At 71.5% G+C, this 56818-nt stretch carries 51 protein-coding genes (1 of these 51 cut by a window edge); 21 read left to right on the forward strand and 30 right to left on the reverse strand.

Annotated elements, in window-relative coordinates:
* Both ACWD4A_RS18615 and ACWD4A_RS18620 read left to right on the forward strand, forming a co-directional pair.
* Window positions 1–542: transglycosylase SLT domain-containing protein (locus ACWD4A_RS18615; protein WP_451195104.1), on the forward strand; the 542-nt coding region annotated here is incomplete at its 5' end.
* Between the two features lie 18 nt (window positions 543–560).
* A complete protein-coding gene (locus ACWD4A_RS18620) occupies window positions 561–947 on the forward strand; it encodes an RNA-binding S4 domain-containing protein (protein ID WP_451195105.1) in 387 nt (128 codons plus the stop codon).
* Here ACWD4A_RS18620 and ACWD4A_RS18625 read toward each other — a convergent pair.
* On the reverse strand, window positions 941–2389 hold the full coding sequence (locus ACWD4A_RS18625; protein ID WP_451195107.1) for an aminotransferase-like domain-containing protein: 1449 nt from the start codon (window positions 2387–2389) through the stop codon (window positions 941–943). The genes ACWD4A_RS18620 and ACWD4A_RS18625 overlap by 7 nt on opposite strands.
* Between ACWD4A_RS18625 and ACWD4A_RS18630 the strand changes: the two genes are divergently transcribed.
* Together ACWD4A_RS18630 and ACWD4A_RS18635 are read left to right on the forward strand one after the other, a co-directional pair.
* Window positions 2388–3335 carry a DMT family transporter gene (locus ACWD4A_RS18630; protein WP_451195109.1) on the forward strand — a complete coding sequence of 316 codons (948 nt, stop codon included), beginning with the start codon at window positions 2388–2390 and terminating at the stop codon, window positions 3333–3335. The genes ACWD4A_RS18625 and ACWD4A_RS18630 overlap by 2 nt on opposite strands.
* A 117-nt stretch (window positions 3336–3452) precedes the next feature.
* Window positions 3453–3653: a DUF1918 domain-containing protein gene (locus ACWD4A_RS18635; protein ID WP_451195111.1), complete on the forward strand. Its 201-nt coding sequence runs from the start codon at window positions 3453–3455 to the stop codon at window positions 3651–3653.
* Between the two features lie 15 nt (window positions 3654–3668).
* Here the strand turns inward: ACWD4A_RS18635 and ACWD4A_RS18640 are convergent, their stop codons facing one another.
* Window positions 3669–4913 (reverse strand): glycoside hydrolase family 10 protein, encoded by a 1245-nt coding sequence (locus tag ACWD4A_RS18640; RefSeq protein WP_451195113.1) that lies wholly within the window; start codon window positions 4911–4913, stop codon window positions 3669–3671.
* Between the two features lie 185 nt (window positions 4914–5098).
* Here ACWD4A_RS18640 and ACWD4A_RS18645 point away from each other — a divergent pair, with 185 nt between their 5' ends.
* Together ACWD4A_RS18645 and ACWD4A_RS18650 are read left to right on the forward strand one after the other, a co-directional pair.
* Window positions 5099–5959 carry a 3-hydroxybutyryl-CoA dehydrogenase gene (locus ACWD4A_RS18645; protein WP_451195115.1) on the forward strand — a complete coding sequence of 287 codons (861 nt, stop codon included), beginning with the start codon at window positions 5099–5101 and terminating at the stop codon, window positions 5957–5959.
* A 170-nt stretch (window positions 5960–6129) separates the two neighbouring features.
* Complete coding sequence (locus tag ACWD4A_RS18650; protein ID WP_451195117.1) at window positions 6130–6390, forward strand: hypothetical protein; 261 nt, start codon at window positions 6130–6132, stop codon at window positions 6388–6390.
* Between the two features lie 37 nt (window positions 6391–6427).
* On the opposite strand, the gene ACWD4A_RS18655 is transcribed toward ACWD4A_RS18650, so the two are convergent.
* The 11 genes from ACWD4A_RS18655 to infC all read right to left on the reverse strand — a co-directional run bounded on the left by ACWD4A_RS18655 (window position 6428) and on the right by infC (window position 18787).
* Entirely contained in the window at window positions 6428–6958 is a 531-nt protein-coding gene (locus ACWD4A_RS18655; RefSeq protein WP_451195119.1) for an NUDIX hydrolase, read from the reverse strand.
* 46 nt (window positions 6959–7004) lie between these two features.
* Window positions 7005–8342: a tetratricopeptide repeat protein gene (locus tag ACWD4A_RS18660; RefSeq protein WP_451195121.1), complete on the reverse strand. Its 1338-nt coding sequence runs from the start codon at window positions 8340–8342 to the stop codon at window positions 7005–7007.
* Between the two features lie 79 nt (window positions 8343–8421).
* The gene (locus ACWD4A_RS18665; protein WP_451195122.1) at window positions 8422–9957 is read right to left on the reverse strand and encodes an MFS transporter; all 1536 of its coding nucleotides are present in this window, start codon (window positions 9955–9957) and stop codon (window positions 8422–8424) included.
* 12 nt (window positions 9958–9969) lie between these two features.
* A complete protein-coding gene (locus ACWD4A_RS18670; RefSeq protein ID WP_451195124.1) occupies window positions 9970–11142 on the reverse strand; it encodes a PP2C family protein-serine/threonine phosphatase in 1173 nt (390 codons plus the stop codon).
* 209 nt (window positions 11143–11351) lie between these two features.
* The gene (pheT, locus tag ACWD4A_RS18675) at window positions 11352–13862 is read right to left on the reverse strand and encodes a phenylalanine--tRNA ligase subunit beta (RefSeq protein WP_451195126.1); all 2511 of its coding nucleotides are present in this window, start codon (window positions 13860–13862) and stop codon (window positions 11352–11354) included.
* Entirely contained in the window at window positions 13862–14992 is a 1131-nt protein-coding gene (gene pheS / locus ACWD4A_RS18680) for a phenylalanine--tRNA ligase subunit alpha (protein ID WP_451195128.1), read from the reverse strand. Before pheS ends, pheT begins: the two co-directional genes overlap by 1 nt.
* A gap of 168 nt (window positions 14993–15160) precedes the next feature.
* Window positions 15161–16240: an ATP-binding protein gene (locus ACWD4A_RS18685; RefSeq protein ID WP_451195130.1), complete on the reverse strand. Its 1080-nt coding sequence runs from the start codon at window positions 16238–16240 to the stop codon at window positions 15161–15163.
* Window positions 16241–16363: 123 nt separating this feature from the next.
* On the reverse strand, window positions 16364–17197 hold the full coding sequence (locus ACWD4A_RS18690) for a TrmH family RNA methyltransferase (protein ID WP_451195132.1): 834 nt from the start codon (window positions 17195–17197) through the stop codon (window positions 16364–16366).
* Between the two features lie 114 nt (window positions 17198–17311).
* Window positions 17312–17698: a 50S ribosomal protein L20 gene (gene rplT, locus ACWD4A_RS18695; protein WP_071964710.1), complete on the reverse strand. Its 387-nt coding sequence runs from the start codon at window positions 17696–17698 to the stop codon at window positions 17312–17314.
* A 99-nt stretch (window positions 17699–17797) separates the two neighbouring features.
* Window positions 17798–17992, reverse strand: a complete 195-nt coding sequence (rpmI, locus tag ACWD4A_RS18700; protein WP_071964711.1) for a 50S ribosomal protein L35 — start codon at window positions 17990–17992, stop codon at window positions 17798–17800.
* 129 nt (window positions 17993–18121) lie between these two features.
* On the reverse strand, window positions 18122–18787 hold the full coding sequence (infC, locus tag ACWD4A_RS18705) for a translation initiation factor IF-3 (protein WP_451195134.1): 666 nt from the start codon (window positions 18785–18787) through the stop codon (window positions 18122–18124).
* A gap of 364 nt (window positions 18788–19151) precedes the next feature.
* Here infC and ACWD4A_RS18710 point away from each other — a divergent pair, with 364 nt between their 5' ends.
* Window positions 19152–19529 (forward strand): DUF1844 domain-containing protein, encoded by a 378-nt coding sequence (locus ACWD4A_RS18710; RefSeq protein WP_451195135.1) that lies wholly within the window; start codon window positions 19152–19154, stop codon window positions 19527–19529.
* 37 nt (window positions 19530–19566) lie between these two features.
* Here ACWD4A_RS18710 and ACWD4A_RS18715 read toward each other — a convergent pair whose 3' ends face one another.
* The 4 genes from ACWD4A_RS18715 to ACWD4A_RS18730 all read right to left on the reverse strand — a co-directional run bounded on the left by ACWD4A_RS18715 (window position 19567) and on the right by ACWD4A_RS18730 (window position 23484).
* Entirely contained in the window at window positions 19567–20352 is a 786-nt protein-coding gene (locus ACWD4A_RS18715; RefSeq protein ID WP_451195216.1) for an MIP family channel protein, read from the reverse strand.
* Between the two features lie 110 nt (window positions 20353–20462).
* Window positions 20463–21200, reverse strand: coding sequence for an SseB family protein (locus tag ACWD4A_RS18720; protein ID WP_451195137.1), 738 nt, complete (start codon window positions 21198–21200; stop codon window positions 20463–20465).
* Window positions 21201–21520: 320 nt separating this feature from the next.
* The gene (gene mycP / locus ACWD4A_RS18725; protein WP_451195138.1) at window positions 21521–22690 is read right to left on the reverse strand and encodes a type VII secretion-associated serine protease mycosin; all 1170 of its coding nucleotides are present in this window, start codon (window positions 22688–22690) and stop codon (window positions 21521–21523) included.
* Complete coding sequence (locus ACWD4A_RS18730) at window positions 22687–23484, reverse strand: hypothetical protein (RefSeq protein ID WP_451195140.1); 798 nt, start codon at window positions 23482–23484, stop codon at window positions 22687–22689. Before ACWD4A_RS18730 ends, mycP begins: the two co-directional genes overlap by 4 nt.
* Before the next feature lie 237 nt (window positions 23485–23721).
* Here ACWD4A_RS18730 and ACWD4A_RS18735 point away from each other — a divergent pair, with 237 nt between their 5' ends.
* The gene (locus ACWD4A_RS18735; protein WP_451195142.1) at window positions 23722–24939 is read left to right on the forward strand and encodes an alanine racemase; all 1218 of its coding nucleotides are present in this window, start codon (window positions 23722–23724) and stop codon (window positions 24937–24939) included.
* A gap of 89 nt (window positions 24940–25028) precedes the next feature.
* Here ACWD4A_RS18735 and ACWD4A_RS18740 read toward each other — a convergent pair whose 3' ends face one another.
* The 4 genes from ACWD4A_RS18740 to ACWD4A_RS18755 all read right to left on the reverse strand — a co-directional run bounded on the left by ACWD4A_RS18740 (window position 25029) and on the right by ACWD4A_RS18755 (window position 29911).
* Complete coding sequence (locus ACWD4A_RS18740; RefSeq protein WP_451195144.1) at window positions 25029–26300, reverse strand: haloacid dehalogenase-like hydrolase; 1272 nt, start codon at window positions 26298–26300, stop codon at window positions 25029–25031.
* 89 nt (window positions 26301–26389) lie between these two features.
* The gene (locus ACWD4A_RS18745; protein WP_451195146.1) at window positions 26390–27175 is read right to left on the reverse strand and encodes a 3-oxoacyl-ACP reductase; all 786 of its coding nucleotides are present in this window, start codon (window positions 27173–27175) and stop codon (window positions 26390–26392) included.
* Window positions 27172–28533 carry an aldehyde dehydrogenase family protein gene (locus ACWD4A_RS18750; RefSeq protein ID WP_451195148.1) on the reverse strand — a complete coding sequence of 454 codons (1362 nt, stop codon included), beginning with the start codon at window positions 28531–28533 and terminating at the stop codon, window positions 27172–27174. The genes ACWD4A_RS18745 and ACWD4A_RS18750 overlap by 4 nt, the downstream gene beginning before the upstream one ends.
* A 10-nt stretch (window positions 28534–28543) precedes the next feature.
* Entirely contained in the window at window positions 28544–29911 is a 1368-nt protein-coding gene (locus ACWD4A_RS18755) for a glutamine synthetase family protein (RefSeq protein ID WP_451195150.1), read from the reverse strand.
* Window positions 29912–29985: 74 nt separating this feature from the next.
* On the opposite strand from ACWD4A_RS18755, the gene ACWD4A_RS18760 reads away from it, so the two are divergent.
* The 3 genes from ACWD4A_RS18760 (at window position 29986) to ACWD4A_RS18770 (ending at window position 33015) form a co-directional block, all read left to right on the forward strand.
* Window positions 29986–30702: a FadR/GntR family transcriptional regulator gene (locus ACWD4A_RS18760; RefSeq protein ID WP_451195151.1), complete on the forward strand. Its 717-nt coding sequence runs from the start codon at window positions 29986–29988 to the stop codon at window positions 30700–30702.
* A 125-nt stretch (window positions 30703–30827) separates the two neighbouring features.
* A complete protein-coding gene (gene eat / locus ACWD4A_RS18765) occupies window positions 30828–32288 on the forward strand; it encodes an ethanolamine permease (protein WP_451195153.1) in 1461 nt (486 codons plus the stop codon).
* Window positions 32281–33015: a gamma-glutamyl-gamma-aminobutyrate hydrolase family protein gene (locus tag ACWD4A_RS18770; RefSeq protein ID WP_451195155.1), complete on the forward strand. Its 735-nt coding sequence runs from the start codon at window positions 32281–32283 to the stop codon at window positions 33013–33015. The genes eat and ACWD4A_RS18770 overlap by 8 nt, the downstream gene beginning before the upstream one ends.
* A gap of 17 nt (window positions 33016–33032) precedes the next feature.
* Here the strand turns inward: ACWD4A_RS18770 and ACWD4A_RS18775 are convergent, their stop codons facing one another.
* Both ACWD4A_RS18775 and ACWD4A_RS18780 read right to left on the reverse strand, forming a co-directional pair.
* Window positions 33033–35063 (reverse strand): WD40 repeat domain-containing serine/threonine protein kinase, encoded by a 2031-nt coding sequence (locus ACWD4A_RS18775; protein WP_451195157.1) that lies wholly within the window; start codon window positions 35061–35063, stop codon window positions 33033–33035.
* A gap of 30 nt (window positions 35064–35093) precedes the next feature.
* On the reverse strand, window positions 35094–37115 hold the full coding sequence (locus ACWD4A_RS18780; protein WP_451195159.1) for a WD40 repeat domain-containing serine/threonine protein kinase: 2022 nt from the start codon (window positions 37113–37115) through the stop codon (window positions 35094–35096).
* Window positions 37116–37323: 208 nt separating this feature from the next.
* Here ACWD4A_RS18780 and ACWD4A_RS18785 point away from each other — a divergent pair, with 208 nt between their 5' ends.
* Window positions 37324–37638 carry a phosphopantetheine-binding protein gene (locus ACWD4A_RS18785; protein WP_451195161.1) on the forward strand — a complete coding sequence of 105 codons (315 nt, stop codon included), beginning with the start codon at window positions 37324–37326 and terminating at the stop codon, window positions 37636–37638.
* A complete protein-coding gene (locus tag ACWD4A_RS18790) occupies window positions 37635–38861 on the forward strand; it encodes a beta-ketoacyl-[acyl-carrier-protein] synthase family protein (protein WP_451195163.1) in 1227 nt (408 codons plus the stop codon). The genes ACWD4A_RS18785 and ACWD4A_RS18790 overlap by 4 nt, the downstream gene beginning before the upstream one ends.
* 21 nt (window positions 38862–38882) lie before the next feature.
* On the opposite strand, the gene ACWD4A_RS18795 is transcribed toward ACWD4A_RS18790, so the two are convergent.
* Genes ACWD4A_RS18795 through ACWD4A_RS18805 form a run of 3 tightly spaced genes read right to left on the reverse strand, consistent with a single transcriptional unit; the run spans window position 38883 to window position 41188 of the window.
* Complete coding sequence (locus ACWD4A_RS18795; protein WP_451195165.1) at window positions 38883–39659, reverse strand: SDR family NAD(P)-dependent oxidoreductase; 777 nt, start codon at window positions 39657–39659, stop codon at window positions 38883–38885.
* Between the two features lie 31 nt (window positions 39660–39690).
* Entirely contained in the window at window positions 39691–40971 is a 1281-nt protein-coding gene (locus ACWD4A_RS18800) for an aminotransferase class I/II-fold pyridoxal phosphate-dependent enzyme (RefSeq protein ID WP_451195167.1), read from the reverse strand.
* A 10-nt stretch (window positions 40972–40981) separates the two neighbouring features.
* Window positions 40982–41188, reverse strand: a complete 207-nt coding sequence (locus tag ACWD4A_RS18805) for a hypothetical protein (protein ID WP_451195169.1) — start codon at window positions 41186–41188, stop codon at window positions 40982–40984.
* Between the two features lie 273 nt (window positions 41189–41461).
* Between ACWD4A_RS18805 and ACWD4A_RS18810 the strand changes: the two genes are divergently transcribed.
* Window positions 41462–42802, forward strand: a complete 1341-nt coding sequence (locus tag ACWD4A_RS18810) for a cytochrome P450 (RefSeq protein ID WP_451195171.1) — start codon at window positions 41462–41464, stop codon at window positions 42800–42802.
* Window positions 42803–42812: 10 nt separating this feature from the next.
* On the opposite strand, the gene ACWD4A_RS18815 is transcribed toward ACWD4A_RS18810, so the two are convergent.
* Window positions 42813–43649 carry an NAD(P)H-binding protein gene (locus ACWD4A_RS18815; protein ID WP_451195173.1) on the reverse strand — a complete coding sequence of 279 codons (837 nt, stop codon included), beginning with the start codon at window positions 43647–43649 and terminating at the stop codon, window positions 42813–42815.
* Window positions 43650–43832: 183 nt separating this feature from the next.
* Between ACWD4A_RS18815 and ACWD4A_RS18820 the strand changes: the two genes are divergently transcribed.
* From ACWD4A_RS18820 to ACWD4A_RS18830, 3 genes are all read left to right on the forward strand, one after another.
* A complete protein-coding gene (locus tag ACWD4A_RS18820; RefSeq protein ID WP_451195175.1) occupies window positions 43833–44732 on the forward strand; it encodes an RNA polymerase sigma-70 factor in 900 nt (299 codons plus the stop codon).
* 104 nt (window positions 44733–44836) lie between these two features.
* Window positions 44837–45571 (forward strand): SDR family oxidoreductase, encoded by a 735-nt coding sequence (locus ACWD4A_RS18825; protein WP_451195177.1) that lies wholly within the window; start codon window positions 44837–44839, stop codon window positions 45569–45571.
* 28 nt (window positions 45572–45599) lie between these two features.
* Complete coding sequence (locus ACWD4A_RS18830; RefSeq protein ID WP_451195179.1) at window positions 45600–46067, forward strand: flavodoxin family protein; 468 nt, start codon at window positions 45600–45602, stop codon at window positions 46065–46067.
* Here the strand turns inward: ACWD4A_RS18830 and ACWD4A_RS18835 are convergent.
* A complete protein-coding gene (locus tag ACWD4A_RS18835) occupies window positions 46044–47087 on the reverse strand; it encodes an ArsR/SmtB family transcription factor (protein WP_451195181.1) in 1044 nt (347 codons plus the stop codon). The two genes, ACWD4A_RS18830 and ACWD4A_RS18835, sit on opposite strands and share 24 nt — an antisense overlap.
* A 797-nt stretch (window positions 47088–47884) precedes the next feature.
* Here ACWD4A_RS18835 and ACWD4A_RS18840 point away from each other — a divergent pair.
* Together ACWD4A_RS18840 and ACWD4A_RS18845 are read left to right on the forward strand one after the other, a co-directional pair.
* Window positions 47885–48376, forward strand: a complete 492-nt coding sequence (locus ACWD4A_RS18840) for a hypothetical protein (protein ID WP_451195183.1) — start codon at window positions 47885–47887, stop codon at window positions 48374–48376.
* Window positions 48377–48503: 127 nt separating this feature from the next.
* Complete coding sequence (locus tag ACWD4A_RS18845) at window positions 48504–50048, forward strand: S1 family peptidase (protein WP_451195185.1); 1545 nt, start codon at window positions 48504–48506, stop codon at window positions 50046–50048.
* A 106-nt stretch (window positions 50049–50154) separates the two neighbouring features.
* Here the strand turns inward: ACWD4A_RS18845 and ACWD4A_RS18850 are convergent, their stop codons facing one another.
* A complete protein-coding gene (locus ACWD4A_RS18850; protein ID WP_451195186.1) occupies window positions 50155–50613 on the reverse strand; it encodes a hypothetical protein in 459 nt (152 codons plus the stop codon).
* Between the two features lie 595 nt (window positions 50614–51208).
* Here ACWD4A_RS18850 and ACWD4A_RS18855 point away from each other — a divergent pair.
* Both ACWD4A_RS18855 and ACWD4A_RS18860 read left to right on the forward strand, forming a co-directional pair.
* Window positions 51209–55192, forward strand: a complete 3984-nt coding sequence (locus tag ACWD4A_RS18855) for a polymorphic toxin-type HINT domain-containing protein (protein ID WP_451195188.1) — start codon at window positions 51209–51211, stop codon at window positions 55190–55192.
* Window positions 55193–55839: 647 nt separating this feature from the next.
* Window positions 55840–56169: a hypothetical protein gene (locus tag ACWD4A_RS18860; RefSeq protein WP_451195190.1), complete on the forward strand. Its 330-nt coding sequence runs from the start codon at window positions 55840–55842 to the stop codon at window positions 56167–56169.
* A gap of 591 nt (window positions 56170–56760) precedes the next feature.
* Here the strand turns inward: ACWD4A_RS18860 and ACWD4A_RS18865 are convergent.
* Window positions 56761–56818, reverse strand: partial view of a DUF6415 family natural product biosynthesis protein gene (locus tag ACWD4A_RS18865; protein WP_451195192.1) — the final stretch only. The gene runs 338 nt beyond the window's last position; the window shows 58 of its 396 coding nt (coding positions 339–396); its start codon lies beyond the right edge, outside the window — the gene reads right to left on this strand; its stop codon occupies window positions 56761–56763.

A 56818-nucleotide genomic window follows, 5' to 3' on the forward strand; every position in this document is an offset into this window, starting at 1 on the left:
ACACCGCGGCCGCCGACACCACCCACGAGCAGGACCAGCTCACCCAGGCCGCCACCACCGCCGCCACCCAGGCCAAGACCGACGCCGCCAAGGCCAAGGCCCAGGCCGACCGCGACCGGGCCGCCAAGGACGCCACCGCCAGCCGCTCCGAAGACCGCACCCCCGTCCAGCAGGTACCCGCCACCCCCGCCACCCCGGCGGCCCCGGCGAAGAAGGCCTACACCGACAACCTCGACGGCTGGATCACCGAAGCCCTCGACATCATGCACGCCAAGGGCATCCCCGGCTCCTACGAAGGCCTCAAGCGCAACATCATGCGCGAGTCCACCGGCAACCCCCAGGCCATCAACAACTGGGACTCCAACGCCGTCGCCGGCATCCCCTCCAAGGGCCTCCTGCAGATCATCGACCCGACGTTCAAGGCGTTCCACGTCGACGGCACGTCCTGGGACATCTACGACCCGGTCGCCAACATCGTCGCCTCCTGCAACTACGCCGCCAAGACCTACGGCTCCATGGACAACGTCAACTCCGCCTACTGACCGGGCTAAAGTCGACGCATGGCTTCAGACGAGCAGACCGGGACCGTACGGGTCGACAGCTGGATCTGGTCCGTGCGGCTCACGAAGACGCGTTCCCAGGCCGCCGCCGCCTGCCGCGCGGGCCACGTCCGTGTCAACGGTGAACGCGCCAAGCCCGCCCAGACGGTGCGCGTCGGCGACGAGGTGCGGGTGCGGCTGGACGGGCACGAGCGGATCGTCGTCGTCTCCCGGATCATCCGCAAGCGTGTCGGCGCGCCGGTCGCCGCGGAGTGCCTCATCGACAACAGCCCGCCCCCGCCGCCGCGCGAGCACCTCGTGCCGGTCGCCGTCCGCGACCGCGGTGCGGGGCGCCCGACCAAGCGGGACCGCCGGGAGCTGGAGCGCCTCCAGGGCCAGGGTCACTGACCCGTCGTCTCACGACACGCCACCCCCAACCGGCTGACGCCTTCGGCGAGTTCGGCCGTTCCGGCCGCCGCGGCGAAGCTGAGCCGCAGGTGCGGCGCGGCGGACTCCGCGGCGTAGTAGGGGCGGCCGGGGGCGACGGCCACTCCCGCGCGCAGCGCCGCCGCGGCGAGCGCGGCCTCGTCCGTGCCGTCCGGCAGCCGGACCCAGACCGTGAAGCCGCCGGCCGGCACGTACTCCGCCTCCAGCATGGGCAGTTCCCGCCGCAGGGCGGTGAGCAGTGCCTCGCGGCGGGTGCGCAGTTCGGCGGCGACCGCGCGCCGGTGGCGGGGCCAGGCGGGCGAGCCGACGAGTTCGAGCGCGGCCTCCTGGAGGGGGCGGGGCACGAAGAAGCTGTCGACGACCTGGATGGCCCGCAGCCGTTCCAGGACCGGCCCGCGTGCGGCGAGGGCACCGACCCGCAGGCTGGGCGAGGTCGCCTTGGTCAGGGAACAGACGTGGACGACGATCCCGTCGGGGTCGTCCGCGGCGAGCGTGGGCGGCAGCGGCGGGGCGTCCTCGTGGGCGAGGCGGCGGGCGAAGTCGTCCTCGACGACGAACGCGCCCGCCTCGCGGGCGACCCGGAGGACCTCGCGCCGCCGGTCGTCGGCCAGGACCGTCCCGGTGGGGTTCTGGAAGAGCGGCTGGCAGGCGAAGACCCGGGCGCCGCTCGCCCGGAACGCGTCGGCGAGCAGATCGGTGCGCACCCCCCGCGCGTCCATGGGCACCGGCACGAGCCGCAGCCCCGAGGCGCGCGCCGCGGCGAGCATCCCGGGATAGGTCGGCGATTCGACGAGCACGGGCGCGCCGGGCGGCGCCAGGGCGCGCAGGGCGGCGGTGAGCGCGCTCTGGCCGCCCGCGGTGATCAGTACGTCGGAGGGCGCGACCGTGCCCGCCGGGCCGCCGATCTCCCGCGCGAACCAGACGCGCAGCTCCGCCACTCCTTCGAGGGGCGGACGTCCCCAGGCGCCCGGACGGCGGCCGGCCCTGGCGAGGGCGGCGGCGAGGGCGCGTTCGGGCTGGAGCGCGTGGTGGAGGTAGCCGCCGCTGAGCTCGATGACGCCGGGCGGCGGTTCCGCGAGGGTCGTCATGACCCCGGAGGCGTCCACGGTACGGGGGACGGCGTCCCCCGCGGGCTCGGCGCTGAGGGCGACCTGCTGCCAGGACGTGTCACCGCGGCGGGCGGGCGCGCCGTGCGGCTCGGCGCGGAAGGCGCCCGCGCCCGGCCGGGTGACGACCAGGCCCTCCGCCGCGAGGACCCCGAGAGCCCGCGAGACCGTGACCGGGCTGACCCGGAAGCGCTCGACGAGCACCCGGCTCGACGGCAGCTTCTCACCCGGAGAGTAGCGGTTCAGCTCTCCCCGCAGGGTTCCGGCCAGTTCCGCGACGCTGTTACGCTCATACATGAGAGTGAAAGATAGCGCTATCCCCGATGCGGCGATAGCAGTGCACAGCCCGCCGGGCTCTCCGGGCGGGCCCACGGGCCGTACGGCCGCCCTGACCGGCGGCACCCTCCTCGCCGCTCTCGGCGTGGCCGCCTTCTCGCTGACGTTCCCCGCGACCGCGTGGGCCCTGGAGGGGCTCGGGCCCTGGTCCGTCACCACCTGCCGGGTGGTGCTGGCCGCGCTCGTCGCGGGCGGTCTGCTGCTGGTACGGCGCGTACCGCCGCCCGCGCGCCGCCACTGGCCCGCGCTGCTCGCGGTGGCCGGGGGCACGGTCGTCGGTTTCCCGCTGCTGACGACGCTGGCGCTGCGCACCTCCACGACCGCGCACGCCGCGGTCGTGGTGGGGCTGCTGCCGCTGACGACGGCCGCGTACTCGGCGGTGCGGACGGGGACCCGGCACTCGCGGGCCTTCTGGGCGGCGGCGCTGGCCGGGGCCGCCGTGGTCCTCGGCTTCGCCCTGCAGCAGAGCGGCGGCGCGCCGACGCTCGGCGACCTGTATCTGTTCGCGGCCCTGCTGGTGTGTGCGGCGGGCTACGCGGAGGGCGGCAGGCTGGCGCGGGAGATGCCGGGCTGGCAGGTCATCGGCTGGGCCCTCGTCGGCTGTCTGCCCGTGGCCGCGGTGGGTGCGGCGGCCGCCCTGTACGCGGAGCCGGCGCGGTTCACCGGGCACGCCGTCGCCGGGCTGCTGTGGCTGGCGGTGGGATCGCAGTTCCTGGGCTTGCTGGTGTGGTACCGCGGGATGGCCGTGATCGGTGTGGCGAGGGCGAGCCAGCTCCAGCTCGCGCAGCCGTTGCTCACCCTCGGCTGGTCGGTGGGGCTGCTCGGCGAGCGGCTGACGCCCGCCGCGCCCGTGGCCGCGGTCGCCGTGCTCGTCTGCATCGCGGTGACCCAGCGCACGCGGGGGTGAGCGCGCGGTCGGCATCGCCTCGAATGCGCCATGGAGCGGGCCATATACCCCAGTCCACCGTAGAATTGGGGGCACCCGAGCGCACCAGTCGAACCTCGATCGGAAGGATCAGTGCCGATGCATGCGAGCAAGGGTGACCGGTTGGTCGTGCATGGCCGGACCGTCGGACAGCAGGACCGCGTCGTGGAGATCGTCGAGGTGCTGGGACCGAACGGCAACCCCCCGTTCCGCGTCCGCAAGCAGGACGGCCACGAGACGGTCATGTCGCCGGGGCCGGACTGCGTGGTGGAGCACCACAAGGCGTCCGATTCCGTGTGAGCACCACGGCCGCCCTCAGCGCGGGGGCCGTACCCTGCGGGGGTAGTGGTCGTGGACCACGCGGGCCAGCGCGCCGATCCGGTCGGTGACCACCTGCGTCGCGGAGAAGTAGACGTTCCCCAGCACCTCGCCCTGTGTACGGCACAGTGTGAGGTGCCGGGAGAGTTCGGCCGGGTCCTGCCAGGGCGCGGACTGTGTCGGATCACCGGCGCGGTAGAGCGCCTCGCCCACGTAGAGGTGCACCCCGGTGCCGCGTACGGTCCGGGCCCACCAGGGCACCAGCTCCGCGTAGTCGGCGGGCGCGAAGCCGATCGGCCAGTACACCTGCGGCACGATGTAGTCGATCCACTCCTCGCGCACCCACTTGCGGGTGTCGGCGCCCAGGTCGTCGTAGGTCTGCACCCCCGCCCGGGTGTCCGATCCCAGGGGGTCGGTCGTCCTGTTGCGCCATACGGCGAACGGGCTGATGCCGAACCGCACATGGCGCTTGCGCCGCTTGATGCGCTGCCCCATCTCCCGTACCAGGCGGTCGATGTTGTCGCGCCGCCATGCCGCCCGGTCGGGGTGGCCCGCGCCGTAGCGCTCGTACGCCGCGTCGTCGTCGAACCGCTGCCCGGCCACCGGGTAGGGGTAGAAGTAGTCGTCGAAGTGCACGCCGTCCAGGTCGTAGCGGGCGACGGGGTCGAGCATCGCGTCCTGGACGAAGCGCCGCACCTCGGGAAGGCCCGGGTTGTAGTAGAGCTTCCCGCCGTAGGGCACCACCCAGTCGGGGTGCAGCCGCGCGGGGTGGGTGGGGACCAGCCTCCCGGGGTCGGTGTGGTTGGCGATGCGGTAGGGGTTGAACCAGCCGTGCAGTTCGAGGCGGCGGTGGTGGGCCTCGCGCACCGCGAAGGCCAGCGGATCCCAGCCGGGACCGCGTCCCTGAGTGCCCGTCAGATACTCGGACCAGGGCTCGTACGGGGAGGGCCAGAACGCGTCCGCGGTCGGCCGGAGCTGGAGGATCACGGCGTTGAGCCGGCGTTCCACCGCGGCGTCCAGGAGGGCGAGCAGCTCCGCCCGCTGCCGGTCCGGGCCGAGCCCCGGCGCGGACGGCCAGTCGACGTTGACGACGGTGGCGATCCACATCCCCCGGAACTCGCGCCTCCGGCGAGCGCCGCTCGCGTCGCCCCGGTCGAGTGCGGCCGTCCCGCCCGCCGCCAGCATCGTGGACATCACCCCAGCGGCCGCCACGGTGAACCCTCTTCGACTCATACGCCCCATATGCGGGCCACTCCTTGTCGGATCGGTCACACCATACGGGCAGAGCATGCCCGCCCCGGCCCCATCGGCACCGCCCGTCGCGGAGTAACGTCTGGAACGAGGCGGGGACCGGGGGTCCTCGGCACCGCGACCCGGTGCGGGAGGACGGCCTCCGCCGGACGACCGAGATCAGCGAAAGGCACGATGTGACGACCGACATCGCACGCGTCGGAGTAGTGGGCTGCGGCCAGATGGGCGCGGGCATCGCCGAGGTGTGCGCCCGTTCCGGCCTGGACGTCAAGGTCGCGGAGACCACCGGCGAGGCGCTGGAGCTGGGCCGCACCCGGCTCATCAACTCCCTCGGCAAGGCCGCCGAGCGCGGCAAGATCACCGAGGCCGAGCGGGATGCCACGCTCGCCCGGCTGAGCTTCACCACCGACCTGGGGGAGTTCGCCGACCGCGACCTCGTCATCGAGGCCGTCGTCGAGAACGAGCAGGTGAAGACCGAGATCTTCCAGGTCCTGGACCAGGTCGTCACCCGCCCCGACGCCATCCTGGCCTCCAACACCTCCTCCATCCCGCTGGTGAAGCTGGCCGTGGCGACGTCCCGCCCGGACCGGGTCATCGGCATCCACTTCTTCAACCCGGCCCCGGTGCAGAAGCTCGTCGAGCTGATCCCGGCGCTCACCACCGGCGAGGAGACGATCAAGCGCGCCGAGTCGCTGGTCTCCAACATCCTGGGCAAGCACGCGATCCGCGCCCAGGACCGCTCCGGCTTCGTCGTCAACGCCCTCCTCATCCCGTATCTGCTCTCCGCCATCCGGATGTTCGAGTCCGGCATCGCGAGCCGCGAGGACATCGACAACGGCATGGAGCTGGGCTGCGCCCACCCCATGGGCCCGCTGAAGCTCTCCGACCTCATCGGCCTGGACACCGTCGCGTCGGTGGCGAACAGCATGTACGAGGAGTTCAAGGAGCCGCTGTACGCCGCTCCCCCGCTGCTCCAGCGCATGGTCGACGCGGGCCGCCTCGGCCGCAAGACGGGCTCGGGCTTCTACTCGTACTGAGCCCGCCCCGGCCCGGCCGCTACGCGAAGTCACCGTCGCACACCCGTGTTCGCACGGGGTGTGCGGCGGTGACCCGCACATCTCCCCCGCACACGCTCCCGCCGCGCCCCGCCGGGCGGTTGACTCGCTTCCGTTGGTACAGACAGCTTCTTCCGGAAGGGGTACGGACCGTGACCAGCCATCCCGAGCACGCCGTCAGGTCGGCAGAGCTCGCGGAGCTCAGGCGGAGCCTCGATGTCGGCGTCGTCCGCATCGACGGCCACCTCGCCCTCCTCACCCAGCGCGGCGACCAGACGGAGCACGAGATCGCCGCGCTGGACGAGCGCGTACGGGCCCTGGAACACGGCACCTGGCCCCTGCCGTCCATAGCCGCGCTCACCGGCCTCGCCGCCCTGGCACTCGCCGTCTGGCAGGCGGTGGCCGGCCGATGAGCGCGGGACGCGTCCCCCGGCGCGCCGTCACGGGGACTCAGCCGAGCCTGATGTGGTGCAACAGCATCAGCGCGGCCGCCATGTTGGCGGCCGGCACCTCGCCGCGGCCGATCAGATCGGGCACCAGCTTGAGCGGCACCCACTCACGGCGGTCCGACTCGAAGTCGTCCTCCGGCTCGCCGATGTACTCGGCCTCGTCGGACCAGTAGATGTGATGGCGGGCGTCGGTGAGGCCGTTGGACGGCTCCACCGACATCAGGTGCCGCAGGGGGCCGGGCCGCCACCCGGTCTCCTCCTCCATCTCCCGGGCCGCCGCGAACGCGAGGTCCTCGCCGTCCTCGACCACGCCCGCGGCCAGTTCCCAGCCCCAGTTGTCGGTGATGAAACGGTGCCGCCACAGCAGCAGGACCTCATTGGCCTCGTTGACCACCGTGGCCACGGCGACGGGCCGCAGCCTGATGAGGAAGTGGTCGAGGTGGCGGCCGTCGGGGAGTTGGACGTCTGCGAGATTGACCCGGAACCAGCGGTTCGAGTAGACGGTCCGTTCCCTGAGATTCTTCCAACGCACGTGTTGCCACCTTCCGCCGAGGTGGCCACCTCCCCGGGCGCTGTCCTCACAGGGGCACGCGCAGCGCCCCGTCGATCATCTCGGCGGCCTCGGCTGTGGCCGCGCACCCACTCTCGATCAGGTGCTCGCGCACCGCCCGGAGCCGATCCCGTAAGCGCTGCGATTCCATGCCTCTCGCCTGCTCGGTCATCTCCCGTGCGGTGGCCACCGCCTTGTCCGCGTCTCCTTGACGCAGCTCGATGTGCGTGAGCATGGCGAGCCGGTGGACACGGCCCCGGTCGTGGGCGGGGGTGTCGACGGCCCGGTCCGCGTGCTCACGGGCGGGTCCGAGATCGCCGAGGCTGAGCAGCGCCTCCGCCACCTGTACGTTCACCAGGCCGGGCTGCACATAGCCGGTCTCGGCGGGTTCCTGGCCGCGGCGGATGCGCTCGGCGGCGCTCTCGGCACGGCGGATGCAGGCCAGCGCCCCCACCCCGTCGCCGAGCCGGGCGTACGCCTTGGCCTGCATGGCGTAGAGGTCGGCCGCGAGGGCCGGGGTGAGCTCCGGACCGGCCGCCCGCAGCGCGGACTCGGCGAACGCGACCGCCTGCCGGTACTCCCGCATGAAGAGCGACTGGTTGACGAGGAGGGCGATCACATACGCGCCCAGGCCGCGGTCCCCGCTGGCCTTGGCCAGCCGCAGCGCCTGGTGGAAGTAGCGCTGGGCGAGCCCGTGGGCGTCGGAGTCGTAGGCGCAGATCCCCGCGACGGCGACCAGCCCGCCGGTGGCGCGGTGCAGTTGGCGGCCCGTCTCGTCGGTGTAGCTGCCGCGCAGCAGGGGTGCCGTCTCGGAGTTGAGGAAGCCGACGACGCGGGCGCGGGTCGCGATGCCGCCCGCCTTGCGGTACATCTGCTCGTAGTGGGTGCGGGCCGCGCGGAGCATCTCGATGTCGTCCATGGAGACGCGGGTGAGGCCGCGCCGGGAGACATCGGCGTCCTCGGGCGGGTTCTCCCACTCCCAGACCGGGATGACGGCGGGGGTACCGGTCACGGCGGGGGCGCTGACCACGTGTTCCCGCTGCTGTTCGTCGGAGCGCCAGAGGGCGGTGGCGCGCTCCACGAAGCCGGAGAGCGGGGTGTTGGGCAGCCGCGGGCTGCCGGGGGTGCCGAGGCCGATGTCGTCCAGGGTCAGCGCGCGGTGCAGCCGGTCGCCGAGCACCTCGCAGATGAGGTCGGGCACTTGACCGCGGGGCCGCTGGCCACGCAGCCAGCGGGCGACGGCCGTGTGTTCGTAGCGCAGCGCCAGGCCCCGGGCCCGGCCCGCCGCGTTGACGTGGGCGGCCAGGCCCGCGTGGGAGATCCCCGCTTCGTCGAGGATGGCGTCAAGGAGTGTGTTGGGCTCCATCCTGCCCTCCGAGGTGCTCGTTGGGATCAGCGTAGGGGAGATCGCTTCGCACGGGGTGTGAACCGGACGTCACCATTCGTCAAAGGGAGGTGGAGCCCCGGGAGTTGGGGTCACCGGCGACTTCCGGCCACTCGCCCTCCGCGCCACCCTCGGGAGGTGCCGCGGCGGACAGCGGGGTGGCGATCTCCTCCAGGGACCTGCCCTCGGCGTCGATGCCGAGGAAGAGCTCGGTGAGACCGCCGACCACCATGACGAAGGCGCCCAGGAGATAGCCGAGGAAGAGCGTGGTGCGGTTGCTGCCGTCGCCGATCAGCCTGCCGTAGAGGTACGGGCCGCTCGCCCCCACGCACTGGGCGAGGGCGAAGAAGACCGCGATGGCCTGGCCCCGCACCTCCAGCGGGAAGATCTCACCGACCGTCAGATATCCGGCGGACGCCCCGGCCGAGGCGAAGAAGAAGATCAGGCACCAGGCGGCGGTCTGGCTCGCCGCGGTCAGCAGGTCGGCCTGGAAGAGCGCGGCGGTGACGGCCAGGGCGCAGCCGGAGAAGAGATAGGTGCCGGTGATCATGCGGCGGCGCCCGAGGGTGTCGAAGAGCGGGCCGAGCAGGACGGGCCCGAGCAGGTTCCCGGCGGCGAAGGCGATGAGGTAGAGCGGGGCGCGGTTCTCGTGGACGCCGTAGAACTTGGTCAGGACGAGGGTGTAGGTGAAGAAGATGGCGTTGTAGAGGAAGGACTGGGTGATCAGCAGGGTGGAGCCGAGGACGGAGCGGCCGGGGTAGCGCTTGAACAGCAGCCGCAGCAGGGTGGGGTAGCCCGCGCGCGGCGCCTCCTTGAGGAGGATCGCCCGGCTCTCGTCCACGGGCGCGAGGACGTGCCCGGTGCGCTCGACCTCGCTCTCGATGCGCGCGATGGCCTCCTCCGCCTCCCGCTGCCTGCCGTGCATGGCCAGCCAGCGCGGGCTCTCCGGCAGATGGCGGCGGATCATGAAGACGGCGAGCCCGAGGAGCGGTCCGAGGAGGAAGCCCAGCCGCCAGGCGATCCGGTCGGGGAAGGCCGCGAGGAGCCACAGCTCCGCCACCGTGCCGAGGATCGCGCCCGCCCAGTAGGTGCCGTTGACCAGGAGGTCGACGCGGCCGCGGAAGCGGGCGGGCACCATTTCCTGGATCGCGGAGTTGATGGCGGAGTACTCGCCGCCGATGCCGGTGCCCGCGAGGAAGCGGGTGAAGTACAGGAAGGCGTACCAGCCGGTGCCCTGACCGAGCGTCAGCGCGGTCAGTCCGCTGCCGAAGAGGTAGACGCCGAAGGTGAGCAGGAACAGCTTGCGCCTGCCGAGGCGGTCCGCGAGCCGCCCGAAGAAGAGCGCTCCGGCGACCTGTCCGACGAGGTAGACCGTGGCGATCAGCCCGGCTTCCCCGGTGGAGAGGCCGAGGGTGTCGCCGCGGGTGAGGACGGCCGCGACGGCGCCCGCGACGGTGATCTCCAGGCCGTCCAGGATCCAGGCGACGCCGAGCGCGACGACCATCCTGGTGTGGAAGGCGGACCACGGCATCCGGTCGATCCGGGCGGGGATGAGGCTGCGTACGGCACCGGGCGGTGCGGCCGGGGGCTCGGTCACGGAAGCGGCTCCTCAGCTGCTCGGTTCGCCACTACGGGCCAGGCGGAGGGGAGTTGGCGGGGCGAGGGCGGGCCGCCGGTCGTTGCACAGCACCAGCAGGGCGATGTCGTCGGAGATCCGGCCGCCGGTGTGGCGCAGCAGGGCGGCCTGGACCTGCTCGATCACGGTGGCGGGGACGAGGGGCGGGCCGTGGGCGGCGGCCTCGGTGAGGGCGTGCGCGAGCGGGAAGAAGGCTCCGGTCCCGTCCCGCGCGTCCTCGGCGCCGTCGGTGTGCAGTACGAGGGCGTCGCCGGGGTGCAGCCGGGTCAGCCGGGCGACGGGCAGTTCGGACGGCAGGGGGAACAGCCCGAGCGGGGGCAGCGGGTCGCCGTCCGCCACCGCGGCGGCCCGCGCCCGGCGGCCGGGGCGGCCGCCGGAGATGCGGTACGGCCAGGGGTGGCCGCAGTTGAGGCCCGTGACGACGCCGTCGGAGCGCACTTCCAGCAGGAGGACGGTGACGAACTCCTCGCCGGACGGCGGCTCCGCCGCCCGCTCCCCCAGGTGCCGCTGGAGGGTCCGCTCCAGGCGGCGCAGCACGTCCGCGAGTCCGGGCTCGTCGTGCGCGGCCTCGCGGAAGCTGCCGAGCATGGCGGCGACGGTGGCGATCGCGGTGAAGCCGTGGCCGCGCACGTCGCCCATGACGACGCGGACGCCGTGCGGGGTGGCCAGCGCCTCGTAGAGGTCGCCGCCCACGAGCGCGCCCTCGCTGACGGACAGATGGCCGCTCGCCAGGGGCATCCCGTCGATCAGTGGCGGCAGGGGGCGCAGCAGCACCCGCTGTGCCGCGTCGGCGATCTCGCGGGTGCGCTCCAGGTCGCGTACGAGCAGGCGCCGGCGGCGGGTGATGGGATAGCCGACCGCGGCGACGGCGAGGATGGCGCCGCAGGTGCCCAGTCTGACGCCGGTGTCCACCCGGCCGACCGGGCCGAGGGGGGCGAGCGCGAACACCGCGCAGACGCTGGCGACCACGAGGCACTGACGGCGGCCGGTGCCCGCACAGGCGATGGCGGGCGTGGCGGCGAGCAACTGGACGGCCTGGGCGCCGTGGGGTGCGAGGAGCACCCAGGCGACGACTCCCAGGACCCACAGCCCGGGGAGCGCGAAAACGAGCCCCCTGCGCCAGCACACCGTCCCTGTCCGGATCATGGGCCTCGGCTCCCCTAACAGCAACGACGCGCCCGATTCTCGCGAGCGCCAAGCGCTGTATTCAGGCCATGGGCCCGATTCCACCCTATTGAGTGATATTCGGACACTCGGTGACGATGGCATGTATGAGGGGCGCACCCATGATCTGGGTGCGCCCCTCAACTGTTCGGCTGCCGCGCGGGGTCACGCCCCGCGCGGCGGCGGGTGCGTCAGGCCCCGCGCAGCACCGCGCCCGTGCGCTCGACGGCCGCGGCGACGGCCGCGTCGCGCGCGGCGGTCGCCTCGTCGGCGGTCAGGGTGCGGTCGGCGGCGCGGAAGCGCAGCGCGTAGGCGAGGGACTTCTTGCCCTCGCCGAGCTGCTCGCCGGTGAAGACGTCGAACAGGCGCAGCGACTCCAGGAGTTCACCCGCGCCCGCGCGCAGCGCGGCCTCGACGTCGGCGGCGGCGACCGGGGAGTCGACGACCAGGGCGACGTCCTGGGTGGCCACCGGGAAGGAGGACACGTGCGGGGCCTCCAGGGCACCGGCGCCCGCCCGCTCCAGGAGGTCGAGCTCGATCTCCATGGCACAGGTGCGCTCCGGCAGGCCGAACGCCTTGGTGACGCGCGGGTGCAGCTCACCGGCGCTGCCGACGAGCACCTCCTCGCCGTCGACCAGGGCGAGCAGCGCGGCGCAGCGGCCCGGGTGGTACGGCGCCGTCTGGTCCTGGCGGACGATCAGCTCGACACCGGCCTCGCGGGCGACCGCGCGGCCGGCCTCGATGGCGTCCGCCCAGGTCGACGGGCGGCCCTTGCCCCACCAGCCGGCCTGCTCGCGGGCTCCGGCGAGGACGACGGCGGCGTGCCGCGGCTGCCGGGGCAGTGCGGCGTTGAGGCCGGCGATCTCCTCGTCGGTCGGGCGGCGGTCGACGGGCAGCCGGACCGCGGCGCGCTCGGCACCGGTCGGCCGGAAGACCAGGCCGGTCTCGAACAGCGCGAGGTCGTGCTCACCGCGGCCGTCGTTGCGGCGCAGGGCGGCGAAGAGCCCCGGCAGCAGGGTGGTGCGCAGCGCGGGCTCGGTGTCGGAGAGCGGGTTGACCAGGCGCACCACGATGCGGCGCGGGTCGTCGGCCTCCAGACCGAGCTGGTCGAGGGCGGCGTCCCCGAGGAAGGGGTAGCTGGGGGCCTCGACGTAGCCGGAGCCGGCCAGCGCGCGGCCGACGCGGCGGTGCAGGCGCTGCCGCTCGGTCAGGCCGCGGCCCGCGGGCGGCTGCGGCAGGGTGGAGGGCAGGTTCTCGTAGCCCTCCAGCCGGACGACCTCTTCGGCGAGGTCGTTGGGGTCGGTGAGGTCGGGGCGCCAGGACGGCACGGTGACGATGAGCTCGTCCTGCCCGTAGACGTCGCAGCCGACCTCCTGGAGGCGGCGGACGACGGTCTCCCGGCCGTACTCGACACCGGCGACGCGGTCCGGGTGGGCGGCGCTCATCGCGATCGTGCGCGGCCCGCTGGGGGCGACGATCTCGGTGACCCCGGCCTCGGCGGTGCCGCCCGCCAGCAGCACCATCAGGTCGACGGTGCGCTGGGCCGCCGCGGAGGCAGCGGCGGGGTCGACGCCGCGCTCGAAGCGCTTGGACGCCTCGGAGGACAGCTTGTGCCGGCGCGCGGTGCGGGCGATGGAGACGGCGTCGAAGTGCGCGGCCTCGACGACGATCTCGGTGGAGCCCTGGTCCGCCCCGTGGTCGGCGATCTCGGTGTCGGCGCCGCCCATGACACCCGCGAGGCCGATGGGGCCGCGGTTGTCGGTGATGACCAGGTCCTCGGGGTCCAGCACGCGCTTGACGCCGTCGAGGGTGGTGAGCTTCTCACCGGCCTCGGCGCGGCGCACGCCGATCGGCCCGTCGACGCGGGACCGGTCGTAGGCGTGCAGCGGCTGGCCGAGTTCGAGCATCACGTAGTTGGTGACGTCGACGGCGAGCGAGACCGTGCGCATGCCGGCTTTCTGGAGGCGGCGCTGCAGCCAGATCGGGGAGCGCGCCTCGGGGTCGAGACCGGTGACGGTGCGCGCGGTGAAGCGGTCGCAGCCGGCCGGGTCGGCGACCTGGACGGGGTAGCCGTAGCTGTTGGGCGCGGGCACGTCCAGCAGGGCCGGGTCGCGCAGCGGCAGGCCGTACGCGGTGGCGGCCTCGCGGGCGACGCCGCGCATCGACAGGCAGTAGCCCCGGTCGGGGGTGACAGCGATGTCGAGGACCTCGTCGACGAGCTCCAGCAGCTCGATGGCGTCGGTGCCGGGCTCGTACTCCTGCGGCAGCACGATGATGCCGTGCGTGCCGTCGTCGCCCATGCCCAGCTCCTCGCCGGAGCAGATCATGCCGTGCGACGTCCGGCCGTACGTCTTGCGGGCGGCGATCGCGAAGTCACCGGGCAGCACGGCGCCGGGCAGCACGACGACGACCTTGTCGCCGACCGAGAAGTTGCGGGCGCCGCAGACGATCTCCTGCGGCTCACCGGTGCCGTTGGCGGTGCCGACGTCGACCGTGCAGAAGCGGATGGGCTTCCGGAAGCCCTCCAGCTCCTCGATCGTGAGGACCTGGCCGACGACCAGGGGGCCCGTCAGGCCCGTGCCGAGCTGCTCGACGCGCTCGACCTCGAGGCCGGCGGAGACGAGTTTGGCCTGGACGTCGCGGCCGGTGGTACCGGCCGGCAGGTCGACGTACTCCCGCAGCCAAGAAAGCGGGACCCGCATCAGATCTCCATCCCGAACGGCCGGGTGAAGCGCGTGTCACCCTCGACCATGTCTCGCATGTCTTCGACGTTGTGGCGGAACATCAGCATCCGTTCGATGCCGAACCCGAAGGCGAATCCGCTGTACTTCTCCGGGTCGATGCCCGCGGCGACCAGCACCCGGGGGTTGACCATGCCGCAGCCGCCCAGCTCGATCCAGCCCTCGCTGGAGCAGGTGCGGCAGGGGCGGTCGGGGTTGCCCACCGACTCGCCGCGGCACACGTAGCACTGCATGTCCATCTCGGCGGACGGCTCGGTGAACGGGAAGTAGTTCGGGCGCAGCCGGGTGGACATGCCCGCCCCGAAGAGCGCCCGGACCATGTGGTCCAGGGTGCCCTTGAGGTCCGCCATGGTCAGGCCCTCGTCGATGGCGAGCAGCTCGACCTGGTGGAAGACCGGGGTGTGGGTCGCGTCCAGCTCGTCGGTGCGGTAGACGCGCCCCGGGCAGATCACGTAGATGGGCGGCTCGCGGTCGAGCATCGTGCGGACCTGCACCGGGGAGGTGTGGGTGCGCAGCACGACGCCGGACTCGGTGCCGTCCTGGCCCTCGACGGCGTGCCGGACGAAGAAGGTGTCCTGCATGGCGCGGGCCGGGTGGTCCGGCTCGAAGTTCAGGGCGTCGAAGTTGAACCACTCCGCCTCGACCTCGGGGCCCTCGGCGACCTCGTAGCCCATCGCGACGAAGACGTCCTCGATGCGCTCGGAGAGGGTGGTCAGCGGGTGCCGGGCGCCCGCGGGTACGCGGTCGTACGGCAGCGTGACGTCCACCGCCTCCTCGACCAGCACCCGGGCGTCGCGCTCCGCCTCCAGCTCCGTCTGGCGGACGGCGAGGGCCTTGCTGACGGCACCGCGGGCCATGCCCACGCGCTTGCCGGCCTCGGCCTTGGCCTGCGGGGGCAGGGCGCCGATCTCGCGGTTGGCGAGGGACAGCGGCGAGGTGGGGCCGGTGTGGGCGATCTTCGCCTCGTGGAGGGCGTCGAGGCCGCCGGCGGCGGCGAAGGCGGCGAGCGCCTCGTCCCGCATGCGCTCGATCTCTTCCGGTTTCAGTGCCTCGACCTCGACAGGGTCGTACGACTTATTGGGTGCGGACATCTCTTCCCGTGCTTCCGATTGTCCCCCAGCTACCGCTGGGAGGTGCCCCCAGGCATCGCCTTCGCTGCGCGGCTTTGCCCGACTGTGTTGGTGCCAAGGTCGTGCCAAAGGTGCCAAAGGTCGAGTCTAAAGGGCGCGTGTGGTGGGGTGGGCCCGCGGGCCGCGCCGTCAGCCCTGGGAGAGGAAGGCGGGCGCGCACACGGGCAGCGTGAACCGGAACCTGGCGCCGCCGCGGGGGCCCCTGTCCACCGTGATCGTGCCGCCGTGGGCCTCGACGATGCCCTTGACGATATAGAGCCCCAGGCCGGTGCCGCCGCGCTTGCTGCCCCGCCAGAAGCGGGTGAAGACGCGGCCCATCGACTCCTCCGGAATGCCGGGCCCCTCATCGCTCACGGTGACCGCCGTCCCCTCCGCCCGGGCCTTGGCCGGCGCCGGTGACACCTCTATGGTGACGGTCCCCTCGCCGTGGCGCACCGCGTTTTCCAGGAGGTTGCCCAGCACCTGGTCGATCTTGTCGGGATCGGCCCAGAGCTGCGGCAGCGGCTCGACGACCTTGATCAGGAAGCGGTCGGGCGGCTGTCCGGCCGTGGTGTGCGCCTGCACGTGCCGCTGGACGGCGGCGACGAGGTCGACGGGCTGGCGGCGCACCTCCAGCCGTCCGGAGTCGATCCGGGAGATGTCGAGCAGCTCGGCGATGAGCCGGGTGACGCGGTCGGCGTCGGCGTCGACGGTCTCCAGCATCAGCCGCTTCTGGTCGTCGGTGAACCGCTCCCACTTGGCGAGCAGCGTCGCGGTGAAGCCTTTGACGGACGTCAGCGGCGACCGCAGCTCGTGGGCGACGGTGGCGATCAGCTCGGCGTGGCTGCGCTCGGTGCGGCGGCGGGCGTCGGTGCCGCGCAGCTGGACGACGAGGCGGCGGACGGGGCCGGTCGGGCGGTCCCGTACGTAGCGGGCGGAGACCAGCACCTCGCGGCCGCCCGGCAGCAGCAGATTGCGCTCGGGCTGCCCGTTCCGGGTGGCGAGCCCGCCGTAGGGGTCGGTGAGGGGCCACCAGCGGCGGCCCTCCAGGTCCTCCAGGGGCAGGGCGGTCTCCAGCGGGCGGCCCAGCGCCTCCCGCGGCGCGGTCGCCGTGATCCGCGCGGCGGCGGCGTTGAAGCAGGTCACGCGGCCGTTCTCGTCGGCGACCACCAGGCCGTCGGGGAGGTCGTCCGGATCGAGCCCGGGGTCGGCCGGGCCATGCGCGGGCATGTCACGGGCACCCCCGGTTCCCTGGGATCCACGCACCTCGGCCGGACCCGCGTCGGCCACACTTCCGGAAGTCCTGACCCTCATCACCCGCACCCCCTCCCGAACCCCCGGGGGGCAACCCTACTAGCTGAAGGTCACGGAGCGGCACCCTCCGGGTGCGCGCTGCGCACGGGCGGAGGCGTAGAGGCACACCGCGGCGGCCGTCGCGAGGTTCAGGCTCTCGGCCTTTCCGTGGATCGGCACCCGCACGACGGCGTCGGCGAGCGCCCGGGTCTCCTCCGGCAGGCCCCAGGCCTCGTTGCCGAAGACCCAGGCGGTGGGCCCGCCCATGGTGCCCCGGTCCAGCTCCGAGTCCAGGTCCCGGTCCCCGGCGCCGTCGGCGGCCAGGATGCGGACACCGGCGTCCTGCAGGCCGCGCACCGCCTGCTCGACGGGGACGCCCACGGCGACCGGCAGGTGGAAGAGGGAGCCGACGGAGGCCCGTACGGACTTGGGGTTGTAGAGGTCGACCGAGGCGTCGGTCAGCACCACGGCGTCCGCGCCCGCGGCGTCCGCGCAGCGCAGGACCGTACCGGCGTTCCCGGGGTCGCGCACGTGGGCGAGGACGGCCACCAGCTTGGGGCGGCCCGCCAGGATCTCCTCGAAGGGCCGGTCCAGGAAGCGGCACAGGCCGACGATGCCCTGCGGGGTGACGGTCTCGGACATCGCGGCGATGACCTCGTCCGTCGCGGTCAGCACGGGCACTCCGGCGGCCAGGGCGGCGGTCACGATGTCGGTGTGGCGTTCGGCGGCGTCCGGGGTGACGTACACCTCGACGAGGTGCTCGACGGCCTCGCGGACGGACTGCGGGCCCTCCGCCAGGAAGCGGCGTTCCTTGCCGCGGAAGCTGCGCTTGGCAAGACGGCGGGCCGCGATGACACGGGGCGATCGCAGGGACGTCAGCTCGGGGGCCGCCATGGGCTCACTTTCGGTTGCTGGGTGGTACGGACCGGCCGGGTGCGTGGGGCCGGACGCGAGCGGACCCGCAGGCCAGTGGCCTGCGGGTCCGGTCGTTTGCCTTGCGGCGCCGAATCAGGCGGCAGCCTTGGGGGCGTTGACGTCGGCCGGCAGCGCCTTCTGGGCCACCTCGACGAGCGCGGCGAACGCGTTCATGTCGTTGACCGCGAGCTCGGCCAGGATCTTGCGGTCCACCTCGATGTTGGCGGCCTTCAGACCCTGGATGAGGCGGTTGTACGTCATGCCGTTCTGGCGGGCAGCGGCGTTGATGCGCTGGATCCACAGCTGACGGAAGTCGCCCTTGCGCTTCTTGCGGTCGTTGTAGTTGTAGACCAGGGAGTGGGTGACCTGCTCCTTGGCCTTGCGGTACAGACGCGAGCGCTGGCCGCGGTAACCGCTGGCCGCCTCGAGGATCGCCCGACGCTTCTTGTGCGCGTTGACTGCGCGCTTGACGCGTGCCACTTGTTAACTCCTTGTAGCGGGGCCGCGGTGTTCTCACACGGCCCGAATTCGATTGGGTCCCGGTCCGACGCGCACCCCGTGGTCACGGGGTGCGGAGCGTCACTTGCCGAGAAGCTTCTTGATCTTCTTGGCGTCGCCCGGGGCCATCTCGGCGTTGCCGGTGAGGCGACGCGTCAGCTTGGACGACTTGTGCTCGAGCAGGTGGCGCTTGCCGGCGCGCTCGCGCATGACCTTGCCGGAGCCAGTGATCTTGAAGCGCTTGCTGGCACCGGAGTGCGTCTTGTTCTTCGGCATCGCGCCGTATCTCCTCGTCGGTGGCGCCCCCTCCGCACCGGAAGCGGGCGGACGGGAACGTCAGCTTGTTCGATTGCTGTCCCGGGGCTGGGCCCCGGGGGCGATCCGTGGGGCCCGGAAGCCCCTGGATCACGCCTCTGCGGGCTCCTCGGCGGACTGCTCCTGCTCGGCGGGAGCACCCTGGCGCTCCGCCTTGCGAGCGGCCTGCGCCTCGCGGGCTTCGGCCATCGCCTCGGTCTTCTTCTTGTGCGGACCGAGGACCATGATCATGTTGCGGCCGTCCTGCTTCGGGTTCGACTCGACGAAACCGAGGTCCTGGACGTCTTCCGCGAGCCGCTGCAGCAGTCGGTAGCCGAGCTCCGGCCGGGACTGCTCGCGACCACGGAACATGATCGTGATCTTGACCTTGTCGCCCTGCTTGAGGAACCGGACGACGTGACCCTTCTTGGTGTCATAGTCGTGCGGGTCGATCTTCGGCCGGAGCTTCATCTCCTTGATGACCGTGTGCGCCTGGTTCTTGCGCGCCTCACGGGCCTTCATGGCCGACTCGTACTTGAACTTCCCGTAGTCCATGAGCTTGCAGACCGGAGGACGGGCGTTGGCCGCCACCTCGACGAGGTCGAGGTCGTACTCCTGGGCAAGCTCCAGGGCCTTGGCAAGCGGCACAATGCCGACCTGCTCGCCACTGGGACCGACAAGTCGCACCTCAGGGACGCGAATCCGGTCGTTGATGCGGGGCTCGGCGCTGATGGATCCTCCTCGGTAGCACCACGCGGCCGCCTGGCGGACAGCCACGTAACGTCTGTTCGTAAGACCAACCGCGCCGGTACATGAAAAACGCCCCGGACGGGACACAGGCGGGGCTCCATGAAACCGGAACACCGCCACGGCGAGCCGCGGGGCGCATCTATCGGGCAGCTCCATCGTCCGTACGGAACGATGGGCACCGCCTGACCGGAGACCTGCCGACCCTCGGGCCGGCCAGGTGGGAGAACGGAGCCTCCACTTGTGGGCCGGGCACGCTAGTGACCGACCGGTCGGGGTCCAGCATACCAGCGACCCGGCCCGGTCCCCACCCGTGCGCACGGGGGTCATAGGCTGGGGCACTGTTCCGCCGCCCGCGCGCGGCGGGAGTCCCCACAGAAGCGGAAGAGCAACGATGAGCGACGCCACCCCCGAGTCCGCCCCCGCCGCCGAGCAGGCGCCGGACTTCGACACCATGACCCGTGACATCGCGGACGTGCCCGCGGTCGAGGTGATCACCACGGTCGCGGTGCACCTGATGAGCTCGGCGGCGGTCAACCTCGGCCTGGCCGAGGACGGCGAGGCGCACAAGGACCTGGACGAGGCCCGCAAGCTGATCACCGCGCTCGCCGGCCTGGTCACCGCGGGCGCCACCGAGATCAGCAACTTCCACGCGGCTCCGCTGCGCGACGGCCTGAAGTCGCTCCAGCTGGCCTTCCGCGAGGCGTCCGTCGTCCCGGACGAGCCGGGCAAGGGTCCGGGCGAGAAGTTCACCGGGCCGGTCTTCGGCTGAGCCGTCATCTCTCCGGCCGTCATCTCTCCGGCCGCCGTCAGGCGCCGGGCTCCGGCCCGGCGCCGGACTTCGGGGCCATACCGGACTTCGGGCCGGTGTCGGGCTTCGGGGCCTTCGAGAGCTCGTCCGCGAGGTTCGCGGGCCCCTGGCGCGGGTGGGTCACCTGGTGCGCGACGGCCGCCAGCGCGCCGCCGATCAGCGGGGCGACGATGAACAGCCACAGCTGGGACAGCGCGCCCCCGCCCGCGAAGAGCGCCGGGCCGATGCTGCGGGCCGGGTTCACGGACGTGCCGGTCAGCGGGATGCCGATCAGGTGGATCACGGCGAGTGCCAGGCCGATGGGCAGCCCGTCGAAGCCGACCACCGCGATCTTGTGGGTCACCGCCAGATAGACGAAGACCAGCAGGAAGGTCAGGACGACCTCCGCGAGGAACGCGCCGCCGGTGCCGATGTGCACCGCCGAGCGGTTCCCGAAGCCGTTGCTGCCGAAGGCGCCGTGCGTCTTGAGCCCCGGCACCTGCTTGGCCAGCAGGAACAGCACCGCCGCGCCCACGATGCCGCCGAGCACCTGGGCGATCCAGTACTCGATGGCCGTGCGGAGCGTGATGCGGCCCTCCACCAGCAGCCCGAGCGTCACCGCCGGGTTGACGTGACAGCCCGAGACCGGCCCCAGCGCGTACGCGAGGGCCAGCAGGGTGAACCCGAAGGCCAGCGCGATGCCGAGCACGCCGATGTAGTCGGCCGCGAGCACCGCCGAGCCGACGGCGAAGAAGACCAGCAGCGCGGTGCCGAGGAATTCGGCTGCGACGGTTCTCGTCTGCACGGGATCGAGACTCAGCGACCCCAGCTTGACGGCGTCCATGGCGTCCTCCTGAGCATCGTCGACTGTCTTCGCATTGTCGGACGATCCAGGACAAGTCGCCTGTTGGGCGATCAGCGGGTGAAGAGGGGTTCCCCCGGGACGTCGAGGCCCGGCGGCAGCAGCGCCAGGTCCAGGCCGCGGACGAGCCGGGCCCGCAGCACCTCGTCGGCGGCCAGCGCCCCGGCGATCCGCTGGGCGACCTCGCCGGGCGCCGTGCCCGGGGCGGGCTCCAGCGCCAGCGTGCCGTCCGCGTCCCCGGACGGCGCCAGGTGGGCGCGCAGCACGCCGGGCTCCGCCGCCAGGACCGCCCGCAGCGCGTCCGTGACGGACGGGTCCGCCAGCGGGTCGGCGCTCCGCCGGCCCTCCGCGAGCGCGAGCAGCGCGGGGCCGGTCAGCTGGTACGGCACCGGGCCCGCCATGTCGAGGACGACCGTGTCCGCCTTCTCGTGCGCGGCCGCCTGCAGCGCCTGGTGCAGCGGTACGGCCACGGGCCGCGCGTCCGCGCGCCACCGGGCCAGGCTCTCGGTCGACGTGAACGCGGGCAGCGCCTTGCGGCCGTCCGGCGCCTGCAGCGTCGGCACGGCCATGTCGCTGGTCTTCTCGCGCTTCAGGCCGTCCGGCCCGGTCTCCACCTCGCCCAGCACGGCGACCACGGGGACGAGCAGACGGGCGCCCCGGAGCGCGGCGAGCACGCGGCTATCGCCCCCGGCGGGGTCGGCGGACCAGGCGGCGAGCGCTGCCGTCAGTTCGGGGTCGGCCGCACCGTTGTCATCGGCGAACCCGGGATCGGGAATGTTCTTGAGAGCCACGGCCTGACCCTATCCGCTGCGTGGTGCGGCGCCGTTGCCTCCCCCGGGCCCTGGCTGCGGGCCGGTTCGCCGCCTGCGTCCTCGCGCCGGACGGGCGGCTCCCGGATACCGGCTGCGGGCCGTTCACCGCCTGCGGCGGGGGCGGCCTGCGGCCGCGTCCTCAATCGCCGGACAGGCTGATTTCGCGGACCGTAGTCCGTACACTGCGGGCCGCAGGTCAAAGCGCCACGGTCCGCAAATCCAGCCCGTCCGGCGATTGAGGACAACGCGGCGAAGCCGTGTTGCGGGTCCGGGGCGCAGCCCCGGGTTCGGGACGGGAGTCAGCGGCGCCGCCACACCGTGAAGGCCGCTGCCAGGAAAAGGACTCCGGCGGCGCCCGCCATCAGGGCCGGGGTGCTCACCGCCGGGGCCCGCGGCGGAGCCGCGTCCGTGGGGCCCGGACCGAAGTACGGGCTCGGATAGTCCCGTACGGCCCGCGCGGACCGTACGGACCAGCCCCGCGCGATCGCCGCCGCCGGATCCACCACTCCCCTCCCGAGCGCGTCCGACCGTCCACCCGGCGGCGTGTCCCGCGCCGTGTCCACGATCAGTTCGCGGACCTCCGCCGGGCTCAGCCCGGGATGCGCGGCGCGCACGAGCGCCACCGCGCCCGACACGAAGGCGGACGCGGCGCTCGTCCCCCACCCCTCGTAGTACCGCCGGTCGGGGTCCGCGATCACCACGTCGACGCCGGGCGCGCTGACGGCCGCGTACCAGCGGCGGGTGGAGAACGGCGCACGACGGCCGTAGCGGTCGACGGCCGTGACGGCGATGACGCCCGGGTACGCGGCGGGGTACGAGACATGGTCGCCCTGCTCGCCGCCGTTGCCCGCGGAGGCGACGACGACGGCGCCCTTGCCCAGCGCGTACTGCACCGCGGCGTCCTCGCGCGGCTCGGGGTGCGCGGTGGCGCTGTCGTCGCCGAGCGACAGGTTGATCACGTCGGCGCCGTGGTCGGCGGCCCACCGGATGCCCTCGGCGAGGGCGCTGCCGCGCGCGCCCCGCGCCCTGCCGCGGGCCGGGTCGCCGTCCTCCAGGATCACGCGGACGGGCAGGATCCGTGCCTCGGGCGCGACGCCGAGCACGCCGTCGGAGCCGTCCTCGCCGTGTCCGCGCCCGGCGATGATCCCGGCCATCGCGGTGCCGTGCCGCGCCCAGACCCGGTCGCCCGGACCGGCCCCGAAACCGACGAGGTCCTTCCCGGGCAGCACCTGCCCCCGGAGGTCGGGGTGCCGGTCGTCGACGCCGGTGTCCAGCACGGCGACGGTCACGCCCGCGCCCTTGGTGGTACGCCACGCGTCCTCGGTGCGGAGCGCGTCGAGCGCCCACTCCTGCGCTCTTATCGTGTCCGCGCGGGCGGTCTCCGCAGGCAGCACGGAGCAGGCGACGGCGACGGCGACCGCCGCGGTGACGCGGATGCCGCTCCCGGCACGGCGGGATGTTCGCATCATGGCTGCTGCTTCTTCCCTGCGGCCTCGCGCAGCGCCCGGCGGAGGCCCTGTTCCACGAGATCGGCCAGGGCGATCGCGTCGTGCCCGAGCCCGGCCTGGGCGGGTGCGGTGACCGCGGCGCGGCCGATCGCCCGCGCCGCGGGCTGCGGCGGTATGCCCGTACGGGCGTCGGCGAAGCCGGTCACGGAGTACACGACGGCGGGCAGGTCGGTGAGGACGCCGATGCGCCAACTGGCGCGCTGCGCATCGCCGAAGCCCGCGGCGACGGTGCCCTCCGGGGCGTAGGGGCGGGGCAGCAGATCGGCGCGTTCGTCGAGCCGTTCGCCGGCGAAGCGGCCGCGCAGGGCGCGCATCCCGGCGGCGTCGGTGGCGGTGGCGAGGATGCCGACCGTGGTGACGCTGGTGGAGGTGGCGTCGGTGTAGGTGGCCCGGAGCAGGCGCTCGCAGCCGGCCGGGGCGAGCGCCGTGGCGAGCAGGGGGTCGAAGGCGCCCGCGCAGTCGCCGTCGGGCGCGACGCCGATCCGGGTCCAGTCGCGGGCCGCTCCCCCGGGGCCGGCGGTGTCGCCGTGCAGCGTACGGGGGAACAGGTCGTCCACCGGTACGGTCCGCCAGAGGGTACGGCCGCGGGCGAAGGCGCGCTCGGCCGGGGTCTGCTGCCGCGGTGCCGTGAGCCAACTTCCGGCTGCGGCGCCGCCGATGAGGCCGATGCCGAGGACGAGGCATGTCGCGGCGAGCGCGTGGCGCCTGCGGCGGGCTTTTTCCCCTGCCCCGTCCCTTCCCGGAACTGGGGGCAAGCCCCCAGACCCCCGAAGCACGCTTCGCGCGCTGTCCTCGAACGCCGGACGGGCTGAAATGCGTGGCACGCCCCCGCCGCGGGCGGCGACGGTGGGACGGCTTCCGGCAGGTTCGATTCCGGCTCCCGGCCCGGAGGGCGTCTCCGTGTTCAACCCTGCGCTCCCCTCCGCGTGGCGTGCAGTCACTCTACGGGGCGGGCTCTGTTCAGCGTGAACTCCCTCTGGCAAGCTGCCCGCATGCCGCCTCGTGCCGCCGGTTCGCCGACCGACCGGGCCCGTTACGACCGGGCCACCGCCTCGCTCGACGCGCCCTTGGCGGTGGTCGACCTCCGGGCGTTCGACGCCAATGCCGGGGATCTGGTGCGGCGCGCGGGCGGCAAGCCGGTGCGGGTGGCGAGCAAGTCGGTGCGCTGCCGGGCGCTGTTGGAGCGGGTGCTGGCGCGGGACGGGTTCTCGGGGGTGATGAGCTTCTCGCTCGCCGAGTCGCTGTGGCTGGCGCGTTCGGGCGTCCCGGACGTCCTGCTGGCGTATCCGTCGGCCGACCGGGCGGGGTTCGCCGAGCTGACGGCGGATCCGAAGCTGGCGGCCGCGGTCACGGTGATGGTGGACGATCCGGCCCAGCTCGCGCTGATCGACGCCGCGCGCGCCGGAGGGCGCCGTTCCGAAGAGGTGCGGGTCTGCCTGGAGTTGGACACGTCGCTGCGGCTGCTGGGCGGCCGGGTGCGGTTCGGGGCGCTGCGGTCGCCGCTGGGCGATCCGGCGCGGCTGGCGGAGGTGGCGCGGGCGATCGACCGCCGCCCCGGCTTCCGGCTGGTGGGGCTGATGGCGTACGAGGCGCATGTGGCGGGGGTCGGTGACGCGGTGGCGGGGCGGCCCGTGCGGTCGCGGGTGATCCGGCTGATGCAGTCGGTGGCCCGCGAGGAGCTCGCGGCGCGCCGGGCGGAGGCGGTGCGGGCCGTACGGGCGGTGGCGGAGCTGGAGTTCGTCAACGGCGGCGGCACGGGCAGCGTGCAGTCCACGGCGGCGGAGGCGGTGGTGACGGAGGTGGCGGCCGGGTCGGGGCTGTTCGTGCCGCGGCTGTTCGACCACTATTCCTCGTTCCGGGGCCGCCCGGCGGCGCTGTTCGCGCTGCCGGTGGTGCGGCGGCCGGGGGTCGGGGTGGTGACGGTGGCGGGTGGCGGCTATCCGGCGTCGGGGGCGGCGGGCCGGGACCGGCTGCCGGTGCCGTACCTCCCGGCGGGGCTGCGGCTCGACGCGCGGGAGGGCGCGGGCGAGGTGCAGACGCCGCTGGTCGGGCAGCCCGCCGACGATCTGCTGGTGGGCGACAAGGTGTGGTTCCGGCACGCGAAGGCCGGCGAACTGTGCGAGCGGTTCACCGCACTGCACCTGATCGACGGCGATCGCGTGACGGGGACGGTGCCCACGTATCGCGGGGAAGGCCACGCCTTCCTTTGAACGCTGCTGAAGGCTGCGCGACGGGTGCGGGCCGGTGGGGGCTTGTCGCGCAGTTCCCCGCGCCCCTTACGGGGCGCGGTGCAGCCCCCTTACGCCACGTCGGCCTGATCCGGAATGACCGACCCGTCTGCCCGACGGACCGGGCCATGGCTGCCGTCGGGCAGAGTGGCACCGGTCGTCGCGCAGGGGTACGTGCCCGACTTCCGCGGCATCGGGTCGATGAACATCGGGTTGGCGACCCAGCGGCCGTCCGCGTCGTCGAAGGCGCGGCACATCAGCTCGGACTTGTTGCGGTTGATCGCGACGTGCGCGCCGGTCGCGTCGTTCACGAACGTCACATCGGTGTCGGCGTCACCGGCACCGAGGGCGATGCGGTGCGACCAATCCTGCCGGTCCCAGGCCTTGGCGCCCTTGATCCTGAAGATCTCCTGGTTGATCATGCAGCGCTTGCCGTCCATGTACGGCAGGGCCCCGCCGGGGCCGTCGGGGACGCCGCCGCAGCCCTTGATGCCGGTGGTGAGACGGCCGTGGCGGTCGAGGACGTTGCGGATGCCGATGGTGTGCTCGCGGTCGAGGCCGACGCCGCTGGACCAGGCCTCGGCGATGGGCTCGGAGGAGGCGGAGACGATGTAGACGTCGAAGCCCGCGGCCTTGAGGGTGCGGATCAGGTCCTTCTGCTGGTCGTAGTAGCGGATGTACCCGGCCAGGGTGTGGGTGCCGACGGTCTGCTTGCGGCCGATGGGCGCGGCGAGCTGTTCGGTGCGTGCCTGCTTCGCGTACGCGGTGAGGGTGGCGGGGGTGCGGCCGGCGAAGAGCTGGGGTATCCAGGCGTAGCCGGGCACGGTGCGGCGGTGGTTCCACTCGCCCGCGAAGGCGGCCTCGCCGCTCATGGTCTGCGACTTCTCGCGGATCTCGAAGATCTCGTCGGCGCAGGCGGTGTTCTTCGAGGTGGGCAGCGGGCGGCCGGCGGGCACGGCGGTGCCGCACGCCTCGGTGAGGGCGCGGTCGGCGGCCGGGGTCAGCCAGGCGCTGGTGTCCCGCCAGCTCTTGGGCCGGAGGATCTTGTCGTGGTTGAGGGCCCAGGCGAGGGTGGCGTCGGTGATGTCGTTCTTGACGACGGTGTTGTCCCAGTCGAAGGCGGCGACGGGGCGGGGGCCGCCCTTGCCGGAGCAGGTGCCCCGCTCGTCGATCATCTTCTGGAGCTTGGCGCGGTTGTCGCCGAACCACGTGAGCTTCTTGTCGAGCTGGGGGCACTTGGCGGCGGTGCGGGCCACGTGGGCGGGAGCGGCCTGGGCGGGCACCGAGGAGACGAGGGCCGCGGCGGCCAGGAGGCCGACGACGATGGCGGGCTTCTTGCGCATGCGTTCTCTTACGTGCGTGAGGGGCAGGACGTACGCCGGGGCCGGCAGGTGGCCGGCCCCGGCGTTTGATCATGGACCTTACACATGGTTTACACAGGAGTTACATAGGCGCCCGCGATGCCACCGTCCACCAGGAACTCGGCGGCGTTGACGAAGGAGGAGTCGTCGCTGGCGAGGAAGGCGACGGCGGCGGCGATCTCCTCGGGCTCGGCGAAGCGGCCGACGGGGACGTGGACCAGGCGGCGGGCGGCGCGTTCGGGGTCCTTGGCGAACAGCTCCTTGAGCAGCGGGGTGTTCACCGGCCCCGGGCAGAGGGCGTTGACACGGATGCCCTCGCGGGCGAACTGCACGCCCAGTTCGCGGGACATCGCGAGGACGCCGCCCTTGGAGGCGGTGTAGCTGATCTGGGAGGTGGCGGCGCCCATCACGGCGACGAAGGAGGCGGTGTTGATGATGGAGCCCCGGCGCTGCTCCCGCATATAGGGCAGGGCGGCCTTGCAGCAGAGGTAGACGGAGGTGAGGTTGACCTCCTGGACGCGCTTCCAGGCGTCGAGCCCGGTGGTGAGGATGGAGTCGTCGTCGGGCGGGGAGATGCCGGCGTTGTTGAAGGCGATGTCGACCGAGCCGTAGGTGTCGTGGGCGGTCCTGAAGAGGGCCTCGACCTGTTCGGGGTCGGTGACGTCGACCTGGACGAAGAGCCCGCCGACCTCCTCGGCGGCGGCCTTGCCCGCGCTCTCGGAGATGTCCGCGCAGACGACGTTCGCACCTTCGGAGGCGAGCCGCCGGGCGGTCGCCAGGCCGATGCCGCTGCCGGCTCCGGTGATCACGGCGGTGCGGCCGACGAGGCGGCGGCAGACGGGGTTCTGGTCGGTCACTTGGTCTCCTCGGTGCTGATGAACACGTTCTTGGTCTCGGTGAACGCGGCGAGCGCGCCGGGGCCGAGTTCGCGGCCCAGGCCGGACTGTTTGAAGCCCCCGAACGGCGTCCAATAGCGCACGCTGCTGTGGGAGTTGACGGAGAGGTTGCCCGCGGCGACGGCGCGGGACACGCGGAGCGCCCGGCCGACGTCGCGGGTCCAGATCGACCCGGACAGGCCGTAGTCGGTGGCGTTGGCGAGCCGTACGGCGTCGGCCTCGTCCTCGAAGGGGATGACGACGGTGACGGGTCCGAAGATCTCCTCCGTGGCCGTGCGGGCGTCCGGCGCGGCCTCCAGGACGGTGGCGGGGTACCAGAAGCCCTTGCCGGTGGGTGCCTCGCCGCGGATGGCGGCCGGGGCGTCCTCGCGCACGTAGCCGCGGACGCGTTCCCGGTGGGCGGCGGAGATCAGCGGGCCCATCCGGGTGGCGGGGTCCGCCGGGTCGCCCACGGTGAAGGCGCGTACGGCGGGCTCCAGATGCGCCATGAAGCGGTCGTACACGCTCCGCTGGACGAGGATGCGGCTGCGGGCGCAGCAGTCCTGGCCGGTGTTGTCGAGGAAGGAGCCGGGGGCGGCCGCGGCGGCCTGTTCGACGTCGGCGTCGGCGAAGACGATGTTGGGGCTCTTGCCGCCGAGTTCGAGGGTCACGCGCTTCACGCCCGCGGCGCACTTGGCCATGATCTGTTTGCCGACGGCGGTGGAGCCGGTGAAGACGACCTTGGCGACGCCGGGGTGTTCGACGAGGGCGTTGCCCGCGACGGGCCCGTCGCCGGGGAGGACCTGGAAGAGCCCTTCGGGGAGCCCTGCCTCCAGGGCGAGTCCGGCGAGCCGCAGCGCGGTGAGCGGGGTGGTCTCGGCGGGTTTGAGGAGGACGGCGTTGCCCGCGGCGAGGGCGGGGGCGACGCCCCAGGCGGCGATGGGCATCGGGAAGTTCCACGGGGCGATGACGGCGACGACGCCGAGCGGTTCGTGGAAGGTGACGTTCAGCCCCCCGACGACGGGGATCTGGCTGCCGGTGAGGCGTTCGACGCCGGAGGCGGCGTAGTCGAGCAGGTCGCGGGCGTTGCCCGCTTCCCAGCGGGCGTTGCCGATGGGGTGGCCGGCCTCGGTGACCTCCAGCCGGGCCAGTTCCTCCAGGTGGGAGTCGACGGCGGCGGCGAAGCGGCGCAGGTGGCGGGCGCGGTCGCCGGGGGCGGACCCGGCCCAGCGGCGCTGGGCCTCGGTGGCGCGCCGGACGGCCGCGTCCACGTCCTGGGGCGTCGACGCGGGAACGGTGGCGACGACCTCTTCGGTCGCGGGGTTGACGATCTCGTGCAACGTGGGGTCCTTACATGCGCTCGAAGGAACGGAAGCGTTCCCAGTCCGTGACGGCCGTGTCGTACGCCTCCTGTTCGACGCGGGCCATGTGGAGGTAGTGCTCCACGACCTCGTCGCCGAACGCGGCCCGCGCTATCGGGCTCTTCTCCCACAGCCGGGCGGCCTCGCGCAGCGAGGTGGGGACGTGTTCCGCGTCCGCGGCGTAGGCGTTGCCCGTACAGGGCTCGGGCAGTTCGAGTTCGTGCTCGATGCCGTACAGGCCGGCGGCGACCATGCCCGCGACGGCGAGATAGGGGTTCACGTCGCCGCCGGGGAGGCGGTTCTCCAGGCGGTGGGAGGGTCCGTGGCCGACGACGCGCAGGGCGCAGGTGCGGTTGTCGGGGCCCCAGGCGACGGCGGTGGGGGCGAAGGAGCCGGGGCGGAACCGCTTGTAGGAGTTGATGTTCGGCGCGTAGAGGAGGGTGAAGTCCCGCAGGGCGGCGAGCTGTCCGGCGAGGAAGTGCCGCATCGTCGTCGACATGCCGTACGGTCCGTCGGCGGCGGCGAGCACGGGTGTTCCGGCCTCGTCGCGCAGCGAGAGGTGGATGTGGCAGGAATTACCCTCGCGCTCGTCGTACTTGGCCATGAAGGTGAGCGCCATGCCCTCCTGGGCGGCGATCTCCTTGGCGCCGGTCTTGTAGACGGAGTGCTGGTCGCAGGTGGTGAGCGCCTCGTCGTAGACGAAGACGATCTCGTGCTGGCCGAGATTGCACTCGCCCTTGGCGGACTCGACGGACATGCCCGCCTCGCCCATCTCCTTGCGGATGCGGCGCAGCAGGGGTTCGACGCGGCCGGTGCCGAGGACGGAGTAGTCGCCGTTGTACTGGTTGGCGGGGGTCATGCCGCGGTAGCCGTGGCTCCACGCGTCCTCGTAGGTGTCCTTGAAGACCATGAACTCCAGCTCGGTGCCCGCGTGGGCGGTCCAGCCGCGCTCGGCGAGCCGGTCGAGCTGGCGGCGCAGGATCTGGCGCGGGGAGGCGAGGACGGGCGAGCCGTCGTGCCAGGCGAGGTCGGCGGTGACGAGGGCGGTGCCGGGGTTCCAGGGGGCGCGGCGCAGGGTGACGGGGTCGGCGTGCATGGCGAAGTCGCCGTAGCCGCGCTCCCAGGAGGACATGGCGTAGCCGGGCACGGTGTTGAGCTCGACGTCCACGGCGAGGAGGTAGTTGCAGCCCTCGGTGCCGTGGTCGAGGACCTGGTCCAGGAAGTACCGGGCGGCGAACCGCTTGCCCTGGAGCCTTCCCTGCATATCGGTGAAGGCGAGGACGACGGTGTCGATCTCCCCGGTGTCCACGAGCCTGCGCAGCTCCTCGACGGCGAGCGGGGGCGTGCGGTCTGCCACGGTGTTGCCTCCTGTCGGTGCTGCCGGGAGGTCTTAAGGTAGGCCTGTAGACCATTGGTTGGGAAGGGGGCTCGATGGACTCGATGGACGGGGGTCCGGCGGACCGGCTGGCGCCGGTGCTGCGGCCGGTCCGCTCGGGCAGCGGTTTCGAGGAGGCGCTGGAGCAGATACTCCAGATCGTCCGCCTGGGGCTGGTCCCGGAGGGGGAACGGCTGCCCTCCGAGCGCGAGTTGGCGGAGCGGCTGCGGATCAGCCGGGTGACGCTGCGCGAGGTGCTGAAGGTGCTGCAGGACCAGGGGCTGGTGGAGAGCAGGCGGGGGCGGTACGGCGGGACGTTCGTGCGCGCCCGCCCCGCCGCGACGGCCGGGGCCCGGGCGGAGGTCGACGTCGAGGACACACTGCGGTTCCGCGAGGTCCTGGAGGTGGGCGCGGCCGGGCTGTGCGCCGCGCACGGCCTCGACGAGGAGCAGGCGGCCCGGCTGCGGGCCGCGCTGGACGCCACGCACGACGCGCCCCTGTCCGAATACCGGCGCCGGGACACGCTGTTCCACCTGACGCTGGCGGAGCTGTCGGGGTCGCCGACGCTGGCCGCACAGTACGCGGCCGTGCGGGCCACGGTCAATGAACTGCTGGACCGCATCCCCCTGCTGGTCCGCAACCTGGAGCACTCGCAGCTCCAGCACACCGCGCTGGTCGAGGCCGTGCTGGCGGGGGACGCGGAGGGGGCGCGCGAGGTGATGCGCGAGCACTGCTGCGGCACGGCGGCGCTGCTGCGGGGCTTCCTGTCGTAGGAGGACGTCGGTAACCAGGGTTTTACGCAAGGGGGTTGCCATATGCGCCACACCACGGCAAAGGTATGGCGCGAAACCTTTACCCCCGAGTACCCCCGAGTACCCCCCGAGGGCAGGAGCGGCTCATGTCCGATCGCACGGAGGCACCCCCCGCGACGCCCGCCGCTCCCCCGGACGGCCCGTCCGGCTATCTGGACCGGCGCACCCTCCGCCGCGGCAGCGCCGGTCCGCTGCTGCTGACCGGCCTGGGCGTGGCGTACGTGGTCTCCGGCGACTACTCCGGCTGGAACTTCGGCCTGGCGCACGGCGGTTTCGGCGGGCTCGCCCTCGCCGCCGCCCTCATGGGCCTCATGTACACCTGCATGGTCTTCGCGCTCGCCGAGCTGGCCTCGGTGCTGCCCACCGCGGGCGGGGGCTACGGTTTCGCGCGCCGCGCGCTCGGGCCCTGGGGCGGCTTCCTCACCGGCACGGCCACCCTCATCGAGTACGTCCTGGCGCCCGCGGCGATCTCCGTCTTCATCGGCGACTACGTCGAATCGCTGCACCTCTTCGGGCTCACCTCGTCGTGGCCGGTCTACCTGGCCTGCTTCGTCGTCTTCATCGGCATCCACCTGTGGGGCGTCGGCGAGGCGCTGAAGTTCAGCTTCGTGGTGACGGGGACAGCGGTGGCCGCGCTGCTGGTGTTCGCCGTGGGCGCGTTCACGGGCTTCGACGCGGGGCGGCTGCACGACATCCCCGCCGACCATGGGGCCTTCGGGGCCTCGTCCTGGCTGCCGTTCGGGGTGCTGGGCGTCTGGGCGTCGTTCCCGTTCGGCATGTGGTTCTTCCTCGGCGTCGAGGGCGTGCCGCTGGCCGCCGAGGAGACCAAGGACCCGGCGCGCTCGCTGCCGAAGGCCATGGCCACCGCCATGGGCATCCTGCTCCTCCTCGCCCTGGGCACCTTCCTCGCCGCCACCGGGGCGGGCGGCGCCGACGCCCTGAAGGACGCGGGCAACCCGCTGGTCGCGGCGGTGCAGGGCGACGGGCACGCGACCGCGCTCGGCCGGATCGTCAACTATGCCGGGCTCGCGGGCCTGGTGGCCTCCTTCTTCTCCCTCATCTACGCCGGTTCGCGCCAGCTCTTCGCGCTCTCCCGGGCCGGCTATCTCCCCCGCTTCCTCTCCCTCACCAGCCGTCGCAAGGCGCCCTACCTGGGGCTGCTGGTGCCGGGCGCGCTCGGCTTCGCCCTCGCCGCGGCCACCGGCGACGGCGCCCGGATGCTGAACGTCGCGGTGTTCGGCGCCACGGTCTCGTACGCGCTGATGTCGCTCTCCCACGTCGTGCTGCGCCGCCGCGAACCGGGGCTGGCGCGCCCGTACCGTACGCCGGGCGGCGTCGTGACCTCGGCCGTGGCCTTCGTGCTGGCGTGCGCGGCCCTGGCGGCGACGTTCCTTGTGGACACGGCGGCCGCGATGATCGCGCTGGGCGTCTACGCGGTCGCCGCCGCGTACTTCGCCCTCTACAGCAGGCACCGGCTGGTGGCGAGCGCGCCGGAGGAGGAGTTCGCGGCGCTCGCCGCGGCGGAGGCGGAGCTCGCCCATGACTGACCTGAAAGGACAACCACGCATGGACGCACGGCCGTTGATCGGCATCACCACCTACGTCACACGGGCCCGCTGGGGCGCCGCGTGGGACATGCGGGCGGCCCTGCTCCCCGCCGCGTACACGGAGTACGTCCAGCGCGCGGGCGGTCTGGCCGTCCTGCTGCCGCCGGACGACCCGGCGACGGCGCGGGCCGTGGTCCGCCGCCTGGACGGTCTGGTCCTCGCGGGCGGCGAGGATCTCGACCCGGCCCTCTACGGGCAGGAGCCGCACCCCCGTGCGGGAGCCCCCGTCCCGGAGCGCGACCGCTGGGAACTCGCCCTGCTCGCCGAGGCGTTGCTGCAGGAGCTGCCCGTGCTCGGCGTCTGCCGGGGCATGCAGCTGATGAACGTGCACGCGGGCGGCACGCTGGTGCAGCACCTGCCGGACACGACCGGCCACGAGGAGCACAACCCGGTCGTGGGCGCCTTCACCGACCACCTCGTCAAGCCGGTCCCGTCGACACGGCTCGGCCTGCTGCTGCCCGAGCCGTGCGACGTGGGGACGCACCACCACCAGGGCGTGGACCGGCTGGGCGAGGGCCTCGTGGCGTCGGCGTACGCGGAGGACGGCACGGTGGAGGCGCTGGAGTACGAGGGCCGTACGGCGTTCGCGCTGGGCGTCCAGTGGCACCCGGAGGCCCGGCCGGATCTACGGTTGGCGCAGGCCCTGGTGGCGGCGGCCCGCGGCTGACCGCCGCCGGACGGTCCTCAAGGGACGGACCAGAGGCGGACGGTGCCGCTTTCGAGTCCCGCCGCGAGGGTCTTCCCGTCCGGGCTGAACGCCAGTTGCTGGACGGCGCCGCCGCCGGTGAAGGTGGCGGTGGCCGAGCCCGAGGCCGTGTCCCACACGAAGGCGGTCCCGTCCCTGTCGGCGCTGGCCAGCAACCGGCTGCCGGGGTGGAACGCGAGCGCCTGGATCGCGGCCTTGTGGCGGTCCAGGACAGCCATGTCCTTGCGGGTGGCGGCGTTCCACAGCCGCACCGTGTAATCCGTCTGCGCGGCGGCCAGGACCTGGCCGTCCGGGCTGAACACCGCGTACTTGGAGATCTTGTTCTTGCCGCCGCCGACGGTGGCCACGACCTGGTCGGCGGGCATCTGCCGGATCTGGAAGGGATCACCGGCGGCCAGCAGGGTGCCGTCCGGGCCGAACGCCGTCGGCCCGTTCTTCGAGTCCTCGTGGACGGCGAGGGTGCGGCCCGAGGGCACGTCCCATATGTACAGCCCCTTGGCGCTGCTCGCGGCCAGCGTCCTGCCGTCCGGGCTGAGGCCGACGGAGTCGAGGTAGCCGTCCTGGAGCTGGTACGACGTGGACCCGGTGAAGGTGGCGCCGGCGCGGCCGGTGGCCACGTCGTACAGCTGGATCTTGTTCTCGTCCGCCCTGGCCAGGAGTCCGAGATCCCGGCTGAACACGTTGGGCTGGCTGTACTTGGCGATGTCGATGTGCGTGACGGTGCTGTCCCGGGTGGACATGTCCCACCGCCAGATCGTGCCGTCCGGGCTGGAGGCGGCCAGCGTCCTGCCGTCCGGGCTGAAGGCGAGGCCCTCGGCGCCGTCGGGTCCTTCGAGGGAGTTGCCGTCGTCCTGGAGCAGCAGGAGGGGGACCCCGACCGCCGCGGCCGCGCCGACCGCGCCGACCGCGAGGCCGCCGAAGATCAGCGCGCGCCGTGACACCCGTCGCGTGGTGGCCGGTTCCGGGGCGGGCGGCATCGGCGCGGGGCGCGACGGCGCGGGCGGTATCGGCGCGGCGGGCGTCGCCGGGGCGGGGCCGGCCTGTGTGGCGGCGTACGGATTCGGACCCGTTCCGGCCCCCGCCCCCGGATCGAGCACCGTCGCGGGCCGCGTCTGTTGAACAGGGGGCCGGGGCGGCGGTGTGTGCCGTGCCGGGGTGAGGACCACTGTCTGCTCGGGCCGGGCCGGAGGGAGGGCCGCTCCGCTCGCGGGGGCTCCCGCGAAGCGGGCGGGGAGGTCGGCGACGGAGGGCCGGTCGGCCGGGTCCTTGGCGAGGCAGGAGGTCAGGAGGCGCCGGAGCTCGCCGTCGAGGCCGTCGAGCGCGGGCGGCTCGTCCAGGATCCGCTGGACGACCGTCAGGAGGGTGGGCGCGTCGAAGGGGCTGTGTCCGGTGGCGGCGAAGGCCAGGACCGAGCCGAGCGCGAACACGTCGCTGGCGGGCCCGGCCCGGTCGGCGCGTATCTGCTCGGGCGACATGTACGCGTAGGTGCCGATGACCGCGCCGGTGGCGGTGAGCGAACTGGCGTCCACGGCACGGGCGATGCCGAAGTCGATGATGCGGGGCCCGTCGTCGGCGAGGATCACGTTGCCGGGCTTGAGGTCGCGGTGCACGAGACCGCAGCGGTGGATGGCGGCGAGCCCCTCCGCCAGGCCCGCGCCGAGGCGGAGGACGGCGTCGGGGGCGAGGGGCCCGCGCTCGGCGACGACCTGCTGCAGCGTCGGGCCGGGGATGTACGCGGTGACCAGCCAGGGCGAGGTGGCGGCGGGGTCGGCGTCGACGACCTGCGCGGTGTGGAAGCCGCCGACCTGCCGCGCGGCGTCCACCTCACGGGCGAAACGGGCCCGGAACTCCCGGGTCGTGGCCAGCTCGGGCCGGATCACCTTCACCGCGACCTTGCGACCGCCCGGCGAAGTGGCCAGATAGACCTGCCCCATGCCGCCCGCGCCCAGCCGGCCGTCCAGCCGATAGGGGCCGACCCACTGGGGATCGTCGGGCCACAACGCGTCCATGAATACCGTCCGTTGGATGGGGTTAGGGTGCTAGGGAAGCTTCCAGAGCTGGATCGAGACGGCGGACTCGACGGTCGCGGCGACCTGGTTGAGGGCGGCCGCGAGAGTCCTGCCGTCCGGGCTGATGGACAGCGCCGAGATCGAGGTGTCCATCCTGGACTCGGGCATGGTGCCGGTCAGGGTCGTGGCGACGCGCCCGGTGGACAGGTCCCAGAGGCTGACGGTCTTGCCGGTGTTGTCCCGGATGTTGGGCTCGCGCACGCCTCCGGCACCCGCGATCATCGCTCCGCCCGGTCGGTACGCCGCCGCCTTGAGGTACGGGTGGGCGTCGGTGAGCGCCGCCGTGTGCCGCTCGGTGGCCAGGTCCCACAGGTGGACGCCGGGGCCCGCGCCTGCCACGGTCCTGCCGTCGGGGCTGAACATCACCGAGTTGAAGTGGTCCTTCCCCTCGGTGGTGAGGGTCTTGAGGTGGCGGCCGGTGTCGGCGGCCCAGAGCCAGATCCTGCCGCCGGCGGCTTCGGAGGCCACGGTGGCCACGGTCTTGCCGTCCGGGCTGAACGCGATGCCGTTCATGCTGCCTGCGTGTCCGCCGAGGGTGGCGAAGACCTGCCCGGTGGACGACGTCATGAGCTCGACCCGCCCGGCGACGCCCACGGCGAGCGTCGTGCCGTCCGGGTTGAACGCCAGGCAGCTGACGTAGTCGTTCTGGCCGTCGTACGAGGCGGCGACGCTCATCGGCCTGCCGGTGCGCAGGTCCCAGCGCCGCAGCGTCTTGTCGAAGCCGCCGGAGTACAGGGTGTTGCCGTCCGGGCTGTAGGCCAGGGACATGACGTTGGCGGTGTGCCCCTGGTAGGTCGTGATCGTGCGGCCGGTGGCGATGTCCCACAGCCGGACCGTGTTGTCGTAACTGCCGCTGGCCAGAGTCTTGCCGTCCGGGCCGAAGGCGAGACAGTCGATCTCGGAGGTGTGGCCGCTGAGATGTGTGACGGGCTTGGCGGGGTCCTGTGCCTGTTCCTGTTCCTGCCCCGTGCCGGACCCCCGCCAGAGGAAGTACCCGGGGACGGCGACCGCCGCCGTCGTGGCGGCGGCTATCCCGCCGAACAACAGCGAGCGCCGGGGCAGCCCCTTGGCAGGGACGGCAGGCGGGACGACGGGCGGGGCACTGGGCGGGACGACAGGCGGGACGCTGGGTTCGGCGCCCGGCGCGGTGGGCAGGTCGCCGAACGCGACAGCGGGCGGGGAGTCGGCGCCGGTGACCGAGAGCCGGGTCAGGACGTCGGCGGTGGAGGGGCGTTCGGCGGGGTCCTTGGCCAGGCACGCGGTGACCAGGTCGCGCAGGCCGCCGAAGAGGCCGTCGAGGCGAGGAGGTTCGCTGGTGACCCGGTGCACGATGGCCGGCACGGTCGTCGCGTCGAAGGGGCTGCTGCCGGTGCCCGCGAAGGCCAGGACCGAGCCGAACGCGAACACGTCGCTGGCGGGCCCGGCCCGGTCGGCGCGTATCTGCTCGGGCGACATATAGGCGTAGGTGCCGATGACCGCGCCGGTGCGGGTCATCGACTCGGCGCCCTGGTCGTGCGCGATACCGAAGTCGATGATGCGGGGTCCGTCGTCGGCGAGGATGACGTTGCCGGGCTTGAGGTCGCGGTGGACGAGACCGCAGCGGTGGATGGCGGCGAGCCCCTCCGCCAATCCCGCGCCCAGACGCAGCACGGCATCGGGGGCGAGGGGCCCGCGCTCGGCGACGACCTGCTGCAGCGTCGGGCCGGGGATGTACGCGGTGACCAGCCAGGGCGAAGTGGCATCGGGGTCGGCGTCGACGACCTGCGCGGTATGGAAGCCACCGACCTGCCGCGCGGCATCCACCTCACGGGCGAAACGGGCCCGGAACTCCCGGGTCGTGGCCAGCTCGGGCCGGATCACCTTCACCGCGACCTTGCGACCGCCCGGCGAAGTGGCCAGATACACCTGCCCCATGCCGCCCGCACCCAGCCGGCCTTCCAGTTGATACGGGCCAACACTCCGGGGATCTCCGGGGCCCAGGGGCTCGGCCATGCGCTACTCGAATCTGCCAGGGATGACGGACGGTATGACGGGCGATATCACGGACGGCATTGAACCATGATCCTGCGCATCAGTGGGCTGCTGTCACACCCAGCCGGGAGGTACACCCCATCTGTGCGCCTCTGCGCCCTTTCGCCCTCCGTGGTCGGCAAGGGATGGTCGGGGGATGCGTTCACCGGTACCGAACGAGGATGCCCCTGTGGTCTCTTTCCCCGTCCTGGCCCGCCTGTTGTCGGAACACTTCGGATTCGAGGAGTCGGAGCTGCGCCCCGAGGCCACGTTCGAGGAGCTGGACATGGACTCCCTCGCTCTGGTGGAGGTCGCGGTGATCGTCGAGGACAGCTTCGGCGTACGGCTGCCCGACGACGCCGGGAAGCTGGGGCTGTCGACCACGCTGGCCGAGGCCGTGGAGTTCATGGAGCGGGCCGGGCGTCCCGTCGCCCCCTCGCCGCCCGCACCGGCCGCCGACGAGCGCGAGCGGGTGGGCGACACCGGCTCGCGGAGCGGGAGTTGAGCCGGACACGGGTCGCCGTCACCGGGCTCGGGCTGACGACCCCGGCCGGGCTCGGCGTGGAGGCGGGGTGGCGGGCCCTCTGCGCGGGCGTGTCGACGGCGACCGCCGACCCGCGGCTCGCCGGGATGCCCGTGACGTTCTCCTGCCGGGTCCCGGACGGCGCCCTGGAGACCGCGGTGGGGCGCCGACTGGGCTGGCGCCTCGACCGGTTCGTCCAGATGGCGCTGGTGACATCACGGGAAGCCGTGCGGGACGCGGGGCTCGATCCGGCCGCGTGGGAGGGCGGCAGGGTCGGAGTCGTCATCGGCGTCGGCACCGGCAGCCACGACACCTGCGCACAGTCCTACGCGCACCTCGCACAGCGCCGCTACCAGGCGATCTCCCCCACCACGGTCCCGCGGTCGGCGCCGAACATGGCGGCGGGCGAAGTCGGCATCGACCTGAAGGCGTCGGGGCCCAACTTCTGTGTGAGCACCGCCTGCGCGTCCGGCGCGACGGCGATCGGGGTGGCCAAGTCGCTCCTGGAGTCGGGGCAATGCGACATCGTGGTCGCCGGAGGCAGCGAATCGGCACCGGCCTCGCCGCTGGCCGTGGCGGCGTTCTGGCGCATGGGCGCCCTGTCCGTCCGCAACGACGATCCCGCGTCGGCGTCGCGTCCCTTCGACGCCGGGCGCGACGGGTTCGTCCTGGGCGAGGGCGCGGGGATGCTGGTCCTGGAGCGGCTGGAGCACGCGCGGGCACGCGGCGCGCGCGTCCACGCCCTGCTCGCCGGTTACGGCGCCTCGGCCGACGCCCACCACCCGACGAGTCCGCACCCGGACGGCGAGGGCGCCGCGCGGGCGGTGCGCACCGCCCTGGCGGACGCGGGTCTGGCGCCCCGGGACATCGGGCACGTCAACGCGCACGCGACGGCCACGCGGCTCAACGACCTGACCGAGGCCCGTATGCTGCGCCGGGTGTTCGGCACTCCGCCCGTGGTGACCGCGACCAAGGGCGCCCTGGGGCACGCCATCGGCGGGGCGGGCGCCATCGAGGCCGTGTGCTGTGTCCTCGCGGTGCGGCGGCAGCTGGTCCACCCCACCGCCAATCTGGACCGGCTGGATCCGGAGATCGACCTGGACGTCGTCCACGGGGAGCCGCGGCCGTGCCGTCTCGATGCCGTGGCCAGCTTCTCCTACGGGTTCGGCGGCCAGAACGCCTGCCTGGTGTTCACCCGGCCGTGAAGGCCGTGACGGCGCGCCGGTTCAGCGGGGCGCCGCCTCCCAGGCGAAGGGCCGGACGAGGGCGCGGGGCAGGTGGCGCAGCCCCCAGGCGGCGGTTTTGTACCGGAGGCTCGGGACGCTGAGGACGGCACCGCGCCGGAGGTGCCGCAGAGCGGTACGGGCCACGTAGTCGGCGTCCAGCCACAGCCACGCCGGCGGCCAGGCCGTGCCGATGCCGGCGCGCTGGTGGAATTCGGTGCGGGTATACCCGGGGAGCAGCGCCATCAGCCGTACCCCCGATTCCCGCACCTGGCGCGAACGGGCCAGTGATTCGGTGAAGTTGACCGTCCACGCCTTGCTGGCGGGGTAGGTGGAGGCGAGCCAGGCGGGCCCCAGCGCGGCCACGCTGGCCACGTTGACGACGGCTCCGGAGCGGCGCGGGATCATCGCGCCGAGGGCGGCGTGGGTCAGGCGCAGCGTCGCGCGCACGTTGACGTCGAGGAGGTACTCCTCGTCCGCGACGGTGTTCGCGGGGAAGGACGAGGCGTAGCCCATACCGGCGTTGTTGACGAGCAGGTCGACCGGTGCTTCCCGGTCGGTGAGCCGTGCCGCGACCGCGGCGCAGCCCGTGGCCGAGGCCAGGTCGGCGGGGAGGACGTCCACGTGCGCGGCGCCCGCGGCGCGCAGTTGCCGGGCGGTGTCCTCCAGGTCGGTCCGGGTCCGGGCGACGAGGACGAGGGCGGCTCCTTCCCGTGCCAGGGCTCGGGCGAGCGCCTTGCCGAGGCCCGCGGTCGCGCCGGTGACGAGGGCGGTGGCCACGGTTCCTCCAGTGCGGTGCGGCGCGGGCGGCTCAGGGCAGCAGGTGGCGGATCTCCGCGAACCAGGTCTCGGTGGACTCCTCGGTGCCGGGGAGCCGGAGATGGCTGGTGTGCGAGGCGGGGAGACCGGTTTCCGGCAGGGCGAGGGCGGCCAGCGGCTCGCGGATGTCCGCGAACGCCGCCTCGACCGCGTCGAGTTGTTCCCGGGTGTGCGAGGCGCAGAAGCTCGCGCGCAGACTGGCTGGCGCGGCCGGTGGCATGACCGTGTTGACGTGCACGCCGCGGTCCAGCAGCAGCTTCCAGGCGACGGCCGTGCGCAGTTCGTCGCCGATGTCGACGGGAACGAGGGGGGTGTCGCCGGGCGGCACCCGGTATCCGAGTGCGGAGAGCGCGTGCCGCATGCGGCGGGCGTTGTCGAGGGCGGCCCGGCCGCGCCAGGGTTCGTCGCGCAGGATGCGCAGGGCCTGCAGGGCGGCGGCGGTGTTGGCGGGGCTGGCCCCGGCCGAGAAGACCAGGGGACGGGCGTAGTGGCGCAGGTACTCGATGACGGTCGTGTCGCCGAGCACGGCACCGCCGATGGAGCCGAGCGCCTTGGAGAAGGTCAGGGAGATGACCGGTACGTCGTCGGTGAGGCCGTACCGCGCGCAGGTGCCGTGCCCTTCGGCGAGCACCCCGGCTCCGTGGGCGTCGTCGACGACCAGGGTGGCGCGGTGCTCCCGGCAGACGCGGACGAGGTCGGGCAGGGGGCACAGGTCGCCGCGCATGCTGTAGACGCCGTCGACGACCACCATGCGGCCGCCGTTGCCCGGCAGGGACTTCAGCCCGGCGGCGAGCCGGTCCGTGTCGTTGTGCGGGAACCAGTGGACCCTGGCGCGGCTGAGCCGTGCGGCGTCGACGAGGGAGGCGTGGGCCTCCTGGTCGACGAGCACGTGGTCGCCGGTCCGGCACAGTCCGGCGACGGCGCCGAGACCCGCCTGGTAGCCGGTGGCGAAGACCAGGGCGGCGGGCTTGCCGAAGAACCGCGCGAGTTCGTCCTCCAGTCGCTCGTGCAGATCGAGGTTGCCGTTGAGCAGCCGGGAGCCCGCGGAACCCGTGCCGTACCGGCGGGCCGCCTCGGCGGCGGCCTCGGTGACGCGCGGGTCGGCGGCGAGCCCGAGGTAGTCCCCGGACCCGCAGACGATGACGTCCCGGCCGCCCACCGTGCGGGCGGCGCCCGGACCCCGGCCGGAGAACGCGGAGTAGAACGGGTACAGGCCGAGGCTCTTGGCCTGGCGGGAGCGGGTGAAGGACGCACACCTGCCGACGATGTCCATGACTCGCCTCTCAGCGGGGTCTGCGGGAACGGCGCCAGGCCCGGACCTGGGCGGCGTGCATGCCCTTGCCCAGAGGCCCCTTGGGAACGGGCCCGCCACGGAGGGCCAGGTACCAGATGTACGGGTTCGACCAGTGGATCCACTTGTTGGGGTTGACGGCGAAGGCGACGGCGGACGCCAGCCGGTCGGCGAGGGATTCACGGAGGGTCGGTGCCAACGCGCGTCCTCGCTTCCGGGCCCGGATGCGCGCTCGGAGGGCGCTGCTCCGGCGCGTCCTTCACGGTCCCATCCGGGAGCCGGGCCGCACCAGGGCGCTCGGGGGCGGGCGACGGGAGCGGCATCCGGGGACGGACGCCCCCTGGGGGCGCGGGCGATGCACCGGCTCCTCCACCCTGCGGTTTCCGGCGGGGAATCCGGGGACATACGGCCATATGGGCACGTCCCCAAGGGCGTTCAGGAGGACCAGCGGGAGGACCAGGAGGACAGGGCCATGAAGAGCACGCGCCGTCGCCTGCCTCCGGGCCCCGCGGCACCGGCCCTCGTCCAGTCGGTGCGCTTCCTGCGCGACCCCTACGCGATGCTGGCCGGACAGCACGCCCGCTTCGGCGACGCCTTCACCCTGCGCCTCGCCGGCATGGGCGCCCTCGTCATGGTGAGCGACCCCGAAGGCATCCGGAACATCGTCGCCGCTCCCCCGGACGTACTGGCCGCCGGCCGGGCCCGGGGGATTCTCGACGTGATCTACGGAACTCGCTCGCTGCTGACCCGGGACGGCGGCGAACAGGCATGGCAACGGCGCTTCCTCACGCCGCTGTTCCACCGCCTCCACGTCGCCCACGGGCAACAGCTGGCGCTGGAGGCGACGCGTGCGGCCATGGCGACCTGGCCGGCCGACCGCCCCTTTCCCCTCGTGCCCCGCCTGATGTCGATCACCACCGACGTCCTCATACGGAAGTTCCTCAAGGCCGACCGGGACGAATCACTGCGCGTCAAGGAACTCCTGCACGCGTTCATCGACGCCGCCCACCACCCGCTGGTGTTCCATCTGCCGCAGTTCCCGCCCACGTTGGCCGTGGGGCCCTGGCGGCGGTACCACCGCGCCCGCGACCGGCTGGACACCTGCCTGCGAGAACTCTGCGCCGCACGCCGCGCGTCCCCCTGCCCGACGGACGACGACCTCGTGACCGCGCTGCTCCGGGCGGACAGGCCCGACGGCGCGCCCTTGGACGACGACACCCTTCGCGACATCCTCGTGGTGGTGCTCGGCAGCGGTGCGGAGACCACGGCCTACAGCCTGGCGTGGACCATGGAGGCCGTCCTGGCCCACCAGGAGACGGCCGACCGTGCACGGACCGAACTGCGCCGGGTGACCGGGGGCTCCCCGCTCACCGTGGACCATCTGCCCCGGCTCCCCTACCTCACCGCGGCCGTCACCGAAGCGCTGCGCCTCTACCCGATCAACCCGATCGTGCCCCGGCGCGTGCTCGGGCCCGGCTTCACCGTCGCGGGCTTTCCGCTGCCCGCCGGTGCGCACGTCGCCGTCAACGGCTTCGGTGCGCACCGCCGGGCGGCGGCGCATCCCGACCCCCGCCGCTTCCGTCCCGAACGGTGGCTGGACAAAGGGCCGGCCCCTTGCACCTGGGTCCCCTTCGGCGTCGGCGCGCGCAAGTGCGTCGCCGCTCATTTCGCCCTGAACGAGCTCCAGGCCATGGCGGCGAGCCTCCTGCTCGACGGGGGCCTGCGCCTGGCCACTCCCGCGGTCGGCCCCGGCCGGCTCGTCGGCGACATGGTCGTCCCCTCGGAGGGGACGGTCGTGACCTTCGCGCGCTGAGCTCGGTCGGTCACCGGAAGTCGGTCGCGTGATCCTTCGCCCACTGTGCGAACGGTACGGCGGGACGCCCGGTGACCTCCCGTACCCCGTCGTACACCTCGGCGGGTACGCCGTCGCCCGCGGCGCGGTACGCGATCAGGACGTCGGCGATGTCGGGACCCGCGAACCGCGCCGTACGCGCGTGCTCCTCCTCACGGCTGATCAGCTGGATCCGGACCGGCTTGCCGATGGCCTGCGCGACGAGCTCGACCATCCGCTCCTCGCTGAGCGACTCGGGCCCGGTCAGCTGGTAGGTCGCCTTGCGGTGCGCGTCGTCGGTCAGCGCCCGGACCGCCACCGCGGCGATGTCCCGTTCGTGCACGGGCGAGTTGTGCGCGCCCGGGAACGCGGAGCGCACCACGCCCTCCGCGCGGATCGAGGGTGCCCACTGCAACGTGTTCGTGGCGAACGCGCCGGGCCGCACGATCGTCCAGTCGACACCCGACGCGATCAGCGCCCGTTCCGCGGCGACGTGGAACGCGCCGATCGCGTTCGACTCCGGGTCCTTCTCCCCCGCCGACAGCGACGACAGCAGCACGATGTGCTCCACACCCGCCGCGCGCGCCGCGTCGAGGAACGCGCCGATGCCGGCGGGCTCCGCGTACAGGAACACCTTGCGGACCCCGTCGAGAGCGGTCTCGAACGTGCCGGGGTCGGAGAGGTCGAGCCGCACGGCCGGCACACCGTCCGGCAGCCCGCCCTCCTCGGGCTTCCGCCCGGCGGCCCGCACCGGCTCGCCGCGCTCCAGCAGCTCGCGCAGGACGGCCGCGCTCACACGGCCGCGCGCGCCGGTTACCAGAATCGTCATGGGAGCTCTCCTGTCGATGGGTGGAGCGATGACCGTCGGACGCCGACCGGCAGGGACGGACCGCCCGGCCGTGAACGGATCGTCCGCACGGACCTGCAGAACCGTGACGACGACGCCAACAAGCCGGTCGGCCCCCGGTATTCCCCGTCCCGACGGCGACGGGAACTCTGGCAGGCTGAGGGGGTGACGACAGCGACGGGACCCGACCGGGTCGAAGAGTTCGAGAGTCGGCGTCCGCGGATGTTCGGGCTCGCGTACCGCATGCTCGGCTCCGCCGACGAGGCGCAGGACATCGTGCAGGACGCCTATCTGCGGTTCGGCGCCACCGAGCCCGGCTCCGTCGAGTACGTGGGCGCCTGGCTCGCCAAGGTCGTCACGAACCTCTGTCTCAACCGCCTCGCCTCGGCCCGCGCGCAGCGGGAGCAGTACGCGGGCCCCTGGCTGCCCGAACCCGTCCTGACCTCGGACGGCACACTCGGCCCGTTGGAGTCGGCCGAGCGCCGGGACTCGGTGTCCTGTGCCCTGCTCGTCCTGCTGGAACGGCTGACGCCGACGGAGCGTGCGGTGTACGTGCTGCGGGAGGCGTTCGCGTACGGGTACCGGGAGATCGCCGGGGTGCTGGATCTGGGCGAGGCCAACTGCCGCCAGCTGTACCGGCGCGCGGTGGGCCGGATCGCGCTGCCCGAGGCGCGGTTCGAGCCGTCGGAGCGGGTTCGGCACGAGCTGGTGGAGGCGTTCGTCGGGGCGGCCCGCGAGGGCGACATGGCGGGCCTGGAGAAGATGCTCGCCGCCGATGTGACGTGGTGGAGCGACGGCGGCGGCAAGGTCACGGCCGCGCGCAGGCCCGTCGAGGGGCGCGAGAAGGTCCTGCGGTTCCTGGTCGGCGGGGCGGAGCGCTTCGCGGCGGGCATGGAGTTCACGGTCGCCGAGGTCAACGGGGCGCTCGCGCTGGTGGCGTGGCGGGGGGCCACGGTCATCGGGGTCGTGTCGTTCGAAGTGCGCGGCGGCGTCATCGTGACGGCACGGGCTGTGATGAACCCGGACAAACTGAGCTTCGTGGGCTGCCAGCTCGCGTCCGCCTGAAATTCTTTCTCACGGCTGTCACATTTCCGCGGGCCCGCCGGTTCCCAGCTGATGACGGGCGTTCCGCGAGGGAGCGCCCCGCGTCCGAAGGGGCTGATGCGGAGATGACCACGATCCTGGTGACCGGCGGCACCGGAACGCTCGGCCGGCCCGTCACCGAGCGGCTGAGCGGCGAGGGACACGAGGTACGGGTGCTGAGCCGGCACGCGGAGCCGTACGCGGTGGACCTGCGGGAGGGCGGGCCCGCGCTCGACAGGGCCGTGGCGGACGTGGACGCCGTCGTGCACTGTGCGTCGACACCGCGCGGCGGTGACGAGCGGGCGGCGCGGAACCTGATCGGGGCCGCGCGCCGGGCGGGCGTCCCGCATCTCGTCCACATCTCCATCGTCGGCGTGGACCGGGTGCCGTTCGGCTACTACCAGTCCAAGCACGCGGTGGAGCAGCTGATCGAGGAGTCGGGGCTCGGCTGGACGGTGCTGCGCACCACACAGTTCCACGATCTCGTCCGCACGGTCCTGCGGGCAGCGGCGAAGCTGCCGGTGATGCCGCTCCCGGCGGGCGTCAGTGTCCAGCCGATCGAGGTGGCCGAAGTCGCCGACCGCCTGGCCGAGTTGGCCCTGCGGCCTCCGGCGGGGCGGGTGGCCGACATGGGCGGCCCCGAGGTCCGTACGTTCCCGGACCTGGCCCGTACGTACCTGCGGGCGACCGGCGGACGCCGCCCGGTGCTGAGCGTGCCGCTCGCGGGCAAGACGTACCGGGCGTTCCGGGCGGGCGGCCACCTCGTGCCCGAACAGGCGGTGGGGAAGAGGACGTTCGAGCAGTACTTGGGCATGCACTGAAGCGAACTGAAGCGAAAGGGGCATCATCATGAAGGCCACCATCGTGTGCACCTCCGTGTCCCACGGCAACACGAAGAGGGTTGCCGACGTCATGGGCCAGGTCCTGGAGGCCCCTGTTGTCGACCCTGAGCAGATCGATATGGCGGAGCTCTCCGCCTACGACCTAGTGGGATTCGGCTCGGGGATCTTCTCGGGGTCCTTCCATCCCCAACTGCGGGAGTTCATCCGGTCACTCCCGGAGAAACAACGGGCCAAGGCATTCGTATTCGCCACCAGCGGCCTTCCCGAAGCGGGATTCCAGCGCTTCTCCCGACCCCTGGTACGGCTTCTCGAACAGAAAGGCTTCGAGGTGGTCGACACTTTCTCGTGCCGCGCGTTCGACACCTATCTTCCGTTCAAACTCGTCGGCGGCATCAGAAAGGGACGGCCGAACGCCACCGACCTGGAGTCGGCGCGCGCGTTCGCCGAAGGGCTACGAACCCGGGTGTCCCGGTGAGGAGACGGACATCGCCGGTTCACCGGCCATGGGGTCGCCGAACACCGGGTTGCTGAACAGCAGGCCGTGCCCGAGCGGGGTGAGAGCGTGCCGCACCTGTCGCCCCTCGCGCTCGGTGGTGATCACCCCGGCTGTCCGCAGGGCGGTGGCGTGGGCGGATGCGGACGGTGAGGTGACGCCGAGCCGTTCGGCCAACTGCATGGTGGTGCACGGGCTCTGCCCGATCGCGCGCAGGGCGCGGGCCCGTGCGGGGCCGATCAGATTGGCCAGTCCGTCGGTCCGGTGGGTCGGCGTGTGCTCGGGAGGTCTCGCGCCGACCGGGTACATCATCATCGGCGGCCGATGTTCGGCGAGCCCGGCGGTGACGCCCTGGAGGAAGACGTTGGGGTGCAGCTCCAGCCCCCGCCCGCGAAGGTCGAAGGCCGCGTCCCACTCGGGCGTGGCGCACTGGAGGACGCCGTCGTCCCGCCAGGCCAACTGCGGATGGAGCCCGGCCAGCATGGCGCCGGTGCCCGCCTCGGCCGCGGTGCGCGCGTGGTGCGCGACATCGGCCTGCAGAAGGCGCTGGATGTCGGGCCAGTCCGGGGCGAAACAGGCCTGGAACATCGCCCAGACGCCGTCCGCGATCCGCCGCAGCCCGCGCGTGCCTCCGTCGCGCAATTCCTCCACGATGCGCGGCAGTCCCGGCTCCCGACCGTAGAAGGCGAGGCTTTCGTGGAACACGGTTTCAGGGACCGCGAGCATGGCGTCGAGTTCATCGACGAGCCGCCGGCAGCCGTCCTCGCCGTGGGGAAAGAGGAAGTCGGGCACTCCCTCGAAGCTGGCGTTGACCAGGTCGAACACCGGGGCGGCCTGCCGCGGCACATGCCGCCGCGCCTGTCGCCACCAGCGGTCACGGTTGACCGATTCACCGACGCAGTGGTGCTCCGCGCCCGCGACACCGCTGATCACCTGGTCGATCGGCGAAACGCCGAACCGGACGCGTGCCATATCGGCTACGCCGAAGCTGAGTTCGAGCACAGTCGCCCCCGTGGTTCCGATGAGCCCGATGAGCCCGATGATCCGACTCGACGATGATGCCGCGTATCCATGGGTTTCGGGAGGGTTCGCGTCTATTAGGCCGAGCGCCGAACAGCTGGCGGCCCCGGCGGCCACGCTGCGATTCTCTGGGTGCGCTGCCCGGCACACCGGGGACGGCAGCGACAACTGAGCGTCTTTCTTGTGGATCACCCTGGATCAGCCCGCGACGTGCGACGGACGCACCTTCGGGGGAGTCGCGGGCTGATCCAGGACGATCCACAAGACACGCGCGCTACACCTCCCGGCGGCGCCAGTGCCCCCGGTGCGCCCTTGCGTGGTGAAGGTCCTGCCGCCGGTTCACGCCCCGGAGCCGGTCGAGATCGTCCGCGAACAGGGCCCGCCATCCTTCGGCGTTGAGACACTGACACTCCCTGCACGGGGGCTCCGGCAGAGGCGGGACGCAGGGCGGTCCGCCGGTGTGGGGCAACGGGACGAGTGGGGCGTGCGCGGGGGTACCCAGGACCGCCTTGATCACGGTCTCGGCGGCATCGGAGAGGTGACGCCCTGCGGCGAGGACTTCGCCAGCGAGCTATACGCCCGCCTCAGCCCGTCGGCGGGCAGATCCCTTCAGCTCCCTCCTTGCGCAAGGCATCCCCGCATGAGGGAAGTCACACCCAACGCGACGTCAAGTCACCGTAAAGTTGCGGGCAGTGATGGGGAGGCTTCCTGTTGCCCCACTCCTGCCATATGTGTGGCCGCCGCTACAGCTCTGAAGGGTGTCGTTCGTGATATCTGGCGTGCGTAAAGCGCTGCGTGCCAACGTACTTGGTGCAGCTTCCGTGATCACGGCGGCCTGTGCCGTTTCCGTCGCCGCGGCCGCTCCGGCTCTGGCGGACGAGGTTCCTCCGCCTTCAGCGGTGGAGACCTTTGATTATCCGCACGCGGACAAGATCCTCAAGGAACAGGGCATCGCGCTGTACAAGGGTGATGGGCACATTCTCCTTGCCGACTGCGCCTCTTCTTCGGACATCGTGGTGGCGACGCGCCACAACAAGGAAGGCAAGTACTGCTTCAAGGTCACGGGTAGCGGTAAGTCCGGCTACCTGTCCTTGGAGATCCCCGGCACCTTCAACATCATGACCAAGGACTACGCGGTCCAGGCCAAGTTGACCGCCGACAGCCAGGTTCAGACCGTCGATGTCCCCAGGAACGGGTTCAAGAGTGTCGGCGAGGCCGCCAACCCACCAGGGGCTCCTACTGCCCTCACCGAACTCCGCATCACTGGCTGACAAGCCTTTACCGCCAGTCGTCGCCTTTGGCGTGCCCAGGTGCAGCTTCACCTCTTCTTCCTGAACTCGAAAGAAATGGAAAGTTATGTCCGTCATGCGTGCACGCGCCACAGGAGGCTTAGCGTTTTTGGCATCCGCCGCCATGGTCGGCCTGCTGTGTGCCACCCCCGCGAACGCCGTCGTGGGCACCAGCGCCAAGGACGGCTCCTACCCGTTCACTGTGAAGCTCGACATCGGTGGCCAGCGCAGTTGTTCGGGCTCTCTGGTCGAACAACAATGGGTGCTCACCGCCTCCAGTTGCTTCGCCGACAACCCCAAGCAGAGCTTCAAGGTCGACCCGGGTACGCCAAAATTCAAAACGACCGCCACCGTAGGCCGCGCGGACCTGACCCGCGAGTCCGGCAGCGTGATGAACGTAGTGGAGCTCGTGCCCCGCGAGGACCGCGACTTGGTCATGGCCAAGCTGGAGAATCCGGTCGTTGGGATATCTCCCGCGACCATAAGCTCCAACGCTCCGCTGCAGGGCGAGGAGCTGTGGTCCGCCGGCTACGGCCGCACCAAGGACGAGTGGGTACCCGACCACCTTCACTACGCGAAGTTCAACGTAGGGGCCGTCGGCGGCACCTCGGTCAACCTCACCGGCACGTCCGGCGACGCGGTCCTGTGCCAGGGAGACACCGGCGCCCCCGCATTCCGTGACGTAGGAGGCCGCTACGAGATCGTCGGAGTCAACAACCGCTCTTGGCAGGGTGGTTGCTTCGGCAATGAGGCGGAGACCCGCACCGGCGCAGTCGACACCCGGGTGGACGACCTCGCCGACTGGATCCAGCAGACCTTCTCCCGGACTCTCCTGCCGCGGGCGAACTGGAAGAACGCGGATCTCCTCGCCTCCGGCTATTTCACCGGCGGATCTGCCGGCGGCAAGCGCCGCATGGACATGGTGGTCCGCTGGACCGACGGCTCGGTCACCCTCTACCAGGGCGCTGACCACAGCGCCCCCGAGTACCCCTTCTCTGCCGAGTACAAGCTCGCCGACGCCGGGAGCACTTGGAAGTACGCCAGGGCGATCACAGGTGGCAGCTTCACGGGCAGCGGCAGCGACGGGATGATCGTGCGCTGGTCCGACGGGGAACTCACCGAGTACACCCACGTCGACCAGAAGGGCTTCCACGACGAGAAGACCCTGCGTCCCGCCCACACCAAGACGTGGGAGAACGCCAGGCTGATCACAGCCGGCCGGTACACCGCGAACTCGCTACGGGACGACCTTCTCGTCGTCTGGGCTGACGGTTCAGCATCGATGTACCCCGACATCGACACCAAGGGCCTCAGCGGTTGGACCCAGCTGCAGAACGCGGGATCCTGGAATGACGCTGCACAGATCGGTGCAGGCGAGTTCGCCGGGGGCAAGACCGGAGACCTCATGATCCGCTGGAGCGACGGGGATACCACCATCTTCCCAACCGTCGACACCAGCGGTACTCATGGCCGGACCCGGATCAGGGACCCCAAGTCCGCATGGATGAATGCCCAGGTGATGACCGTTGGTTCCTTCGCCACAGCCAATGGCCGACCCAACGACATACTCATCCGATGGGCAAACGGCCCTGTCAGCTACTACCCCGGCGTGGACCTGAAGGGAACGCATGGCGAGGTACAACTCATCGGCTGAGCCGCCCCTTTGCCCGTAAGGTCCGGATGGAACCCGCCCCTCCTTGCTGAGAGGCCGAGAGCGCCAGCTCAGTAAGCTGGGCTGGCGCAACGGGACCCGCCGCGGATCAGCCCGTGACGCGGAGCTGAACGAGTACGGTCGGAGCGCCCCCAACGGTTCCCTCACCGACGCTCTGGTAGCCGTTCTGGGGGCCAGTTTTGGAGACGCTGACAGTCTCGGTTTTGCCTTCGGCGACGAGGTCGGCGCTAATGGGGTGACTTGCGGTCTCCAGGCCCCATACGTTGGGGACTTCCAGAGCGAGATAGCCCTTCTTGGCGTTGGCCTGGAAGCAGACGTCCCCACCTCGTACCCAGAGCTTGATCTGCTCGGGTGAGTTGCTGCATTCGGCGAGCAGGATGTGGCCGTCGCCCTTGAAAAGCTTGATCTTCTTCTCCGCGAGAATCTTCGCCGCGTTGGGGTATTCGAAGGTCTCTATCGCGTAAGGCGGCTCTTCTTCTGCCACCGACACAGCGGGAGACGGGGAGGCGGCGGCCAGGGTCGGCGCGGCGACCAAGGCGCCGAGCACGCCGACGATTCCAGACGCAAGCATCAGAGTACGTATGCGAGATGTCACCGAAGAGCCCTTTCCGGCGTGGAAGAAAGCGTATCCACGATCCCCCACGCAGATATAAAAGAGAAGTAAGGGTGTTGATGGGAAGGTACCACGTGAACGACGAGTGGGTGCGCAACACATCTTCGCATCGATGCATGATCAGCAATTTCTCGTCAATCACCAGGACTTGACCCACTTCCAGATCGCTCAGTCCGGTTGGCTGAGGGTACGGATGGCACAGGATGTTTCATGCAAGTCGCGGACAGGATTGAGTGATGCGCCGTAGGCAGCTGCCCGTTCCGGCATCGTCCGATGCATGCTTCTGGCGTCAACATGGCATCATTTTCAGCCAGTTCACGTTCCCGTCTGCTATGAAATTTGAAGTCTCCGCAAGGTCGGTGTGGTTATGCTCGTCGCGCCGAAGTCCGGCATCTGGCATCTGGCATCTGGCAGCAGGAGTTGCCAGTCGATGAGATGAGCTTTCCCTTTGAGACGAAGCGTACGTTTAAGAGCCAGCACGGGGAGGGCATCGCGCGCCATACGCGTGCTGTGCCTGAGTGTGTTGCCTATGGCATTCATGGTGGGCCTGCTCGGGCCCTCACCCGCCATGGCCAACGGCGCCCCGGACGGCGGCAGTCAGAATGCCCCAGAGGTACGTCCTACTGACCGGGGCCGAATCGTTGACTTGTGGAAATCCGGGGGGCCTGGGGTCAAGGCAGCCGCAGAAGTTGCCCTGACTGGTAGTGCCGACGACGTCGTCCGCTTCCTGAACCAGGTGGACGACGAGACAGTCCAAGACAACCGGGTTGCTGCCGCGCAGAAGGCCAGTGTCGGCGGCCGGGCTTTGCAGGAAGCCGCCCGCAAAGCCTTGACAGGCACCCCCGCCGAACTGAAGGTATTTCTCCAGGACGGCTGGAAGGCGCCGCTGGAAGAGGATGAGCGGGTCCGCGTGGCCCAGATCATCGACACGGGTGGCAGCGGTGTCCAAAGGGCTGGCCGTGCCGCTCTCAACGGCACGGCCGCCGATGTGAGGGCATTCCTTGATGAAGGCCAGTACACCCAGCGCGATGAGGATGAGCGGGTCCAGCTCGCGCAAATCCTGAGCACTGGCGGGTCCGAGGTCCGAACCGCTGGCAGGATCGCGCTCAACGGATCCGCTGACGACATACGTGAGTTCCTGCAGGTCGGCCAGTACGTGGCACGCGCCCGCGACCAAGAACAGAGCACTGTTGCCCAACTGGCCGAACAGGCGCGGGAAGCAGGCCGTCAGGCCGCTGCGGAGACCGAGGCTGCCAAAGACGCGTCAGCTCGGGCTGTTGCGGCATCGAAGCTGGCCAAGGACGCAGCCAAGAAGGCTGCTGCCGAAGCCACAGCGGCCAAGGACGATGCCAACGCAGCCGCCGGTGCGGCCGGACGTGCAGCCTCAGCAGCCAGCCAGGCCGCAGACGCCGCGCAGGAGGCGATCGACGCGGCCCGCGCGGCCAACAACTCGGCCCGCATCGCAGCGAACGCAGCCGCCCAGGCGGCATCCGCCGCGGCCGGGGCTGCCCAGGCTGCGTCCCGGGCCCGCGACGCAGCAGCGGATGCCGCCACCGACGCAGGAAACGCGTCGGCCGCGCGTAAGGCAGCCGAAGATGCCCGGACTGCCGCCAAGGGCGCCAAGCTGGCAGCGGATGCCGCCGACCAGGCGGGCATTGCGGCGTCTGCTGCCGGGGATGCCGCAAGCGCTGCCGCAAGCGCCGGCTCCAATGCCAACGATGCCGCCGATGCCGCCGATGAAGCCAGCAGCTATGCCGGGCAAGCCGATGGGCAAGCCGCTGAGGCCCGGGAAGCCGCCGCGGCGGCACGCCGTCATGCCAAGGAAGCGACTCGAGCCGCCAACGCCGCCGAGTATCTGGCGCGTAAAGCGGCCACGGCCGCCGGTGAGGCGCGCGACTCGGCAAGGTCGTCTGCACTGCACGCGGAGGCCGCGGCCAAGGCAGCGGATGAGGCTGCCGAGCACGCGGGCGAAGCCGCTACCGCCGCTGATAAATCCTCCGCCCACGCCACGGCCGCAAAAGAGGCCGCCGACGCCGCCAGCACTGCGGTCGGCAAGGCCAAGGACATCTATGATCTGGCACGCCAGATCGAGGTTGGCGAGCTCCTCACCCGCACCAACGAGGGGATCGAGCGGGCCAAAGATCTCAAGGAGCTCGACGACAAGCGCCAAGCGGCCCAGGCCCGGACGGCCAAGGACGCCAAGGATCTCGCCGCCGAGGCCCAGCGCCTGGCCACCGAGGCAGCTCAGCCTGGAGCCGACGCCAAGACCGTCGCTACGAAGGGCCGCCGGGTCGCACTGCTGACCATGAAGACCGACGGCCCGTGGAGCAGCGCCGCCGCTGAGGCAGCCCTTAGCGGCTCAGACACGGATGTCGCCGACTACATACGCACCGGCAGGATAGAGGCTGCCCGGCAGGACGATCGCACCCGTGTCGAGCGGCTGGCCGGAGAGAGCGAACTGGAGCCGGTCCGTAAAGCCGCGGAGACCGCGCTCAAGAGTGATGCCACACAGATCAGCGCGTTCCTGACCGATGGCCAATACCAGGTTGGCGCTCAGGACTTCCGTATCTACATCGCGCAGGTCATGTCCACAGGCGGGCGCGGGGTACAGGAAGCGGGCAGAGCCGCGCTGGACTCCGGATCTGTCGACAAGTACCGCGAGTACATCACTACCGGACAGTACAGCGCACGCACCCAGGACGAACGGGTACTTGCGGCCCAGCTGAATGACAGTGGCGGCCCGGAGGTCAAGTCCGCGGCGCGCATCGCCTTGGAGGGTCCGCCTCAGCTGCTGCACCGCTTCATTCAAGCCGGGCAGTACACGGCCCAGCACAAAGATTTCCTTGCCGCCACTCACAAGGCGCGGGTCCAGCAGCTGATCGCCGAGTCGGCACGTACTGCGGCCACCGCTCAGCAGAACGCCGCCGAGGCGCGCAAGGTCGCCGCTCTCGCCCAGCAGAAGGCCGCCGAGGCGAAGGAATACGCCAGGCAGGCACAGGAGTCGGCCACCGACGCCAAGAAATCCGCCAACGAGGCCGCCCAATCCGCCAAGGAAGCAGAAGCCTCCGCAGCCCGTGCAGCCGAGTCGGCCAAGACTGCTCGCGCGGCCGAGGCCGACGCCAACCAGGCATCAGCGGACGCGACCATATCGGCGGCCGATGCGTCGGTTTCGGCGGAACTGGCGAACGTCTCCGCTTCCAGCGCCTGGGCCTCAGCTGACCAGGCCCGAGCCGACGCCACCGCGGCCGGCAAGGACGCGACAGCCGCCACCAAGGCAGCCACGGAAGCCTTCAGCATTGCCGTCGAGAAGGTAAAGGCTGAGGAAGAAGCCAAGCGGAAGGCCCTGGCGGAGGCCAGGAAAAAGGCCGATAAAAGCCCGCGACGGATGTACCAATGCGGGATTCTGGGCTGCGAGCCAGTGGAGAACCCCGGCCGTTGGTGTCAGCACCACGAGGCCTACTGTGATGTCCTGGCGCAAGGACCGGCCATCGAGTCTGCGGCCAAGCAGATTTGGGGTATAGAGAAAGAACTCTCCGCGATCGGCCGGTTCCAGGAGTGCACCAAGCGTGGCGACTTCACTACCTGTGGTCCGGTCGTGATAGACGTCGTCTTCAGCTCGAAGATAAGGGTCCTTGAAAAGGCGTACGAGGCCTTGCGGGACCTGAAGCGCGTCAAGCGAGTATGCAACCAGTGTTTCCTGGCTGGCACCAAAGTGCTCATGGGCGACGATTCCACGCGGAAAATAGAGAACGTCAAGGCAGGGGATAAGGTCCTTGCAACCGATCCGATCACAGGCCAGACATCTTCCCGCAGGGTCACACGCCTGATCGTCACCGAGGACGACAAGCACTTCAACGAACTGACAATCGCGACCCACAATGGGCTTGAGAAGCTCACGGCTACCTACGAGCACCCGTTCTGGAGCCCCTCGGAACACCACTGGCTCAAGGCTAGTGAACTCAGGCCAGGCGCGAGCCTTCTGAGCAGTGATAGAACCACCGCCCAGGTACAAGCAAACCGCACCTTCGACCGGCGTGCGCGCACCTACAACCTCACAGTCGACGACCTCCACACGTACTATGTGCTGGCGGGCGCGACGCCGATCTTGGTCCACAATTCCAGCTGTGGACCGATGGTTCTCGGAATCGGCCAGCATTCAGAGGATCTAGCAGGCGAACTGAAGGGTTACACATTCAATGGCCCGGACTATGCGCAGGAGGTCGGCCGAGTTGGCGGTCAGCCGTACGCACAATGGCAGGCCGAGGTGAGTAACGTTCTTCGCAACAATGGCAAGGTTGCGATCTCCCTTCGCGGGTTCGATGGCGACACTCCAGCAGAGCAATTCATGAACGCATATAAGGCTGGAGCCCCTGGTAAGGCTTGGGCGGCAACCCAGTGGGAGATGCATCAGGTTGGAAAGCATGTCCAACTAGGCAACCTTGACTGGAATAATGTTACGTTCTACGACAAGAACGGCAAAAAGGTCGAGGGGTTTGATGAACCCGCCTGGTAGGCGTTTGAGCGGAGGTAAAAGACAATGAGCGAACTGTACCGATCCGATCGGTACTTCAAGGTCTGGCAGTATACGGTAAGCCATTGCCGTCTGCTCTTGAGGAGCACCCGGGACAATCCTCCGTCGAGTCGTATCGACGTCCACTTTGGAGGACTTAGCCTTATGGTCCTTCGGCCCTACTATGACGGGCTGGTCATTCGCGAGGGAAGCAGTGACGAATGCGCGCTCTTGACGAGTCAGTACGGTGTCGCGGTGAATCCCGGATACCTATTCGTCCTGGGGCATGACCTGTCGAGCTTCGTGGTTTCAGGAAGGCCACAGTGGCATGAGGACGAGGGCGGATTCAACGATCCGTCTTGGTTCGGCCACATGATCGGCACTCCATAAGAAAAATCTCCGGATGTACCTGATGAAACACTCGGCACCACCGTGATAGCGGGACTCAGGTCCACGCCAGCAGATAGGAGGGCCCCTGCAGAGGTGACTCGGCGAGGGCCCTCTGGCAATCACGGGCCAACGACCCTGGTCGGTACTCTTTGGAGTATTCAACCGGTAGGTAGGGTGAGGCGATTGATGATTACCGGGCACACTTTCAGTACGGCGAAGATCTCGTCTTCAGCCCTGCACCCCGATAGCAGGCGACGGCAATGAATCTCCATGACAGGATCAGCGACGCGCGCAGGCGTCCGCAGGCCTATGGGCTGACCACATTCGGCGAGGTTGCCGCCTTCGTGACCGGCATGGATGCCGTGACTGAATGGCAGCTCCTCGACGGATTTCGCGAGTGGCTGGCTGAAAAGTCGAATCTTGGCGCCAACCTTGCATGGCAGGTTTTGGTGATCAAGATTTCCTACCCTGCCGAGTCCAGCGACTTCTGGGTGGCCGCCTCACACAGTGAAAGCAGCAAAGCGATCACTGTTCTCTTCGACGAGCTTCAGTCGTTCCTGAAGGATCGGCGGTCGCATACCTCGGCGTAGCCGTCACAGGATTGGAACCTCAGAAGCCCCGCCCAAGGTTCTGCCTCCGGGCGGGGCTTCTGAAGTGTTTGGCGGCAACGCCAGCGCGCCGACTTGCTCCAGCGAGATAGGCGATCCCGCTCGGCGGCTTCGGGCACCGGGCTTCCATGCTTGCTCTGGAGGACGCGTTGGCGCGTGTCGGTCGCACCGGTCGTAAGAGGGGCACGGCCCGCCCGGGCTTCCGCAGTGCGCTGGTAGCGGTAGATCCACCCGCCATGATCAGAACGTCGCAGAATGAACAGCACAGGTCGACGCAGCCCAGTGAACACCTCTATGGGCTCATATTGTTGAGCGGTGACGACCTGAAGGGTCGGCCACTTCATCAACCTGGTCTCCCCTTCGATGAATTCCGGGGCAGATCCTGCACCGTGTGAGCCTCGGCGTAGTGGAGGGCGTGGCGGGCGTTGACGGCTGCCAGCTTGTCGAGATCGTCCGCGAACAGGGCCCGCCATCCTTCGGCGTTGAGACACTGGCATTCCCTGCACGGGGGCTCCCGCGGAGGCGGGACGCAGGGCGGTCCGCCGGTGTGAGGCAATGGGACGAGTGGGGCGTTCAGCACGGCCGGCCCTCCTCGGCCGCCGCCGCCCGAAGCCGCTCACGGTGGCCGCAG

The sequence above is a fragment of the Streptomyces sp. NPDC002537 genome (genome assembly GCF_053594975.1).

Excerpts from the sequence above, each read along its gene's own strand:
- ACWD4A_RS18620 (WP_451195105.1), top strand. The coding sequence starts at position 561 with ATGGCTTCAGACGAGCAGACCGGGACCGTACGGGTCGACAGCTGGATC.
- ACWD4A_RS18630 (WP_451195109.1), top strand. The coding sequence starts at position 2,388 with ATGAGAGTGAAAGATAGCGCTATCCCCGATGCGGCGATAGCAGTGCAC.
- ACWD4A_RS18625 (WP_451195107.1), bottom strand. The coding sequence starts at position 2,389 with ATGTATGAGCGTAACAGCGTCGCGGAACTGGCCGGAACCCTGCGGGGA.
- ACWD4A_RS18635 (WP_451195111.1), top strand. The coding sequence starts at position 3,453 with ATGCATGCGAGCAAGGGTGACCGGTTGGTCGTGCATGGCCGGACCGTC.
- ACWD4A_RS18640 (WP_451195113.1), bottom strand. The coding sequence starts at position 4,913 with ATGGGGCGTATGAGTCGAAGAGGGTTCACCGTGGCGGCCGCTGGGGTG.
- ACWD4A_RS18660 (WP_451195121.1), bottom strand. The coding sequence starts at position 8,342 with ATGGAGCCCAACACACTCCTTGACGCCATCCTCGACGAAGCGGGGATC.
- ACWD4A_RS18670 (WP_451195124.1), bottom strand. The coding sequence starts at position 11,142 with ATGATCCGGACAGGGACGGTGTGCTGGCGCAGGGGGCTCGTTTTCGCG.
- pheT (WP_451195126.1), bottom strand. The coding sequence starts at position 13,862 with ATGCGGGTCCCGCTTTCTTGGCTGCGGGAGTACGTCGACCTGCCGGCC.
- pheS (WP_451195128.1), bottom strand. The coding sequence starts at position 14,992 with ATGTCCGCACCCAATAAGTCGTACGACCCTGTCGAGGTCGAGGCACTG.
- ACWD4A_RS18685 (WP_451195130.1), bottom strand. The coding sequence starts at position 16,240 with ATGCCCGCGCATGGCCCGGCCGACCCCGGGCTCGATCCGGACGACCTC.
- ACWD4A_RS18690 (WP_451195132.1), bottom strand. The coding sequence starts at position 17,197 with ATGGCGGCCCCCGAGCTGACGTCCCTGCGATCGCCCCGTGTCATCGCG.
- rpmI (WP_071964711.1), bottom strand. The coding sequence starts at position 17,992 with ATGCCGAAGAACAAGACGCACTCCGGTGCCAGCAAGCGCTTCAAGATC.
- ACWD4A_RS18710 (WP_451195135.1), top strand. The coding sequence starts at position 19,152 with ATGAGCGACGCCACCCCCGAGTCCGCCCCCGCCGCCGAGCAGGCGCCG.
- mycP (WP_451195138.1), bottom strand. The coding sequence starts at position 22,690 with ATGATGCGAACATCCCGCCGTGCCGGGAGCGGCATCCGCGTCACCGCG.
- ACWD4A_RS18735 (WP_451195142.1), top strand. The coding sequence starts at position 23,722 with ATGCCGCCTCGTGCCGCCGGTTCGCCGACCGACCGGGCCCGTTACGAC.
- ACWD4A_RS18740 (WP_451195144.1), bottom strand. The coding sequence starts at position 26,300 with ATGCGCAAGAAGCCCGCCATCGTCGTCGGCCTCCTGGCCGCCGCGGCC.
- ACWD4A_RS18760 (WP_451195151.1), top strand. The coding sequence starts at position 29,986 with ATGGACTCGATGGACGGGGGTCCGGCGGACCGGCTGGCGCCGGTGCTG.
- eat (WP_451195153.1), top strand. The coding sequence starts at position 30,828 with ATGTCCGATCGCACGGAGGCACCCCCCGCGACGCCCGCCGCTCCCCCG.
- ACWD4A_RS18770 (WP_451195155.1), top strand. The coding sequence starts at position 32,281 with ATGACTGACCTGAAAGGACAACCACGCATGGACGCACGGCCGTTGATC.
- ACWD4A_RS18775 (WP_451195157.1), bottom strand. The coding sequence starts at position 35,063 with ATGGACGCGTTGTGGCCCGACGATCCCCAGTGGGTCGGCCCCTATCGG.
- ACWD4A_RS18780 (WP_451195159.1), bottom strand. The coding sequence starts at position 37,115 with ATGGCCGAGCCCCTGGGCCCCGGAGATCCCCGGAGTGTTGGCCCGTAT.
- ACWD4A_RS18800 (WP_451195167.1), bottom strand. The coding sequence starts at position 40,971 with ATGGACATCGTCGGCAGGTGTGCGTCCTTCACCCGCTCCCGCCAGGCC.
- ACWD4A_RS18810 (WP_451195171.1), top strand. The coding sequence starts at position 41,462 with ATGAAGAGCACGCGCCGTCGCCTGCCTCCGGGCCCCGCGGCACCGGCC.
- ACWD4A_RS18815 (WP_451195173.1), bottom strand. The coding sequence starts at position 43,649 with ATGACGATTCTGGTAACCGGCGCGCGCGGCCGTGTGAGCGCGGCCGTC.
- ACWD4A_RS18825 (WP_451195177.1), top strand. The coding sequence starts at position 44,837 with ATGACCACGATCCTGGTGACCGGCGGCACCGGAACGCTCGGCCGGCCC.
- ACWD4A_RS18830 (WP_451195179.1), top strand. The coding sequence starts at position 45,600 with ATGAAGGCCACCATCGTGTGCACCTCCGTGTCCCACGGCAACACGAAG.
- ACWD4A_RS18855 (WP_451195188.1), top strand. The coding sequence starts at position 51,209 with ATGGCATTCATGGTGGGCCTGCTCGGGCCCTCACCCGCCATGGCCAAC.
- ACWD4A_RS18860 (WP_451195190.1), top strand. The coding sequence starts at position 55,840 with ATGAATCTCCATGACAGGATCAGCGACGCGCGCAGGCGTCCGCAGGCC.